Origin of the sequence: Metasolibacillus sp., assembly GCF_025291715.1 — a bacterium.
Classification (GTDB): domain Bacteria; phylum Bacillota; class Bacilli; order Bacillales_A; family Planococcaceae; genus Metasolibacillus; species Metasolibacillus louembei.
In genome coordinates, this window is sequence record NZ_JAMBIZ010000024.1 from 1 (window position 1) to 55,800 (window position 55,800).

A 55,800-nucleotide genomic window follows, 5' to 3' on the forward strand; every position below is an offset into this window, starting at 1 on the left:
AATTGAACCGCCGTATACGGATCCGTACGTACGGTGGTGTGAGAGGACGGGAGTTAATCGCTCCCTCCTACTCTATTTTATGCAGCAAATAAGCTGATATTAAAAAGCTAAACAATATATGGGATTACGGACTATCTTTTAAAATGATAAATTTGTTTCATTTTTAGAAATCTTATTGCTGATGACAAAGTAATTAGCTACATATATTTTTAGCGCCCTCCAAAGAACAAGGCACAGTCCTCCCTTTAAAAATACTGTTAACCACAGTTTTGAAGATGAGCTAATTATAATTAAAATAATGAAACCTTTTGCAATTGTTTTTCGTAAAGAAAGAAAACGGAGGGAGGAGAAACATATGGTAAAAGGCATGTTCTTACTAATTATTGTTTTAACTACCATTATCATTCAAAATGTCAGAAAACCTAAGAAAGAATAGCTATATTTCTTTATGGAATGAAGCTAATAATATTGTTTTGGTTATATCTAAACATTTTAGCTTCCTTCTAGCAAATTTCATATTGCTTATCACTTAAAGGCTAGTTCGTTTCAACATACATGCAACATCACAATTAGTCATAGCACTTTAAAATACCTATTTAGCGTGCTACATTAAGCAGGATAACAACGTTCAAATGTTTGGTAAATTGTCATAATTACAAAAAAAATACTGTAAAACAACTGGATTTATATCCTATATTTAGATAGAATAATATCATATTGACTTTAAGGGGGATTCTTTCATTATGAAAAAGAAATTATACACAGTGGCCGTTGCTTCATTAGCAGCAACAGCAGTAGCAGTTGCACCAGCGGCGGCAGCAGATACGTTTTCAGATGTGAAAAAAGACAATGCACATTATGAAGCGATTACAGCATTACATACAGCAGGTGTTATTAGCGGTTATCCAGATGGCACATTTAAGCCAGCAAAAGATGTAACACGCGGACAAGCAGCAAAAATGATTGCTGGTGCACTAGGTTTGGATACAAAAAATGTTGAGAATCCGAAGTTAGCAGATTTACCAAAAACGCATCAATACTACGGTCCAATTGCAGCATTAGCAGAGCTTGGTGCCATTGAATATTACGTAGATGATAACACTGTTGCACCAAATGAAGCTATTTCACGTGGTGAATTTATCTTTATGCTAGCAACAGGTCTTGGCATTGAGGAAGAAATCGTGGAGGATGCAGACGCTACAATTACACGTGGTGAAGTAGCATCATTCATTTATGAAACATTAAGTGAAGAAGCTGAAGAAGAAACAACGACAGAAGATTCAGCAACAGTTGAACAAACAACTGCGGATGCGGCGTTATTAGAAACAGTGTTCACAAAAGCAGCTGAAAAGCAATTAGCAACAGAAAGCTTGAAAGCAGCAATTACTATGGCACAATCAATGGTAATTCAAGATGGTGAAGAAGCAGTAACAGTTGATGCAAACATAAAAATGGATATGTCAATTGTCAATAAGCCAATGGCGTTCTTTGCTGAAGGTACAGTAGCGATGGTTGAACCAACAACTGGTGAAGCAATCGAGATGCCAATTAAAATGTATATGACTGAAAAAGATGGCATGTACGTGTATGAAGGCTTAACAAAAACTTGGGTTAAATATCCTACTGAAATGTTTGACGAAATTTTAGCACAAACAGGTGCACAAATAAATGCAGCAGAGCAATTAGAAATGCTAAAAAAATTCGCAACTGATTTCAAAATTAAAGAAGAAGGTAATCACTATATTTTATCTTTAACAGGGGCTGGCGATAAATTTACTGAGCTAGTTCAAGAGCAAATGGGTGCATTAAACTTAGGCTTAGATGAGGAAGCTCTTGCTGAAATTAAAAACATGAAATTTGATACATTCACATACGACATCAAAATTAATAAAGAAACATTTGATATCGAAGAAATGGTTATGAATTTCGGCTTTGGCATGAAGGCTGAAGGCATAACAATGGATGTTACAAATAAATCAACAATCAAATACACAGACTACAACAGCGTATCAACAATTACAATTCCAGAAGAAGTATTAAAAAATGCTAAGACATTTGAGGAATTAGATTTATCTGCTATTGAAGAAACAGAAGCAAAATAATAATGAAGCTAGTTGAAAAACATAACAAAACAATAGAGTAAGAAATATATGGGTCGGTTTATGCTAGGATTTTAGTATAAATCGACTTTTTCAATACTATCAATATGACAGGCATGTTTTTTTATTAAGAATATTATTAATTATCTAGAATTCTATAGCGCTTTCATGTAGAATTTAAGTGTACACTTTAGATTTGATATAAAGATGGAGGTAATTTCCCAAATGACGAAAAAACGAAACAAATTTTACGCAGCAACAGCTGCTGTTGCTGTTACAGCTACTGTAGTAGCTGTAACACCTGCATTAGCAGCAGGCACTTTTTCAGATGTAAAAGCTGGCGATGCACATTATGAAGGAATTACAGCATTACATGAAGCAGGCGTTATTAAAGGCTATCCAGATGGTACATTTAAACCAAATCAAAATGTAACACGTGGACAAGCAGCAAAAATTATTGCTGGTGTATTAGGTCTTGATACGCAAAAAGTAGAAAATCCAAAATTTGCGGATATTCCAACATCACACCAATACTATGGACCAATCGCAGCGTTAGCAGCACTTGATGCAATCGAAATCTATGAAGATAACACAATTGAGCCAAACGAAACAATTACGCGTGGCGAATTAGCATTCATGATTGCGCAAGCATTAGGTCTAGAAGCAGAGGGCGATAGCCCGTTCAAAGATGTACCTGCAGATAATGACTATGCATACTTTGTGACAGCATTATATGAAGCAGGTATTGCACAAGGCCTTTCTGAAACACAATTTGGCGTTGAGCAAAATGTAAAACGTGGGCAATTAGCAACATTTATTTTAAATGCTGTGAACACATTAACTGAAGAGCCTGAAACACCAGAAGTAACAACAGGCGATACATTTACATTATCTGTATTACACGTTAATGACACGCATGCACGTGCAGATAAAATGCCTAAATTAGCTACAGCTGTGAAAGAGCAGCGTGAAGCGAAGGAAAACGCTTTAACATTACATGCTGGGGATGCTTTCAGCGGTACATTATACTTCAATGAATTCCATGGTAAAGCGGATTTAGAGCTATTAAATGAAATCGGCTTTGATGCAATGGTGTTCGGTAACCATGAGTTTGATTTAGGTTCATCACCTGAAGGACATCAAGCATTAGCAGATTTCGTAGCAGGTGCTAAATTCTCATTCGTTTCAGCAAACGTGGATTTCTCAGCTGATGATAAGTTCAAAGGCTTATTTACAGACTTAGTTTCAAGTGAGCCTGAAAACGGTAAAATTTATTCAGGTATCGTGAAAGAAATTAACGGTGAAAAAGTAGGTATCTTTGGCTTAACAACGGAAGAAACAAAAGATATCGCATCACCTGATAAAGTAGTATTCTCAAACTATATTGAAGAAGCAGAAAAAGCAGTAGCTGCATTTGAAGGTATGGGTGTTAATAAAATTATTGCGTTAACACATATCGGCTATAACGATAATCCAAACGTTGACAATGATATTTTACTAGCGAAAAGTGTACCTGGCATCGATTTAATTGTTGGTGGACATGACCATACAAAATTAGAAGAGCCATTTGTTGTTGATACAAATACAGTTGGTGAAGACAAAGAGGCAACATTAATCGTTCAAGCAAATGAATATGTAAACTATTTAGGAACAATTGATGTGACATTTGATGAAAATGGCGTTGTCACAGAATATGATGGTAAGCTAATCGACTTAGGTGAAGTAGCAGAGGATGAAGCACTAGTAAAATTATTAGCTCCATACAAAGCACATGTGGATGGCGTAAATAATAAAGAAATCGGTGTGACATTAACTGAAGATTTAGCAAGCCCACGCGCAACTGAAAATAGCTTAGAAAGTGTACGCAGCAATGAAACAGTACTAGGCAATATTATTACAGATGGTATGTTAGCAAAAGCACAAAAATATACTGATAAACCAGTTGTAATGGCATTCCAAAACGGTGGTGGTATTCGTGCAGCGATTCCAGCTGGCAATATTACAGTTGGTCAAGTAATTACTGTACTACCATTCGGTAATACACTAGCACTTATGGATGCAACAGGTGCAGAGCTAAAAGCAGCATTTGAAGTATCAGTGAAAAATGCACCAAAAGAAAATGGTGGTTTCCTACACGTTGCAGGTGCAAAATTAAAATATGATTCTTCAAAAGAAGTAGGTTCTCGTGTTGTATCAATCGAATACTTCGATAAAGCATCTGGCAGCTATGTAGCACTTGATGATGATAAAACATATACAGTTGCAACTAATGCGTTTACAGCTAAAGGTGGAGACGGATTTGATATGTTTGCAAAAGCATATGCAGAAGGCCGTGTAACAGATTTAGGTTTATCTGATTGGGAAAACTTCCAAGAGCAATTACTTTCATTAAAAGAAGTACCAACAAAGACAGAAGGTCGCATTGTTGATGTTGCACTAGAAGAAGCAAAATAATAATATAATGCTATATTATGTAAAAAAATAGCATTGCAAGCAAAGCCTGAACAAGGAAGTAAACGCAAACATCGAGCGTTTTACAAAATTGTTCAGGCTTTTTTAATTTGCATAAGAAAGCTTATAGCATCATATTTCAGCATTTTTTTGCGAAATCAACAAAATTTCACTTTTATATGATGATAAAGGATAGAAGATTAGTTGATTTTTGAAAATAAAAGAAGTTGATGTTGCTAGAAAATTTATAACATTCGATTAGCAACGTTGACATAGTATAAAAGAAATGCATATAATGAGATTGTGTGTGAAAAAGGGGGTATTTTTGGTTGAGTATTGGGAAAAAATTATACATATCTTTAGGTACATTAGTTGTGATTATCTTCGGTATTTCAGTTTTTAGCTATTTGCAAATCTCGAAGGTCAATAATAGGTATAATGAACTGATAGATAGTCGTTTAGAGCAAGTTTATTTGGCAGCAGATGTGCAGTCACGTATAGGGGGACAAGGGGCTTTTTTACGACAATATGTATTAGCAAAGGGTTCTGACGCACTGTCGAGCTTAGAAAATGAGCAAAAGGCGATTGCAGCTTCATTACAGCGCTTAGAGGAGATTGCATCTGCTGGTACAATGGAGGAATTACTTGCCCAATTAATTGAAGCAAATAATAACTATAGTGAAGCAGCGGCACGTGTAATTGGCTTAGTGGATGATGGGAAAGTTGATAGTGCGATTCCAATATTAAATATTGAAGTGCGTAAAGTCAATAATAAACTAAGTGAAGCAGCGAATGAAATGCTTATCTATAATAAAGAACGATTTACTGAAACGCAAAAGGAAACAGGCAAGCAAGTAGAGCAAGTAACGATTATTTTAGCCATTATTTCACTTGTAAGTATTATTATCGGTATTATAAGTGTTTTAGCAATTATGCGTGTAGTTGTAATGCCATTAAAGGCATTAGCAGGAGCAGTAGACCAAATTGCAACAGGGGATTTAACAGTTGAGGACGTTGCCATAAAGTCAAAAGATGAAGTAGCAACAATTGCGACATCCTTCAATTTAATGAAGGCATCACTGCGTGAATTAATTACTGTGGCGAGCGAAAATGCGGAGCAGCTTTCCAACATCTCGAAAGAGCTGACAACAAATACAGCGCAAGTATCCTCAACGTCTACAACGGTTGCAAGCAGCATTGAACAAATTTCATCAAGCACACACGGATCATCACAAATCGCAACAGATACTTCAGTTGCAATGGATGAAACAGCCTTTGGTATTCAAAATATTGCGGAGTCTACGCAAACGGTACACAATGAGGCACAAAATACGCAAGTCATTGCAAGTAAAGGGCTTGTTACGATTGAAGATGCGAAAGAGCAAATGCAAGATATTTATAGCTCAACGAAATTAACAACAGAGTTAATTTCAAAGCTAATCACACATTCACAACAAATTCAAAGCATTACAAATGTTATTACAGATATTACAGATCAAACGAATTTATTAGCATTAAATGCGGCAATTGAAGCAGCACGCGCTGGCGAGCATGGTAAAGGCTTTGCTGTCGTGGCAGATGAGGTGCGCAAATTAGCAGAGCAATCGAAATCATCCGCTAATTTAATTGTGAACTTAACGACAGAAATTTTACATGAGACGAAAAATGTAGAAGGCGCTGTTGCAGATAGTTTACAGCGTGTTGAGACAGGTGTACAAGTTATTGAAGTAGCAGGAGATTCCTTCAATCAAATTACTGGAGCAATCGAAAATATGACGATGCGCATTGCGGATGCATCTGCTGTTACAGAGCAAATTTCAGCAGCAACAGAGGAAGTTTCAGCATCTGTTTCAGAGCTAGCTTCCAACGTCAATGGTGTAGCGAACAGTACGGAAGAAATCGTGCTGCAAATCAGTGAGCAAGTGGCATCGATTCAGGAAATTAACGCTGTATCTGCAGAGCTTGAAATAAAAGCAGGAGAGCTTACACAAGCAATTGCGAAATTTAAAATTTAACTTGAATCAACAGAAGTCCCGATGCCATTACGTCAAGGCGTAATTGATTAATCAAACGCAAGAAAGCCATTGTGGCTTCTTGCGTTTTTTATGTACAATAAGAATAAAACTAACAGCATGAATGGAGGAAGCGATGCGATTTAGTAAACAGCAGAAGCAATTTGAGCACTTTTTAGCCGATAAGCTGAAAGGGCAAGTACAGCTTTATGCGACAGTACATCGAAAGGCGCATGACCAGCCTGCAAAAGTATGGCTAGTATATAAAGGTGAGGAAATTTTGCGCACGGATGATTTAGCATTCCAAGTACGTGTGAATCAGCAATATACAAAGCAAGCAATGGAGCTACCGCGAATACCATACAACGAAAATTGGGAAGTGATGATGCAATCAACAGAACGCCAGGCACTTGTGAATTTAAGCGATCAAATCGAACAGCAAGTAATGAATGAGGGACTTTACCCTGCTTGGTTGTTCTATCAAGCATTAGATGCATTTTATGGACTTACAATAGAGGGGGCACTGCATCATGAAAATGAGCTAGTGCAAGTGCTTGCAATGCTTGACCGTAGACTAGGAAAACGCAGACTTGCAGCAATGGAGCCACAAACTCCACTTGCACAAAAATTCCATGCTTTACGCTGTGAAGTAGAAGGTATAATTAAAATAGGCAGGAGTGGAGGAAGATGAGTCATTTAGCGAATACATATGAGCTACCCTATTATGCGGTAATTTTTGCTTCAGAGCGAACAGAGGGTGACCAAGGCTATCATGTGATGGCCGCAAAAATGGCGCAATTAGCGAGTAAGCAAAAGGGCTATTTAGGTGTCGAAAGTGCAAGAGATACACATTTAGGTATTACCGTTTCCTACTGGCAAACGCTTGAAGATATTGCAGCCTGGAAGGCAAATGCCGCTCATCAGGTGGCACAAGAGCGTGGAAAAAAGGAATGGTATAGTCGATTCGCATTACGTGTATGCAAAGTGGAGCGCGATTACTTATTTGAAATGTAAATAAAAAAACCTCTCGCTAAGGAGAGGCTTTTTATTTACCATGAAACATTGGCAATCATGCCAGCTTCATCATCAATATCAAGCGAGATTCGCGCACTGATTGAATCGCGTTGTAGCTCTTCATCGATATAAAGACGTAACGCGGTAATAAAATTAACAGTATTGTATAGTTCAACTTGGCCATTCACATAGGCTTCTGCTGTATAGCCTGCTAAATCATCATACATTAGCTCAACTTCTACATTTTCAGGCTGAACATTTTTAAAGCGTGCATGGAAAATGCAAATCGCATTAATTAAATCCTGCTCGAATAATGTTAGTTGTTCCATGTTTTTGACGTCTCATCTTTCTTTTTACGTGTCATTACTTGGTAAATTTTAATGCATAGGAAGACGATTACCGCAATCGCTGCTGCATTGACCATAAAGCCTAAAATTGAGCCTAAAATACCTAAATCGCCGAATAAGCTACCAAATAATAAGCCCGCTAAACCACCGATAAAGAGACCTTTCATTAAGCCGCCAGAAGTGAAGCCACCTTTTTTCGTTTGAGTTGTATCGCTTTTTGATTTATTCGTGTTATTTTGATTTGTTGTCGCGTTGTTATTGTCCTTATTCTCTTTTTGAATATTAGACTGATTGTTATTGTTGGATTTAAAGCCCTTTTTCCCTGATTTATAAGACTTTGCCTCCACTTGGTGGTCACCACCGAAAAAGATTGTCGTTCCTACACTTGAGAAGACAAGTGTAAATGCTAGAAATACTGCTGCAAGTTTTTTCATTTCTTTCCTCCATAAAATGTTCTACAACTATAGTATAACAAAAGAGTGAATTGAAGAAAAACAAATACACTACAATTTTTGCCCAATGCTATGCTGATTTTAAAAAATATGGTATCTTTGTACAAGGTGAAAGGGGAATCAAGATGTCGGCACAGCAACAATACAATGGTCTTATTTTATTAGCATCATACATACAGCGCATTTACATAGCAGAAACAATCAACGAACGTACAGGACAACAAGTGAGCTCAGCACGTCTATCTCAAGCGAAAAAATATTTAGATGAGCTCAATATGCTCATGCCATTGTTTGAGCAAACACGCACATTAACAGATACGCAATTACAGCGTGTGAAAGAAATAACAGCGAGCACAAAACATTTTATGGAAGGCTATTTTCCGCAGTCTCCTGTGACATTCTTACAAAAGCTTGCAATTGTTGGCTCCTCTTTATATGGCGAGCAGGCAATGAATGCAGGCGTGCTGCGCTTAGGACAGCTATTCCAAAAGGAAGTAGGCAAAGACTTTGCAATGCGCGTCAAATTTTATGAGGAGCGCACACAATTTATTGATGCGGTCGTTCATACGCTGTATCAGCACGAGGAGCTAGAGGAAAATTTACAGCAAATTATCGCTAATTGGTTTGAAGGCATTATCGCCAATCGCCAATACGTACTACAAGATATGGATAAAATCGATCAATTTTTCGCTTGACGCACGTATTGTTCATTGTTAAAATAATTGAAATTCGATGAAAAAGACAGTAGCTATTTGAGTGAGTGAAGCGAGTTAGGGATGGTGTGAGCCTAATATCATGAAATTAGTGAAGCGCACTTTGGAGAAATTACCTGAACAATGAAGTAGGGTCAATCGGGGAAGTCACCTCGTTAACAACAGTAAAGTGGTCATTTCGATGACAACTAGAGTGGTACCACGGGAATTTACAGCTCTCGTCTCTATTTTTTAGAGGCGGGGGCTTTTTCTATGCAAAAAAGGAGAGGAAAATATGAAAAACCAATTAGCAACAATCATTAGCATAGCATTGCAAAATGAGTTATCAGTAACAGAGGTGACAGCATTATTGGAAAAGCCGAAGCATGAGCATTTAGGCGATCTTGCCTTCCCTTGCTTTACATTAGCGAAAAAATACAAAAAATCACCAACAATTATTGCGGCTGAAGTAGCATCACATATTCAAGCCGATTTCATTAAAGAGCTGAAGGTGGAAGGTGGCTATATTAATTTTTATTTACAGCAGCTACCAATTGCGCAGCAAGTTATCGCCCAAATTATGGCTGAACAAGGACAGTATGGCACACGTTCTACCAATAAAGAAACAATTGTGCTCGACTTTTCTTCACCGAACATTGCCAAGCCCTTTTCGATGGGGCACTTACGCTCCACAGTCATTGGGAATGCATTAGCGAATATTGCTGAGAAAATGGGCTATCAGGCAGTGCGTATTAATCATTTAGGGGATTGGGGCACACAGTTTGGCAAGCTGATTGTGGCATACAAATTATGGGGCAATAAAGAAGCAATTGAAGCGGCACCAATTGCTGAGCTGTTAAAAATTTATGTGCGCTTTCATGAGGAGGCAGAGCACAATGATGGGCTAAATGAGCAGGCACGTCAAGCATTTAAGGCATTGGAGGATGGTAATGAAGAAGCACACGCATTATGGCAATGGTTTAGAGCAGCTTCTTTACAGGAATTCCAAGCAATTTATCAATTGCTCGGCATCACATTTGATAGCTACAACGGGGAAGCCTTTTACAATGATAAAATGGCACGCATTGTGACAGAGCTTGAAGAAAAGCAATTATTAGTCGAATCAGACGGAGCCATGGTTGTGCCACTTGTTGATATGCCGCCATGCTTAATTAAGAAAAATGATGGTGCCACATTGTATGCAACACGTGATTTAGCGGCTGCTGTTTACCGTCAAGAAACATATGCACCAGCGAAAGTTTTTTATGTTGTAGGCAATGAGCAATCGTTGCATTTCAAGCAATTGTTTGCCGTCCTGCAAAAAATGGGGCATGATTGGGCAAAAAATTATCAGCATATTCCATTCGGCATGATGCTCGTTGGGGGCAAAAAAATGTCGACGAGAAAAGGCAAGGTTGTACTGCTTGCAGATGTGTTAAAGGAAGCGATTGATGCAGCCTTCCATAATATTGAGGAGAAAAATCCCACGCTTGTAAATAAGGAAGAAGTAGCAAAAGCGGTTGGCATTGGTGCAGTGATTTTCAACGATTTAAAAAATGACCGCATGCATGATATCGATTTTGATATTGAGCAAATGGTAACCTTTGAAGGAGAAACAGGTCCATATGTGCAATATGCATATGCAAGGATTCAAACGCTGTTGAAGAAGGGTGCTTATGTAGCTAATGAGGAGCCAATCATACATGTGGATGAAGCGGCTTGGCCATTAATTAAGCAATTACAGGACTTCCCAGACAGCCTAGCAAAAGCATTCAAAGATGCGGATCCATCGCAAATTGCAAAATATAGCTTACAGCTAGCACGCAGCTTTAATAAATATTATGCCCAAACGAAGCTACTAAGCGGCGACGAATACCAGCAAGCCCGTTTAGCTATCGCACATTGCGTGGCACTAGTGTTAGGCGAAAGCTTACGTTTATTAGGAATTGCAAGCCCAAAGGAGATGTAGATAATGCAGTTTGCACTTTTGACAGATATTCATGGCAATGCTGTTGCTTTACAGGCAGTTTTACAAGATATAAAGGAGCGAGGTGTGGATGAGGTCTATTGCACAGGTGATTTAATTGGTATTGGACACCAATCAAATGAAGTATTGCAGTTGCTCAGCGCCTTGCCACATTGTGAAATTGTTTGTGGTAATCACGATGAGGCAGTGTTAGCAATTATTGAAGGTCAGCCTTACCCAAAAAGTCATGCGGGCATTCGTGCGCATCATGAATGGCTTGCGGCAAGGCTCGATCCAGCATTGATTCCTTTGTTACAGCAGCTGCCACGTGAAATAGAGAAAACAATTGATACAAAGCGCTTTTTATTTACACACTATGCGTTAAAAGGAAAGAATATGCCTTTCCATGAAGACCCGTTTGCCTCAATTCATCAGCCATCACTTGAAAATATGGAGAAGCTATTTCAAGCTTATCCAACATATGATTGCATTTGCTTTGGACATCATCATCCAACACATGTCTTTGAAAATGACAAGACCATGTATATCAATCCAGGTGCCTTAGGCTGCAATAGTCCAAACAAGGCGAAATATGCGATTTGCACTGTTGATATAGCTATACATTGGACATTTATTGAAGTAGCCTATGACGGCGCAGCGTTTATTGAGCAATTTAAGCAGACCGATATTCCTGACAAGGATTTTATTTTGACATCATTTCATGCGGAGGCTAATAAAAATTAGCAAAATACCACTAAATAAACAAAGCATTTTTGCGAAGGAAATCTTATCCTGCATCCCAGCTAAGCCGATGCCTGTTGTGACAATAAAAATAATGGGACCAACGAGCGCAAGAGAGGTATTGACAACGAAAGCCTTTTCTAAAGCGCCAAGCTTGTACATCAGAAATGCAGCTGCAATATCAATGCTACCAGATAAAATACGGAGCCAAATCATATAAAGAAGTGCTAGTTCCACTCATGTCCCACCTTTCCTTGCTACTATATGAAGGAGGCGGGAGAAATATTAAAAAAGCCTACACGTAAAAATAACAGTGTAGGCTTTCGCTTATTATTCAAAGAACACTTTATCGATGTTGTACTTCGCACGTAATGTGTTGATTGCGTATGTTTCATAAATTTCGCGTTCCATAGGATCTTCGATTTCGTATACTTCGATTTTAAAGATTTCATCGCGGTATTTTTTCATCGGTGACACATTGTCCTCGAAATGCTTTTTAATGCGCTGGCGGATTTTGCGCGCTTTCCCAACGAATAAAAGCTCATTTTTTTCGTTGTAAAAGAAGAAAATTCCACCTTTTTCACGTGTGATTTTATGGAAGTCGATAAAGCCATGGAATGGTGTAATTTCTACATCACCTGGTTTTAACACTTGTTCACGTTGACGAATAACAAGATCTGGTTTTGGTAATTCAATTTTAATCAAAAAATTCACGTCCCTTACTGTATTGAAGCTTAATTCTATCATGAATTCATGAGCTTGGCTATTATCAATCATCTTTCCAACGAAATATAGCAATCATCCATATGGCATAGTTATATCAATAACAACTCAAGCAACCTAATAAAGCGTTAAATATACTTAATATGTAAAAAGTGTTGCTATTCAATTTTAAAAATTGTAAAGTAAGCTGTATGAAAATTTAGCGTCTCCAATAGATAAATAATTTCATTATACCTACATATTATACGACACTTCATTTTAGAAATTTATTTTTATATCACACGCCCCATACTACTAACAAAACAATATTCAATTCTCGCACAATTTATAACGATAAATGAAAGTGAATATAATTGCAAATTATCTTTATTTATGAGTATACTAAAAGTATCACGTGATAGTTTGGAGGGATTGATTTGGGATCGAGATGCTGAAAATTGGTGAACTAGCTGAAATGACAGGGATTACGAAGCGCACAATTGATTATTATACGAATCTAGGTTTGTTGAAAGCAAAGCGATCTAGTTCTAACTATCGCTATTACAATCAAGAGGCTATTGAGCAGCTACATTTTATTGAGCGCAAGAAAAAGGAAGGGCTTTCATTAGAGCAAATTAAACATTTGATTGAACCGAAGATGGAGGAAATTGATATTCAAGATATTCGTGTGCAGATGCAGCAGCTAGAAAAAGAGGTAGCATTGCTCGTGACAAAGTTATCAAAAGAAGACCAGCTTGCAAAACAAAATATTGTAACAAAAATGAAGCAAGATAGTAACACATTAATACGATCATTACTACTATTAATCACTTAGGAGGTGAAGTCTTACGTTTCAAGCGTAAGACAACTGATTGACGACCAGTATCAACTTAACCATTTTTATTATTTTATTAGCACTAACAGCATTTTTCGTGGCAACAGAGTTTGCCATTGTAAAAGTGCGCCAATCACGTATTGATCAGCTACTTGCAGAAGGTGTAAAAAGCGCCCCATCTGCAAAGCAAGTAACGACACATTTGGATGAATATTTATCGGCCTGCCAATTAGGAATTACCGTAACAGCACTTGGTATCGGGATGGTAGGGGAGAAAACGTTTGAGTTTATTCTTCACCCATTTTTTGAAATGCTAGGTATTGGCACAGATTATATTAAGTTTTTCACAATTGGTGGCGCTTTTGTTATTGCCACGTTTTTACACGTTGTTGTTGGTGAATTAGCACCAAAAACAGTAGCAATTCAAAAAGCTGAAAAAGTAACATTGCTGTTTTCAAAGCCAATTATGCTTTTCTATAAAATTTTATATCCATTCATTTGGTTTTTGAATGGCTCAGCGCGTTTATTAGTGGGCTTATTTGGCATGAAGCCTGCGAGCGAGCATGAGCTGTCACATACGGAGGAAGAGCTACGCTTACTGCTTGCAGAAAGCTTTAAGAGCGGTGAAATTAATAAAAATGAATTGAAATACGTAAATAATGTATTCGAATTCGATGATAAAATTGCACGCGAAATCATGGTGCCACGTACAGAAATTGTTGGCTTCGATATTAGTGCTAATTTCCGCGAAATCATTACAGTTATTTCCGAAGAGCGTTATACACGATACCCAGTCTATGATGGAGATCGCGATAACATTATCGGCTTCCTAAATATTAAGGAAATTTTAACATTGGGAATTAATAATCGAATTACAGAGGAAACATTTAAATTTGAAGATTTTATTAACCCTATTTTAAAAACAATCGAAACAATTCCAATTCACGATTTACTGACGAAAATGCAAAAAGAACGCGTCCATATGGCTGTTTTACTGGATGAATATGGCGGTACTTCAGGCTTAGTGACAGTTGAAGATATTTTAGAGGAGCTAGTTGGTGAAATTCGTGATGAATTTGATGGAGATGAGGTTCCAGATATTCGAAAAGTAGGCGAGGGGCATTATATTTTATATGCAAAAATGCTGTTAGATGACGTGTCAAAGCTATTACATATCGAATTGGAAAATCCTGATATTGATACAATTGGTGGCTGGTACTTCTCACAAAATACGGATTTAGTTGATGACGTTGTGATCGAATATGAAAATTATGCATTTTCAATTTACGAAAAAGAGGATATTTATTTGCGTTACATTGAAGTGCGGAAGCTAGAAGAGAAAGAGCTAGTAGTAGAGGAGTAAAAAGACGTCGGGAAATGACAGTTTCCCGACGTTTTTTCAATTTACATTATTTCAGAGTGGAAGTCTCCTTAAACAGCCGTTTAAAGGGGGTTTTTTTCGGCTACACTCCACGATAAGGAGGTAGATTTTTTTGTTATTATTAGAAACAGCTCTTGTAGGGCGTGAGGCAAAATATGGCTTATTGCGTAGCCAAATTTGTAAATATGGATTTTCGATTGGTGGTAACTGGGATTATGACAAAGGAAGCTTTGATGTTGCGTTATGGCGCGAAGGAGGAACGACGATTTATTTGAGAGCTCCTTTCGTTGTAGTAGAAGGAGAAATGGATTGCTATGACTGCATTATTCGCTTTCAAAAACCATTTATTATTAAGCATATCGTCAATATGGGGTTGGATTACGATGAAAGCTCTTGGCTTGATGCAACGGGAGCAAGTCAATTCCAATCCCCAGTTGAAAAGGACGCAGAAATATGTCAAAAAAGCAAATGGATGAACGTAGGGCAGGATGTCATTGAAAATCAATTAATCCCGTATATTCACTAAAAATAACAGGATTCGCGTCTCCTCCTCACGAATATATAGTCGTAAGGAGGGGAACGTATGAGAAGCTGGCAAAGTTTTTTATTTGAGCAATTTTTAATTTGGCGTAAGACGAAGCAAAAGTTTTTAGATGTGCAAGAAATGGCACTTTTTATCGAGGAAAGAAGACAAGCACCAGCCTATGAGCTTGATGAAAAATTTCAAGCAAAGCATCATATTACTAAATATCAATACGATGGTATGCTGTACTATGTTTTGAATGAGCATATTGACGCTCAGAAAAATCTTCTTTATTTTCATGGTGGCGCTTATATTAATGACCCGCTGATGTTTCATTGGCGCTATCTTGTAAAGCTAGCTGAACGCACACAGTTTCGTATTATTGTGCCGATTTATCCAAAGCTACCGCATTTTACACATGAGGCATTGTATGAAAAACTGCACTCATTTTACGCTATGCTTTGTGAAAAACATAGCGAGCCCTTTATTTTTATGGGAGATTCAGCTGGTGGAGGGATTGCACTCGCTTTCGCACAGGATGTTATGCTGCAAAATAGGCGACGGGCGGAACAAATCATTTTATTTTCCGCATGGCTTGATGTCTCAGGGGAGGACCCTCGTTATGCAGATGTTGAAAAAATCGATCCGATGCTTGGCTTAGCTGGTGCGCAAATGCTTGGAAAGCTGTGGGCAAACTCTCAAGATATTTCACACCATTTAGTTAGTCCACTGCACGGCCCTTTGCAGGATATTGGACGCATTACATTGTTTGTTGGTACAGGAGAAATGCTGATCGTTGATGCTCATATGCTACTTGAAAAAGCAAAGAAGGAAGGCGTTGATCTACTCTATTTTGAATATCCAAAAATGAATCATGTATTTCCTGTTTTTCCAATTCCAGAGGCTAAAAAAGTATGGAAGCAGCTACTGCCAATTTTGCTTAGATAATTATTGTTTAGTTTTTGTATAGGCTTATTATGTTATTCTACAAAAGAACGCGCATAAAGTTTCATAAAAAACGAGTCTTCATTCATGGAGGCTCGTTTTTTATGTTAGATAACATATAACAACATGCTTGATGAACATAAAATACAAAGAAAGTAGGTGATAATAGATGAGTGTAGAAGCGACTATTCGAGATATAGCGGAGCTTTTACCGACAGCACAAACAGCTTGTAAATTACTATTTCAAGAATGTTATAAGGCAGGAATTCGCAATGTTTTTATTACCGAGACGTACCGCAGTCAAGAGCGCCAAAATTACTTGTATGCACAAGGGCGTACAAGACCAGGGGCAATTGTCACATGGACGCTTAGTAGCAAGCACAAATCACGTTTAGCGTGGGACATCGCTGTTGGACCACCAAACACCTTGTATGATGCTTCCATATTAAATAAAGTCGGGGCAATTGCTCGCAAATTAAATATTATATGGGGCAGCGATTGGGCAGGTAGCATTGATAGAGTACATTTTGAAATCAATTCAACTTGGAAGATGCCGTCTGGCTATAAACTAGAAGGGAATATCGTTGTTCCAACAAGCAGTACTGTACCTGTTCAATTTGATCCAAAGGAGGAAGTGCCAATGTCACAAATATGGAATCCAGGAAGTCCTGCTATGCAAACAGCAGCAGAAGCCTTTATAGCGCAAGCCGTACAAGAGGGCATCATTCAAGCATCACATTTGACAGATTTGCAAAATAAGCAAATGACTACTGATCGTTTGTTAGGCTTGTACATTACGATTGATCAACGACGAAATGTTACGAAATAAAGTGACTCTGAAGCCTGCCATAAAAGCGGGCTTTAAAGCATATATCCCCTTATTTCTACATAATTAGTAGTAGTATGTCTCCAAATTATGTATAGTAATAGATAAGGAGGAGAATTTATGAAAAAACTACTACCATTTTTATTCGCATTATCTCTTATTTTAGTAGCCTGTAATCAAAATGTTGAAATCAAGCTACCTGCATCTTTCCTAGAAGGTCAAGATGTAGCTGAGGTAATTGCACAAGCAAAAGAAGAGGGCATTGGCGAAATCAAGCAAAACGATGATGGTTCTTTGACATATACAATGTCGAAGGAAAAGCATAAAGAAATGATGAAGGAATTGGAAGACGGAATACTGGAATCAGTTGAAGAAATTAAAAGCACTGATAATTTCCCGTCTATCAAAGATGTCGCTTATAATAAAGATTATACTGAGTTTACATTAACAGTTGAAAAAGAGAGCTTTGAAGGTAGCTTTGATTCAATTGCTTCATTTGGGCTAGCTATCGCTGGCATGTATTATCAAGTGTTTAATGGCGTTGATGCAGACGCATACAAAGTAACGATTCATTATAAAGATGAGGCGAACGGCGAAGTTTTCGATACAACCGTTTACCCAGATGATTTGAATAATTAACAAGCAGGTAGCTGTAGGAAAATTACATTTTTATAGCTACCTGCTTTTTTATGAGCATAAATGCTAAAGCAACGCACAAAATAGAAAACCTACTTTCTTTTTCTTTTCATAGAAGCAGAAATTGCTGCAAAAAGTGCATCATCTCCTAATTTGTCTAATAGTAGTTACGTTTAGAATAGTAAGAAGTTCCGAAATGATATTGTCCAGTTGAAAAGGTTTTATAATATGCCTTTACAGGAATATTCTTGTTGAGGTATATTTATGATAATCAGCATTTTATGAGGTGAGGAACATGTTAGGGAATAATTCGGACATAAACATATCGACGTTGAGCGCTTTAGCCGAATCAAATCGTATGCATATTGTCGAGCTCCTACGCCAAGGCCCTCAAACTGTTGGGGAAATTGCTGACCAATTAGGATTAAAGCAGCCCCAAACTTCAAAGCATTTAAAAGTACTGAGTGACAGCGGAATTGTAGAAGTGCAAGCACAAGCGAATCGACGAATCTACAAGCTTCGACCAGAACCGTTCCAAGCACTGGACTCTTGGATACAATCCTTCCAGTGTGTCATGCAAGAAAGATTTGATAATTTAGATGCGTATTTGAAGGAATTGCAGGAAAAAGAACAATCATAAAACTAAGTAGGATTTACAATGTCAATGGTATCAAGAGTAGAAAACGATCGTGTACTTATACTGGAGCGCATTTTTGATGCACCACGTGATTTATTATTCAACATGTTTAAAGAGCCATAGCATTTAAAAAATTGGTGGGGACCTAAAGGGTGGGACGTGCCTGTATGTCATATCGACTTCCGTCCAGAAGGCATTTGGCACTACTGTATGAAATGTGTTGACCAAAGCCAAGGGGAATTCTTTGGCATGGAATCTTGGGTGAAGGTGGTTTATAAAGAAATTATCGAGCCAGAAAAAATTTGCTATACGGATTATTTTTCAGATGCAGAAGGCAATCTAAATGACGAACTGCCTTCAACTGAGGTCACATTAGAATTTGTTGATTTAGGTAGAAAGACGAAGTTAATTAACCGTGCTGAATACGTATCCGCAGAAAGTCTTCAGACCGTGTTAGATATGGGCATGTTAGAAGGCATAGAAGAAACTTGGGATCGCCTAGCGGAGCTTGTGTAAACGAAGAAATAGATTGAATTGTGAGCTTTTCGAATAAATAGATAAATTTTGGACACAATACTAATGATGGTTGGTTAGCCATCATGTTAAAAGGCGCTAAAGATTCTAAGGAATCTGGCGCCTTTTGGTTATTTATGATATAAGCTTCTTCACAAGCTTCATATCCATTTCCAGCTCAGCAATTTTAGCGACAGCGTTATCTAACGAAGGCTGAAGCCTAGCATTGTGAGCTGTTTGTGCAACTACAGTATCCAATGTTACCTGTAACACAGCAATATCCTCACTATTTCGAGTAACCTGCTGTGTGACTACATCTAGCTTTGTATCCATCGTGTCCATCTTTTTTAAGATGACCTCAAGTAATTCACGATCCGTCATAAATGTCTCCTCCTTTCCTTAAATGATTTGTTCCTTTTTATTCAAGTAGCTCGCCATTCTAATAATCTCATAACGAAATTTGGAACACTCCGCTCAAATTTTAGTATATTTTATGATGCTACCGACCGAAATAGATAATTTTATTTTATCATCTGGGCTTGGTGGAGAACAATAGATTGATTTTATTTATGGTATATTTGAGTTAATTTCTAAAATAACACCTCAAACCTGACAAACTCCCACCCAAAGCGGTATGATAGACCATGAGGTGACCAAAATGCATATATCAGAAAAACAAATTGAAATTCGTTACGCAGAAACAGACCAGATGGGCGTGGTGTACCACGCAAATTATATCATTTGGAGAGGTGAAGCTTAGAAACGCAGTTATATCAACGTTTCTAAGCTCTTTTTATTGCGTGTACCCCAATTTGTACCCCAAATGATTACTGATTGCTGACGATTCTGTCGAGCAGGTCACTTGCCTCAGTTTCCTTTTTGACGAGGGAATGAGCGTACACATTATTTACTGTTGTAGGGTGGTCACCAAGCATTTCTGCTACAGTGATGAGAGGGATATTACGAGATAATAAAATTGATGCAAAAGTATGACGTAAGCCATGCGTTTTGATGAAGCGCAGATTATGCTTTTGACAAATATAAGCCATCGCATCACGTGTGTATGAATCTTTAACAGGTCGTAGTCCCTTAACTGTAATGAAAACATAGTCATCGCTTTTAGGCTCAATCTTTTTACTCCATTTAGCTTTCTTGCTCCAATCATAGTAAGATTTTAGCTCAGCTACTAGAGTACTATTCATATGCACTTTACGAATACCACGGCGTGATTTAGGGGTACGCTCACCATACCGATCTCTTGTTTTGGTGATAGAAATTGTTTTAGACATGAAATCGATGTCTGACCACCGTAAAGCCATTGCTTCACCTCGACGCATGCCGGTTAAGGCAAGGGTGTGAATAATGGCAATTCGAGAAGGGGAGCCATCTAAACGAGTACAACGTAGTAAGTCATTCAGTTCCTCTTCAGAGTAATATTGGTCAGGTCCATTAGGCGCTGCATCTTCATAATCTAGCTCTGTAATTGGGTTTTTCTTTAAAACTTCCCGTTGAACAGCATAGTTGAGCATTGCGATGAAAGGGCGTAAAATATTTTCGATTGTGGATATCCTATTGCCTTTTTCGATAAGTGGGTCAACAAGCTCCTCTTGAATAATTAAATTCGTTAGCTTATGCAGCCTGTAATGACCTAGCTTTGGAATAAGGTGATTTTCAGCCGTTTCAGTATAATGTTGCAGCGTGCTTGGCTCCCATTTTTTACGGCGGATTTGCAAATAGAATTTAATCCAATCACTCACAAGTGTTTCGGAGTTCTGTACAAATACAATTCGTTCATCTAAGACGTCCGCTTTAACCGCAATTAAGGCACGCTCAGCTGCTTTTTCAGTGAGGAAATCACTACCTGATTTTTCTCGACGCACGCGGCTATGGTCATAAAATTTATACCTGTAGGCATAGCGCTTTTCACCGTCTGAATTAAAATAATAATAGATACAATCCTTTTTTGTTTTTGTATATGCTTCTCTCGCCATTTAACGAATACCTCCATCTAATGAGCTGGCAGGCGCGTTAGATTGAATATATTCGTATACATGAACTTGCATCCCTCCTTTCAAATGTAATCACAAGCGGGTAGACTTACCATTCCAATATGGACTATGTAGCTTTTTATGGGTGTACTGGATTAATCGTTTTTCAGCAAATTCATATTCTACGTTAAATTGCTGTTGCATCTTTAAAATATCGTTTTTAGCTGTACCATATACCTCCTATACGCTGTAGTATAAAAGTCGGCACACATGCATGGTACATAAAGTTATTGGCTTTAAACTCCTGATATTGTTGAAAAGGGAAGGTAATCGAAACTAATCGTCACTATGCAACAGCACATTACATAGCTCATGACAAAAATCTTGCCATTCCTTTGCTGGTGTTTGATACTCTTTTAAAAATATATATGGCTGGGCATTCAAAAACAGTGCTTGGCTATTATCTGGTCAATAGAAAATTTTAATTCATAATTGTAGTGCAATTTCTGTTATATCAAGTAGGGAAAGGGCTGTGATACCTAAATAGCTGTAAAGCTGTTTATATAATCTGTAAAGTGAGTGTAGTAATGCATTGAATCAACTCCTAAGAAAAGAATGTATGTTCTTTTTTATTTTACAATAAAACCCTCACTTTTGAGAAGGAGGGTTATTCACTCACACTAATAAAGGGATTATTGGCTTCTAGTTCATGAGAGGTAATATCATTGAGTGCGGTGTCATTATCTAGTGCTTCAATTTTTCTTTCAATAATGCTTGCAAAGCTATATCCTTGCTCTAATAATTTAAAGTCAGGCAATGAAAAAGATAATATTTTACAAGTATTATCACTTAGAAGGTTTATTTTTCTAACTAACCCAGAAGAACCGCTCCAACTTTTTCCTGATAAACCATGGTAAGAAAATATAATTCCTATTTTTTTCTTAGATGTCTTCAAAAGACTATAAAACTTGCCAGTCCAAGTTACACCAATTGTTTTATTATAATTTTTGCACTCACACAATAAATAATTATCTAATGATATATAGCCTGCTTTCATAAAATCAATGCCAGGTTTATTCAATTTTACAAGCAAATCAATTTCGTTAGTACTGGTACGCACATTCTTATTAATAGTAAAAATATTTGATTTTTCAAATATAAATTCAACTAAATTTTCTAAAGCTTTTCCTTTTGTTGCAGTTGATGTATTTGTAGAACTGTTAGTTTTAATGAATACATCTAACAAATTTGAATACATTTTAGAGTCTTCTGAAGAGAATTTTAAAGAATCAAGAACGTCTTCACCCTCTTCTTCACATATTTTTAAGTATTCTTTAAAAGCTAAGGCACTTTTTGAATTCATTCACAAACCACCCTATAAACGATTAAGACATCACTGAAAATATTTAAATTATCAGCATAACCACAATGGCTACATTCAAACTCACCATGAATATTACCAATAGACTCATAAAAGTGTTCTTCACCACATGAGGGACAGTTTATGAGGAAGACATGTTCAATATATTTTAATTTCTCGATATCCTTTAGTATTCGATATGCATCATGAAGAGTTAATGATCCACGTTTAGCAATGAGTCCAGGGTATATCGTTTCATTCTTTTTGAAATATTGTAGCGTCTTTAATAACTTCTCTTGAGATTGGTGTGGCAAATTCTTGATTTTCGTATTTTCTTTTATACTCAACAAGGTATTTTGTAACATAGTTCATCCTCTCCATCTCAGTACTACTTGAATTATAATACTGAAGTAAGTCAATATTTTTTTCTTTATAATTAAAAGAAAATTTAACTTTTAAGGCTTTATTGCTAAGTTCATCGTTCCAGCGTAATGAAATCCAAGGGCTGTCGGAGCTTTCTTCGATTTCATCAATAAAGTCACTTAATAATTTTTGGATTTTTCCTGTATTAATACATGATTTGAATAAATCATCATTTTCAGAGATAATTTGCTTTAAATCGCCTAACAAAGGCAAAACAGTGGAGTCATTTCTACCTGTGTCTAAAACCACTTTAGAACCTGAACGGTATTTTAGCTCTTTAGCGAAGACATTAACATGTTCCTCATCAGCATTTGAGATGATATCTATAGTGGATCCAATGTCCAAAGGAAGAGGGGTAATGTCTAAATAAATTTGAAACCAAGAGATAACTTTACTTATTTGTTTTGAATAAAAGTATTCGTCACCTCTACGCAAATAACCTTTTATATTGTCTAGTCTTATTTCTAAGATGTCTAAATCACTGTAGTATACCACTATAATTGGATATTTAATAGTGACTCTACTGGAGTTTTCAGCTGTTTTATGACCAGAAATAGCATTACTAAACTTTAAAAAATAAGTAGTATCATCGTATTTTTTAAAAGATGGTATCAAATTAGTTTGATAAGTCCAATCCGTAACATAATCCTCTGAAAATTTAAGAGATGTAGCATCTAATATTTTTCCTTCTTTTAATAATTTATCTAACTTGCCTAAAATAGGACTGTTAATAGTGTAGAGAGTAGCATATTTAAATGCCAATTCGTACTCTAATTCTTGAATAATTTGAATAGTTTTCTCTTCATAACTATTCATTGCTAAATTAAAGATTTCTCCAAATGTTTGTGTTTTTTGGACATGAACCAAATCATAAGTAAAAATACTCTCCTCATACGTTATAACTTGATTTTTCAATTTCTCAAGTAATTTTCTTTGAGTTGCTTGTACATATGTTTCTTTAATAGCTGTTTTGATTAAATCTGAATATTTTATATTTGTTATCATTAAATTCTCCCTCCTCTGTGGCATTTTGTCATTAGACAAAACATCACTACTTTGTACCAGTTTTATGGATATTTTTATAAAGTAAGTATTTATGAAATCTAATGGTGTGTTGAAAGAATATCATTATCAACTTTACGAAATACAACAGCATGTGGCTCAGTGTAGTTCATATTTTTACACAGAAACAACTGTGATAATAGTAATTCACTTTGTTGTGTAAATATACCTACATAAACGATAAAAAAATAATGTGAAACATAAATGCTTAATATTTAAAATGGTGATGCTTTTAAAAGACATGCTACACACATGCCCTATTTTATGATTTATAGAAGAAGTACAGCTGGTACACCTTTATTCGCTTGACATTACAACTTCTATTCTTTATCGATATTAATGTATAGTAGGTTATCCGCTACACCATGTAGGAAGATTTTAATTTCATATCCGTTATCAGTGTACTCTTCAGCTTCTCCTGTTAACATTTTTTCGAATTCTTTATTGAATTTTTTTAAGTCTAACTTCAATGTATCAATGACAGTTAATGTAGCATTATAGGCAAGTCCTTCCTTTGTAATGAAGTTTTCTAAATCCTTTATTACAATACGATAACCTGAAACTTTTTTTCCATCTCGATATTTCGCATTTATGTCATATTTTTGGGATTCAAAAAGAGTTTGCCAACTCATATTTTCGTCAACTTCGATTTCACTGAATTCCTTTTCGACTAATTCTGGTACATTATATTTTCTTGCATTTTCGTTATAGTCCTTAGTGAAATCACTTAAATTACTACTACATCCAGCTAAAAATAAAGTCATTACAAATGAAAGAAATAATATAGTTTTCCTCAAATTAATTCTCTTCCTTTCTATGTTCCATATTGGTTATACCATTCAAAAAACTCTAAAACGCCTAATGGTTCAAAACAAATTGTAAAATTATCGATCGATACAGATAAACCGTACTTACTTTCATACCATTCAAGCGCAGCTTCCAAAAATTCTTCTGTCACATTTAAATAATCTGCCAGTTCATAACGATTTCTTATATGTAACTTATGGGCTTGTATAATTTTCGATAATGGTACAAGCTTTTTATATGCCCATCTGCGAGCATTAAGTTCTTGTTTGCGGCTGACTACATTCTTTAAGTCGAGTATATCCCCTGAACTAGTATGGTAATGCCCGATCTCTTCAGCAAGGACACAAGCCTTTTCGATTTGTGAAGGTATATGTTTATTAATCCATATAACATTGTCTGCATAAAGACCTTTTGTAGTATAAGGCATCCACTTTTCAAAAATACGAATGTCTAACTGTTCGGCTTCATACATTAAATTTTCATAAAGCAACATTCGTATCACCCCTTGTTTTTCCGCTGAGACCGTACAAATGCCTTGAAATCTTCAATTGTTTTTAGTTCCTCTTCTGTCCATTCGTCACCTTCTTTGTGTGCTGCGATGGTTTGTATTTCGTAATCATCTACGGTGTTTTGATTGTCAGTACGTCCAAGCAAATAATCAACAGAAACTCCGAAAAAGTCAGCTATTATTGACAAGGTTTCTGGCGGAGGGGTTTTAGTTCCATTTTCATAAGCGGTGTACGTTGTTCTTGCTACTCCTATTTTTTCAGCTACATAAGATTGAGTATATTGTGAATTCGTTTTTTTGATAGATTCTCTACATTTTTTCAATCTGTTAGCGAAAACATCCATTTCTATCCCCCCTATTAACAACTATTGTAATTGTTCCTGATAGGAACTGAAAGAGATAAAACATTAAAGTTCCTTAAAGTATAACTTTTTGTTGACATGTTCCTTAAAGTGCCTTATGATAAAGTTATCAAATGTTCCTTTAAGGAACTGAAAGGAGGTTGTTATGAGAATTTGGCTAAAAAACATTCGAATGCAAAAATGCAAAACTCAATCCGAAGTAGCGGAATTAGCAAATATCTCTCGAAGCTACTACACCAAAATTGAGTTGGGTTTAAAAACTCCGACAGTTGAAGTAGCTCAAAAAATTGCTGATGTACTTAATTTTAAATGGGTAATTTTTTTTGAAAATAAATGTTCTTTAAAGGAACAAAAAAGATTAGATTAATAATTTTAATCCGTCCTATGAAAGAGGTGGGAACGTGAACAATAAAAACGTAAAATCTTCGCAAATTCCTGAAGAAAAACTACAGGACATCCAAGTGAAGAAAAATGGTCAAGAAATTTGCTCAAAAGGTTTAGTTGTTATAAATGGACTAGAGTTCGGCTGGGCTGCAAACGGCGAAAATCATGGTAAGGGTATTTTAGGCTTCGACATCATCGTTAGAGGTGATGAGAAACCTAAAGTGATTGTACACTACCATTCGCATTTGATTTCAAAAGAAATTGTTGAAATTTTAGGTTTAACACACAATCAACTCCATTCAGAAAGGGGTGAGAACATGAACAAAAGCAAAGGGAATGAAAAACAACAGTCCATTGAAGAACTACTCCGCCAACAGTTGCAGCTATTGGCAGAGCGTTCTGAAAAAGCTAATTCGTGCGATTTGCCACATATAACTTTGGCGATGGTCGAAATCTTTAAAATTCTAAAAGACTAATAAGGTTTAGCAGCTAGTTCTTTATCAATTTCTTTGTAAACTTCATGATATTTTTCAACTAGTTGCGAAGGGCTTAAATCAGATAAATCTTGTTTTTCTAAGTAAAGCATTGTTAAAGCAGTTGCTTCGTTAAAAGGAAAATTAGCTTGTCTTGCATTCACATAAGTCATATGTATCACCTCCAACCTATCAATAGTTTAGCAGATTGGAAATTATCTGTACTAATATCCCATTCAGAAAGAGGTGAGAACATGAACAAAAGCAATGAAGTAATTAATGCTTTGGAAGAATTGACAATCTATCTAGCAACTTTTTACAAGGAACACCAAGCAAGCGAAGAAGAGATTGCAGCTCTTGCTGAACTTGCAAAAGTGACGTTACATGGTAGAGCTACTCTAACTGCTATAGAGAATAGACGTTCGAGAAGTGCTACAAAATAGACGATTTATTCGCTTTCTTCCAATTAGATTTCGTCATCCGATTCAACTCTAATCATTTCGTTGTAAATAGTTCTTAAATCGTGAGCGACTTGTTCAGCAGTTAAAGGTTCAGGACCGCCTGTTGTATCTCCGATTTTTTGAAAATCCTTTGAATTATGACTGTACATCGCTTTCAATACTTCAACAGCTAATGATGCGTAGTTAGTGTCCATTTGTATCACCTCTTTTCTTGATATAAAGAACTAATGTTCCTTATATCAATTTAACACAAAATATTGTGGCAATCAAAAGAAGGAGGCACAAAATATTGAAATTCCGTGTAAAAGAATTAAGAGAATCCTGTAAATTATCAAGGTACCGACTTGCCAAACTATCGGGAGTAAATGAATCGACACTCCAAATGATAGAAAATAGCGAAAATCCAAACCCCACATTTCGTGTTATGTGTAAAATCGCTGATGCTTTGGGTGTAAGTTTGGATGACCTTAGAAAGGGGTGAAACAACTCCCGTGAGTAAGCCCATTAATGACCCAACCAAAAAGCTGTATTGGGATATTGATGACATTATTGCAGTAATGCCGTACCAGCGCTCATTTTTAATCAACCATGTGCTAAGTGATCCACGAATCCAGCGTCTTGAAAAACGTTTTGGACCACGTAGCAAAAAGATATGGCCGCGTGAGCAAGTAACAGAAGCTATACACAACATCATTGCAACTAAATGGGAATAAAAATACAGCTGGCAGGCGCGTTAGGCAGGGGAATGAACACCCTGAATGATATTGCATTGATGTTACAAGACAGCTTGGTTTAGAGATTAATATAACGTGAATTTTAATGGATTAGTAACACATTTTCGACTAAGTTCGTTTTCGACTTTTTTATAGAGGGGGTGAAGGCAATGAGAGCTTTGTCCCTAGACTTTTCTAAAATCTTAAAGAAATTTCGTGAGGATGCGAAGTTGTCGCAGGAAGAGCTGGCGTATCGATTAAACATGACACAATCGCATATCAGCAAATACGAGTGTAATCGCAAAGTAATTGATCTTGAAACATTTCTGCGCTGGGTACATATTACAAATGCGGATGCTCAAGCGGCAATTGTCATGTTTGGCACAGATGTAATAACGCATGCAAGCCAACTGATATCCATTATGCCAGCGTTTATCTTTATCAAATTACAAATTTTTCTGTGAGGTGAAGAAGTATGACATTGGATGAATACCGCGCAGAGCTCGCTAACTTAGAGTACATGCGTGATAACACAACATGTGAGGATTGTCGCAATCGATTATTAAAAAGAATTTACGTAACGAGGGCAGCGATTATCAATCTAGCAAAACGCGAAGTATTATTAACAGATTTAGAAAGCCGAGGAATAGCGGTGGAAATTGTTAAACGCTTCAAAGTGAAAAAATCTATTAAGCCAAATAACAAGGCGGTGAAAGCGATTGTTAAAGTGGATGCTTGATTACTTTTTCATGATAGAGGACTGGCAAGAGTTGAGTGATACAGATTTAGCGTATTTAGGCTTGTTAGCAATTGCAATCATATTTTCAGCAATAATAATTTTAGTTTTTTGGTAGGAGGTAGCAACATGTTAAAAGTGAACGGAGCGGCCGTTGTAAAAGGCCAATACACTGTATGTTTGCCATTGACAGAGGCAGTATATGAAGCAATGTCAACTGAAGAGGCAAGAACATTAATCAGCGAGGCAATAAAGGCACAAACGCACAGAAGTGTTCAAGTGAGTCAGGTCCATATCTATGACTACGAAGAAGTTGAAGAAATTAATGCATTACAAGCGATAAATCACTATTTAGTGCAGGGTGAGCGTGTGGATGGTGTATTACATCACATTGTTACAAGTGAGATTAATAGGCTGCAAGAAATGCTAGAAGGAAATGACGGTATGAGTGTACGAGAAATCAGAGCGCAGTTTGTAGATCTGCACCGTCAATTGTTAGCTGCTCAGCGGAAAATTGAAAGTTTGGAGCGTGAGCAAAATGATTAATTTTTTTAGAAAGCTCTTTGGAAAACGGACAAGTCTTACAACAAAACAGCAGCTTGTATGTATGTCTAATTGCATTAAAAAAGGTTGACTAACCGCTAGAACGATTAATCAACCAATACAAATCAATAGCAAAGTTATTATATCACATATCACAACGACGATGCGAGTTAAACTCGCTCCCGTCCAGCAGCTTAAAAGTAGCACAGGTTAGCGTGCATCCCCCTCGCTTTTAAGTTGCTTGATGGGATAAATCCATCAGAAAGTAAAAAACCTAACGCCGGCACGCTAGGTTTTCAGGTCATACGTAAAAAATCTCTAACAGTATTGTAGCGTATGGCCACCTTTAAATCAAGAGAGGAGGCAACATTATGATTTTTTCAGACAATAACACGAATATTTCTGCAGCACTAGCAAAGTCTTGGGCGGCTATTCAAACGCCCAAGCACAATAAAACGGTGCAAGTGAGGACAAAAAGCGGCAGTTTTTACACATTTGAATATACGGATTTTGCAGGCATTTTAGAAGCTGTTAGAGCGATTTTCGTAGAAAACAAGTTAACTATCATGCAAAACAGCTATACACAGATGGAGCAGGACAAAGTATTTGCGTGTGTCGAGACTATCATCTTGCATGAATCAGGTGAATTTGCAAAATCTTATCCGCTCAAATTTCTAGCTGCTAATAGTATGCAAGATTTTGGGGGGCAAATCACCTACATGAAGCGTTATAGCCTAGCTGCAATGCTTGGTATTGCTACAGAGAAAGACGATGATAGCAACGGGATGAGCGGCAATGAGTATCAATACATCCAAGAACCGCCACGTCAGCAGGCACCACAGCAACAACGGCAAGCTCCATCGCAACCAACAGGGCTTATCACACAAAATCAAATGCAACGTTTGGATAAGGTGTTATTACCGTTGGCGGAATCGCAAGGCATCGAGGCGAACACGCTTTACAATAACAGCTTGCAAAAGTGCAAAATTGCTCCAAAGCCATCTAATCAACTCACGGCACAAGAGGCGAGTACGTTAATCGGCTATTTAGATCAAGTAGCCGCAAAAGTAGCTGAAATGGCAAAAAATGGCGCACAGGCACCACAGGAGCCTGCTGAGCCTACCAATTCACCAAAGTCTGACAAAATTACGTCAGGGCAAATGAAAGACCTAAAAGCGGTGCTTAACGCTGCAAGCACACGTACAAAAATGGACAAGGATGCTGTAGCGTACTATGCCAAAACGACACTAGGGATAGCTGACAATATTTTGATAGACAATTTGACGCAAGAGCAAGCAAATAAAATGATCGATTTTATCTCACAAATACCTGAAGCGAAGAAAGCGTGATAGGAGGAACAAGCATGCAAACAATACGGGATTTTAATCGCAAAACAGTTACTGCAGTTGTTAAAAGTGACTTGTTAGGCAAAATTGAGGAAAGCCAAACACGTGGATGGCGAGTCATAGGAGAATTACAACAGCTATCGAACGGACATTGGTCCTGTTTGATGGCTAAGGATGAAAGGTAAGGAGGCACTTCCTCATGGAGCACAGCAAAAACATTGTAAGAGTAGAGAAAAACAAGGACTACACTATCATTAACAACACGTCGCTGTATGATGATCGTCTCAGTTGGAAGGCAAAAGCTATTCATGTCTTTATGTTATCAAAGCCAGATGACTGGACATTCCACAATATTGAAATGATGAAGTGGGCGAATGAAGGTGAGCACGCTTTTGCTTCTGGATTAAAAGAATTGAAGCGATATGGCTATGTGAAAAAGGAGCGTCGTCGCAACAAAGGTGGCAAATTTGATTGGGTAACGGTGGTTTATGAAGTACCTCAGGAAGTAAAGGAGAGTGAACAGCCTGTCGAGTCTGTTCATCCATCACCCGATTTACCATGTACGGAAAATCAGGGTATGGCTCAACCATACCCCGAAAAACCATCCGTGGAAAAACCACGAGTGGATAATCCATCTACGGAAAAACCATCCGTGGAAAATCACGAACTACTAAGTACTGATATACCAAGTACTGAATTACTAAGTACTAATAAACTAAGTACTGAATTTAAAAATATTAATAATAATGATGATGAAGCAAAGGCTTCGCCAGCACCAGCAAGACCGCAAGAAAATGCCTTCGCCTTTTATCAAGCGAATGGCTTTGGTGTCTTGTCGGGGTACGTTACCGAAAAAGTTGGAGCGTGGGTGGATGATGTTGGGGACGATCTCGTTGTACATGCTATGAAACTAGCAATTGAAAATAATGCAATTAAGTGGAGCTATGTGGAAACAATCTTGCGTGGTTGGTCACAAAAACAAATTACAACAATTGAGCAAGTGGAAGCAGAAAAGTTACGCTTTGCTGCTGAAAAAAATAAACAACAGACTCAACGACGGCGACCAGGTAACTATGGGCGAAAGGTTGAGGTTGTGCCAAAGTGGATGCATAAGGAGCAAAATCCTTCTGCAGCTCTTGAAGTACCAACTCCTTTAAACAATGAAAATACAGATATCGATGCAGAGTATCAAGAATTACTTAAGCAATTTCGTGGATTGTCATAGAAAGGAGCATGGAAGTGATGAAAAGACCTTACCAAAACGTATTCCCATCCTTAAAGGCGCTTTATGAGCAGTATGCTGTGCCCTATGAGCAAATCGTGTATGAGGACAAGCCATATAAGTTTATCCGAACAAAATACAAAGCGAATATGCACATCGATATTTATCGCCATAAAGAGGAGCAACACACGGTAGAAATCTATCTCGTTGGCAAGAGACCGTACTACATTAACACGTACTATCAGGTGAGTGTACTCCATGCAATCGTGTAAGCGATGTGGTCGCACATTACGCAATGGCAAATCGATGGAGCGCGGGTATGGTCTCACTTGTTGGCAACATCATTTAGACGAGCTAGAACAGCAATTTTTAAAAATCCAACTCACGATAGATGACATATTGAAAATGGACCAGAAGGAGCGAGTAGATGTATAAACCAAAGTCAGTATCACATGCCAATCGTGGCAGGCACTTAGAACGCCTAATTGACATGTCTAATACAAAATACCGTAATGCAGGGCTGGCAGACATACGCAAGATTCCAACGCCTGTGCAAATCACAAAATCACTCGGAAATCGAGTAGAGGGGCGCAAAGAAAAAGCAGAATGGGTGGATTACGCAGGTATCTGTAACGGACAAGCCATTGTATTTGACGCAAAAGAAACCAAAGGTAAGAGCTTCCCTCTCGCCAACTTACATGACCATCAATACGAGTTATTGCAATCGTGGTATGACAAGGGCGCCCTTGTATTCTTGTTAATTTATTTTACAGACATTAACAAGTTTTATAGATTGCCATTTCCACCTTTACGAGACGCTTGGCAAATAGCTAAAGCGGGTGGCCGCAAGTCAATTCCGTTATTGACTTTTGAGCAAGTAGCTTTTGAAGTAAAGTCAGCTGATGGCTACGCATTGCATTACTTATTGCCATTTATCAAGTGAGAGGTGAGGGCTAATGTTGACAGCACCGCAATTTTACATTGAGCAAGGTATTCCTAAAGCCCGTTGGATGTTTCCAGGTAGGTATTATAAAGCAAGGCTACTCACTTTACCACGTACAAGTGATGAAGCATTGATGTATATACATGTGCAAAATACACAGCAGGTTACAGCTTATCAAGACGAGGCTAGGCAGCATGAGCTAGGCACATATCCATTGCAAGATTTTGAAAAAATCAGAGAGCTGCCAAGAACGAACACCCCCATATCAGGGCAACGCAACAAGTTTTTAGCAAAAGTGGTACAAGCACTGCACCATTTCGCTGTAGGTGACGAGTATGTTATCTCTGATCCGCGCGCGGATAGTTACTACAGTGTGTATCTAAAAAGTCGCCCTGACCATGCGCCAGTGGGCTCATATATTACTAACTTTTTTGAGATAGTAGCACCATTTGAAATGGAACCACAAATGGTTGATAGTGTGCACGATTTAACCAAAAATGAGCGGAAAGTAACGCAATCCGTGCACGATATACCAAAAACAGCGCTTAAAATAACAAAATTGGTGAACGAAGAACCTGAAAAGAAAAACGTTTCACAATCAGAAAAATTTGAACAACTAACTTTATTTTAAGGAGAATGCAAAATGAAAGCTATCACAATTACACAGCCTTGGGCTTCGCTAATTGCCCTTGGTGAAAAGCAATTTGAAACGCGCGGTTGGTCAACAACCCACCGTGGAGAAATCGCCATCCATGCGGGGAAGAAAGTGAATGAGGAAGCGTTTGAGGATTTCAAAACCATCTTTAGAAAGCATGGTATTACATCCGCTAAAGAACTACTAACAGGGGCAGTTATTGCTACAGCTAATTTAGTAGATTGTCATAAAGTCACAACTGAAGATTATGAGCAAGGAATGGCCGCTACAACTGGTCCAAGAATTAGTGGACAGGAATATCGATTAGGTGACTATACACCACGTCGCTATGCATGGGAGTTGGATAGTGTACAGCACTTGTCAAAGCCGATACTAGCCAAAGGCAAGCTCAGTTTATGGGAGTGGAAACAAAGTATTTGAACCATTATGCGTAGGAAGGAGCTAACAGGATGGCTATAGTTAGTACAAAATCATTAAGACGATTATCTGATAAATTGCCAAGTTCAGCAGGCGTTGCAGCAGGGGCTTTATTAGAAAGCGCTGATTATATTGACGAGTTAGAGGCGTTAATATCAACAATGACAAATAAAATTGAGAGCATACAAGATGAACTGAATTTGTCGAGAGTTAAACAGATGGATTTGATTGTGGATAAAGCTGATTATATCAAAGGAATTCATTTGATAAACGAACATAACAAACAATTACGTGAAGCACTTGAGTTTTACCAAGAAGTACAAGATTACAAGAGCCTTGCTGACATACACATAACACGTGCACATTTAACAAAGCTTGGTCAAGATATGGGAGCGACAGCTCGAGAAGCATTATTAAGTACCTGGTCGGAGGTCAATTAAACAATCTGTGAATTGAATGAAGAATGGAAGGGTGAGAACAAATGGAATGTTTATTATGCGACAAACAACTAGAAGAATCAGAGGTGGTTTACGATGAAACAGGCAATGAATACTGTGAAGCATGCTTAAAGGAAGGTGATAGTTAATGTTTAGCAAACAAACTGGCAGAGATTTTATGATTTTGGGATATGTGTTAGTTGCACTAGCCTTTATAGGTCTAGGAGCAGTAGGCTACTTGATTTTCAAATGGATATTTTAGTAAACACAATGACCAAAATGTGAAGTAAAGAGGGTGAAGAAATTGGAATGTCCAAGTGAATTTGGCATTTACGACGCAATGGTCGTTTTAGAGTTCCCTGATCACGTGTATGCAATAAATGGTGGCTATTACACAACGAAAGATAGCTGTGCTGTCGACGTGTGTATGGTGGATGAAATTCAATATTTGTGGCAACAAGGCATTGTTACTACAGGTTGCTGTTGTGGTCATGGCATTACTGACGCAATGATAAATGTTGCTGATTGTAGCATACAAAAAATGATTGAGCTGGGATATCGGCGATCAGAAGCAAATGATTACACATTTTTAGCTACAAGTAAGCATGAGGAGCTGGCACTATGAAAAAAATTATGGAATCAACTACAAGCGAAACAGTTAATCTATTACACACTATTTCTGTCGAATGTTCTTATTTTGATTTAAAAGATGCATGTGAACACAACGCCATCACGTTTGTTGCCAAAACAGACGGTGAAGCCGATGGAGAAAAAGTAAATAATTTAGATTATGCAGTTCAATGTTCAATCACAGACGCTAGAGATTTTGCAAAATATATATTGTCTTTATGTGATGAAATTGAATCAGCAAAACATGAAAAGAGGGGCGATTGAATGCTAGAAATCACAAACAAGCAGCTTGTCACAACACGTAAGCCACATGAGTGCTTTGCATGTACAACAACTATTGACAAAGGTATACAAGCCATACACGCAACAGCAAAGCAGGACGAACAACACATGCGGTTTCACCTGCATACTGAGTGCAATATAAAGTTGACCAAAAATAAACATGCATTGCCTGACGGCATTTATTATGGATGCTTAAACGATATCGAGCCAACACCACAATGGCTACTGGAGGGATAAATCATGAATAATAAATGTGAAAAATGTGGGAATGACCACTTGTTTTACAACGAAGTTGCCCTATTAGCTAAACAACTTATTTGTAATGATGAAAGTTATATGGATGGGGAGATTGTAGATAAAACTGATGAAGTAGCCAATGCATACGAAATTGTGTACTGCTATCAATGTAGGGAAGTTGTTGATAGTGGAGAGCTATATTAAAAAATCATCGTAGCGAGCTCCAACTTGCTACGATGAAACATAGGTTCCCTTATGTGTGTGCAAAATTATTATAGCACAAGGGGCGAGTGTATGGGGCAAACAACTGAAATTAACAAATTTGAAAACGGCGTTTACATTGTACAAGACGGACATATTACACCGTTAATGCCAAAAGATTTCGGACAAGACACAATCATTTGGAAAAATGGACGTGTACTAGATGTGGAGCGTGCAGAACGTATTCGCATCCAACAAATTAAATAACAGTCCTTACGGAAAAACCGACGGACACTGATAGGCTTTGGCAATTACGCCAGGCTTATTAGTGTCTTTTTTATTTTTACATAACAAGAAAGGGTGATGAATATGTATTTTCCTGATCTAATCGATGAATATAAACAATCGCTGAAAGAGCTACGTGCATCTGGCGGATGCTCAAGTATGGAGCGCGACATGAAAGAAGCCATTCAATGGATGGAAACAGGTTATGATCCAGCCGAGTACCGCGCGGCCACTCGTACAGATTCGTTTGTCATGGACCATCACCTTATGCAAGATTTGATTTCATATACAGATGCTGAGAGCTATGTACCCGACTGGATGAAAGAAAATGAAAGTGGTGATGATTCATGGGCGAATGAAATTTTACGCATGGCAAAGATGAAAAATAAAATAAAGCATACGTTGAAAGGTTTAACAGAAAACGAACGCGCGATTTTCGTTATGATCCGCGCGGAATATATGTCATTTGGAAAAGTTGCGCAAGTGTTGAATGTTACTAAAAGTACAGTTCAAACGCACTTACGGCGAGCTGAATCAAAAATAAACAGCAATATTTCCAAAGAAATTGCGAGTATGTCATACGATTACCTATATAGTAGAGAGGCATAAAAGTGTATATGGAGCAGCTCATGATGTTATAAAGAAAAGAAGTTGAATAAGAAATGCGGTTTGAATTTGGGCATATAGACACATTTTTGACAAATTTATAAACTTGTCTAATACAACGATTCTCACAAAAAGTATCAATGAGGGACAAATCGCAGCTAATTAGAGTATAGTTAAACAATTAGATAAAGTTGTAAATTTCTCCCCTAATCTAGGTATTTTAATCTAGTCATAAATGATAAATGTGTTATTATGATATTATCAAGAATAATATGGTAATTGTTATAATAAATTGATTATTAGGAGAAGAGAATTGGAGAGACTACAGCAGTTTTATAAACATAGTTGTACCCCACATACAAACGAAAATCTTGTGCTCTTACAAACTGATTTCGAGAAAATAGAAATTGATGTAAAGGATAGCGCTTGCCATCATTTAAGGTGTTTGCAATTGAATAACTTAGTTCGATTTTTGAATCCAAAAGTAAACATAAAAAAACATGCTAAACCACATATTTCGACAGATATTTTGGAAAACGACATGGATGCAGCTTTTAACACACTAAGCCAAATGGAGATCCCCTCTGAAAAAATTGTAAGAGACAATGTAGAAGAAATGAAGCATCTTTACTTTCTTCCTTGGTATATAGAAGGAAAAATCAAGGATATAACATGTGGGAATAAACGTAAAAAAATAGATTATAGAATCAAAGGAATCTTGCCTTCATACTTTATAAGTGAATTGGATTTACAATTTGATGCAGAAAAAGAAGAAGAGGTTGTAGAATATGGTGATAGAGGAGCTCGCGCCATATCATTTTTTAAGTTTTTTAAAGATAGCGAGTTCGAAGAATGTATTGATTCCCAAGAAATAGACAGAAAAGTGAATGAGGTTAAATATAGAATAAAACCAAAGTATGTTGAGAGTATGGATTATTATTTTATTGGCAACATTAATGCAGAGGTAGGACTTTTAGAGAGGGATAATCAACCACATAATGAGAATCCTTTATACTATCATTTTAACTTATGGAAATTAAAAAGTATGGAATTAGCAACGATATATAAAGAATTCGAATTATTCCCTTTCAAAAAGGAGGTATTGTAGAGTGAATATAGAAAAGAAATTAAGTAAAATGTATGAAAATACAAATGATTGGGGAGTTTCGAACAGCTACAATGGGCATGTTTTACTTGATATAAGTGAGCCTTTGATGTTTGTTTTAAATGAATTAAATAATTATTATTTAGCGTACACACTGCAAAATAGAACTTTGCTTTTAAATAATGACACTAAAGCAGATATAGTTGAGGTATTAATTGTTAATACTTCTTTTCATATGATAAAGATGTTGTTACAAGGAGAATTGGATATAAAGGAGGCGCTTTCTAGTGACTGTATGTATAGGGTAGGTAAAGTAGGTGATAAAGTGTTTCCGGAAAAAAGTGTAAGACATATTAATGAAGTGGAAGATAGAGTACCTGAGTATGGGGTTCGATTGGATAGTACAGTACCTAACAAAGTAGATTTAATGAAGGTCTTACACATGATTGAGTCAAGTGCAGAGGTTTATGAACCATTTTCTATCAAGGAAAAGAAAGTATATAGAGATAATACTCGAATTGAAACATCGAAAAAAGAAAAGAAATATAATTACCTGAATGCAAGCGATTTGAAAGAGTATTATCTTAAAAAAATATATGGCGACAGAATTGAGGAGAAAGATGAAGTTCATTATTAATAAAACAGTTTATAATGTTTTTAAACCATATCCAAAAAATGAGAAAATTTCTATGGAAATGATGGTGAAATTCGGATCTGGGAAAAAAGATGTCTCACAAAGAGCTTTTTTTGTTGAGCTTAATATAGAATGCAAAGATGGGGAAACTGAAATTGAAACACGTGATTTATTCATAGATGCTAGATTAAACTATACGTTAGATAAGACCAAATTTAAAGATTTGGATGATAAAGAGATGGAAGAAGATAACAAATATTTTATCGAGTTGTTAAATCGTTTAAATAAAGCAATAAAAGGTATAACCTCTCTAGATGATGTACTTAGACCTTTAGATATTGAAAGGGCTATTAAAAAGTATAAAAAAGAAAAAGGGGATTAATTACCATATTAATTCCTGTTGCTGCTTTAATTTGATTATTAAAGTTTATTTAATTCAAATGGTTAGGGAATGTCATTAAAAGGTATCCATTGTGATGCCTTTTTTTATTTCACAAAACGACAGGTAGAAATAAATGTTAGAGGTGGTGGTGATTATGAAGCATGGCTAGAGCAAGAGACCCAAGACGTGACCAAGCCTATGAAATTTATAAAGTCTACAACGGTGATATAAAACTGAAAGATATAGCGGAACAACTCGATATATCTGAGGGAACTGTGCGCGGTTGGAAGAACAAAGATAAATGGGACGAGCGTCTAGAAGCAGAATCGAATGGAACGTTCCATTCGAAAGCAGAAAAAAATACGGAACGTTCCGTAAAAAAGAAAGCAAAAAAAACACAACGTAACAAATCAAATAGTGAAGCGAATTCACAAGCAACTGTACAGTTTGAAATCGTCCCAAGTGACGGTCTCAACAGCCAGCAGTTGCTTTTTTGCATGTACTACACAAAGTATTGGAATGCCACCAAAGCATACAAAAAAGTGTATGGTTGTGACTACGCTTCAGCGATGAGCAATGGTAGCCGCCTGCTAAGAAATGATAAGGTGCGCGCTGAAATTCATCGATTGAAAGAGGAACTGGCGAACGGCATTATGCTTGATGCACGTCAGGTGCTACAAAAGTATATTGATATTGCATTTGCAGATATTACAGACTTTATCGAATTTTCACAAGTCGAATCTGAAGTAACCGAAATGACGGTTACTACTGATGAGGATGGTAACCAGATACACACATTTCGCACCGAGCCATTTACGTATACGAAGTTTGCTATGCGTCATAGCGATGAAATTGATGGCACGCTTCTTACTGCGCTATCTAAAGGTAAAGATGGCATGTTCAAAGTACAACTTGCTGATAAAATGACCGCGCTCAACATGTTGGCGAAGTATACGGACTTGTTGGATGACAATACGCGCAAGCAACTTGAACATGAGAAATTACGTGCCGAAACCGACTTTGCAGAAATGCGTGCGGCTAAGCTTCGTGGTGATAAGAAAGATACATCGATGTTAGATGCGTTAGTCAAAGGGCGCGAAGAATATATGCAGATGATGAAAGGGCGTGAGCAAGATGGCCAAGACTAATATAAAGTTCAGTCCTAAACAACTTGAAGCCATTTACCGCCCTTACGATGTTACTTTTGATGTACTGGAAGGCACACCACGTTCAGGAAAAACGACAGCCGCGCACTTTCGCATGGCTGATTATTACACATGGAGCCGAGACACTAACCATCTAATAACTGCCTATAATCAGGAACAAGCTCACCGCCTGTTTTTTGATGGCGATGGCACAGGACTGATTCATATTTTTGGTGATTTGATTGAGCCTAAGCACGATGATGATGGAGCCCACTATCAATTGCACACACCTAATGGTATCAAGAAAATTTACTATAAAGGTGGCGGTAAAAGCAATTCAGTTGGTGCTATCACAGGTATGTCGCTAGGTAGTGTAGTATTTTGCGAGATTAATTTACTCAATATGAAGATGATACAGGAATGTTTCAGACGGACATTTGCTGCAACGGATCGTTATCATTTAGCTGATCTAAATCCACCCGCACCTCACCATCCTGTTATAAAAGATGTGTTTGAGGTACAAAATACACGCTGGATGCATTGGACAATACAGGACAATCCAATTATCACAGAGGCACGTAAGCAAGAGATTTACGACATTTTAGTCAAAAATCCATATTTATTAGATAGAGATTGGTTTGGTAAAAGAGTGCTTCCGCAAGGTGTAATTTACAGCATGTTCAATATGCAAGCTAATGTATTGCCAAAAGTGCGCGGTCAAATATACGAAATGTTTTTCGTTGCTGATGGAGGACAATCGGACGCGACTTCGTGTAGTTGTAATATCGTGGTGCGTTATGAGGATAAATTCAGGCTTTTGCGTGTAGCTAATTACTATCATAGTGGCGCTGAGACGGGGCAAGTTAAGGCTATGTCTACCTACGCCAAGGAGTTAGTCAAGTTTAAGGAGTGGTGTGTTAAAACGTTTGAAATGCGTTATACAGAGTTCTTTGTTGATCCAGCATGTAAATCTCTCCGAGAAGAATTACATCTGTTAGGCGTACACACAAAGGCAGCAGACAACAATAGTAAAGATGTAAAAGGGAGCTCGAAAGGAATTGAAGTAGGTATTGAACGCCTACAAAACTCAATCACTAACGAGCAATTTTTAATTGTGGAAACGGATAGCGAATATGACCATTATGACTTTTTAAAAGAAATTGGAATGTATGCGCGTGATGATGACGGCAAGCCAATTGATGACTATAACCACGCATTAGATGAAGGCAGATATGCTAATAATTACTTCTTCAAGCGTTATTTAAGAGGGTAGGTGAAGCAATGCTCAATGGAATTAAAAGCTTCTTTCGAAAGGTGGGTGAAAAATTGGGGTTAATAAAAAAGATAGAAAGTGTCACGCAGCATAAAAAGATAGCGCTTGGAGATGATTTTTATAACAAAATTATCGAATGGCGCGCGCTGCATCGAGGGCATTTCGAGGGCATTCACGACATGCCGTATTTTAATATCCAAGAGGGCGTAGGTAAGCGTACAATTGCTACACTCAATATGCCAAAGGTAGCAAGCGAAGAGTTGGCAACACTCATTTTTAATGAAAAAGTTGAATTGTCGTTGTCGGATACTAATTTTAATGAGTTCGTACACGAAGTGTTGAAGGAAAACAAATTTACATCCAACATGCAAAATTACTTGGAGTTTATGTTTGCGATGGGCGGCATGGTGATTAAGCCGTACGTCAAAGATGGTAAAATTCAGTTGTCTTATGTAACTGCGGATTGTTTCCTACCCGTGTCATGGACGAACGCGCGGATTACTGAGGGTGTGTTTATCAGTGAGACACGTAAGCAGGGTAAAGTTTACACGCACTTGGAATGGCATACTTTCGAGGATGGTGTATATACAATTATCAACGAGCTGTATGAGAGCGAAAACGGCAATGATTTAGGCAGTAAAGTACAATTGTCAGTGCTTTATCCTGATATGGACGAGATTATCTCCATTCATGACGTTGAGAAACCGCTGTTTGCTTACCTCAAGCCGAACATAGCGAATAATATTGATTCAACTGTACCTTTGGGTATCTCAATTTACGCCAACAGCTACGATACGCTAAAGTCACTAGATATTGCATTTGACAGCTTGCAGCGTGAGTTTAGGCTAGGGCGTAAGCGTATCATTGTACCAGCGCATATGATTAAGATGGTAGTTGACCCCGACACAGGGGAACGACATCGCTACTTTGACCCAACAGATGAAACATATGAGGCGTTTGATAGTGGAAATATGGATGAACACCGGATTGATGAAATCAACGTGACATTACGTGTAACAGAGCATATCGACGCTATCAATGCGCTATTGAATATACTTGCTATGCAGTTGGGTTTTAGTGCTGGGACATTTTCATTCAATGGTCAATCAGTCAAGACAGCTACAGAAGTAGTTTCAGAAAATAGTAAAACTTTCAGAACGAAGCAGAGCCACGAGAACGTTATTGAGCAAGGAATCAAGGATTTAATAGACTGTATAGCTGTGATAGCTGGCTTGTATGGGCTTTATAAGCCGCCAACAAAGTATGAAACAACAATTAAGTTTGACGATAGCATAGCTCAGGACGCTGACGCAGAGATAGACAAGCAAATTAAGCTTGTGGCAGCAGAGTTACAAAGCCGCAAGCGTGCTATTAAAACAATATTCGGTGTGACCGATGAAGTAGCGGAAGAAATAATACAAGAAATTTACAAAGAGACGTTGCGAAATGCTCCTGATTTAGACGAGCTAAAAAAGCAAGCGTCTTTTTTCGGTCGTGAGGAGTGATTAGATGGCACGTCCAACTGTCACACCGCATCAATTTAACTTATATACATCGCAAATCAGCGACATTTATGTTGCGCTAGAGGATGAGTTATTTCAACAAATAGCCAAACGCTTGAAAGCTCCTACAACGGCTGGCAAAGATTATGTTTTGCAATGGCAGATTGATAAAATGCAACAACTACGTATGCTGAATCAAGAAACCATAGCCGCGCTTGCTCAAACGACTGGGATAGCAAAAGGTGAAATTGAGCAAATGTTTGAGAATGTTGGATATGACACTATAAAGTCAGTCTATGAAGATATAAAGCGAATTAAATATCAACGGCAACCTAAGTCATCGGATATTGACGCACGGCTTGAAGCATACGTAAAACAAACGTTTCTTGATATTGATAACTATGTCAATCAAACATTGATCACCACCAACTACGGTGAGGGTACGGTTACTAAGATGTATCGTAAGATTGTCGAAGAAACCACCGCACAAGTGTTAGTTGGCAATAAAACAATCAATCAAGCGATGGCTGAGACAATTGTTAGGTGGGCGGAGCGCGGCATTGACACTGGATTCATCGACAAGGGCGGTAATACATGGCACTTGGAAGAGTATATAAATACAGTTTTACGCTCAACGGTTAACCGCACATACAACGAGTTACGTCTATCACGTATGCAAGACTATGATATTGATTTAGTGCTAGTTAACAGCTATTCAAACGCTCGCCCAGCTTGCGCAAAGATACAAGGGCGCGTCTGTAGCATGAGAAATCCGTCGAGCCATCCTGATTATCCGAGCATATATGATTTTGGATATGGTAGACCCGACGGAATTAGAGGTATCAACTGCCGCCATATTCTTTATCCGTACATTCTAGGTATCAATATCAACAATCAAATACAATATGATGCAGCGGACGTATCGAAAGAATATGAGCTCACACAAAAGCAGCGATATCATGAGCGTCAAGTACGCAAGGCGAAGCGCTCTTTAAACCTAGCGAAAGAAATCGGTGACGAAAAGACGATTGCTAAATATGATAAGCTGGTGCGTAATCGTCAAGCGAAAGTGCGGGAGTTTATTGCTGAGCATGGCTTGCCGCGTAGGTACGACAAAGAGCGTGTCATTGACTTGAGCAATGCAAGGAGCCTCAATAACAATGAGCAGCGAGCAATTAATCAATATATCAGTTCAGACTCCTACAAAATTAATGATAAGTTGCGTAGGGGGCTGTCTCTCGATAAGAGCGACAGCGAGCTAATAGAAAACCTTGATAAAGCTTTAGACAAGTTACCTAGATACACAGGTGATGTAAATAGATCGTTGTTCTTCTATGATGACGAATCTTTTATTAATTTTACTAATCAATATCAAGTTGGTAAAATAATAAAGGAACCTAGTTATTTATCCACTGCTAAAAATGTATACGACGAGGACGACGATATCAGGTTAGTCATTAAGAATACGAAAAACGGCATAGACTTAAAAGGGTACAATGACAGTGAAAAGGAAGTATTATATAAGCGAGGATCGAAATTCGTTGTCACTGGACGGAAAATTGTGGATGGTAAAATAGTTATCACGCTGGAGGAATACGATGAGTAAAAAATATAAACCTTATGAGCACCCACGTTGGCGTGAGACACCATCTTTCAAGGTAGTCGGGGATGTGCCAATAACGGAGGAACAGCAAAAACAAGAAGAACAGTTTCAAGAAGATTTTACTGAACTAATGAAAAAGCGTAAGGAAAATAAGAAATAGTATAACACTTGCCTCTAATTTGGTGAGTGTTTTTGTTTTGGTCAAAATCCCAAACGTTTGGGAAAATCGTCTTTTTGACGCACAGCTTGTAGACGTTAAACAATAAAGCGTGTCTTACTCTATCGTGCCGTTGCACGTTAAACACGTAGGAGGACATATTATGACGAAAGAACAATTGATTGCATTGGGATTGACAGAGGAGCAAGCACAATCGATTTTAGATGGTTTTGGCACTATGGTACCTAAAACTCGATTGGATGACAAAATCAAGGAGCTAAAGGCTGCTAATGACACCATTGCGGAACGTGACCGGCAACTTGAAGATTTAAAGCCAAAAGCGGCAGGGCATGAGGCATTACAAGCAGAAATCACACGTTTGCAGCAAGAAAACAAAGATAATGCAGATAAGCATGCATCCGAGCTTGCTGAAACACGCCTAACAAGCGCAGTTAAGTTAGCAATAACTGGTAAGGTACAAGATTTAGATATTGTCTCAGGCTTGTTAGATAAAACGAAAATCGAGTTGGATGAACAGGGTAATGTAAAAGGTGGTCTTGATGAACAGTTAACGACTTTGAAAGAATCGAAGTCGTTTTTATTTGTGCCCGATGAAGAGGAACAACCAGCAGTGCCATCGTTTGGCGGGGGGAATCCAACGCCGCCAAAACAAGGCGGTAGTGACGATCCATTCACTGCAAAACTAGCAAAATATGAATAAAGGAGCATTTATATGACAACAAAAAATAATCAAAAAGCTGCACGTAGTTACCAACCGCAATTTAAAGCGTTGCTACAAGCGGTATTCAAAAAGCAAGCTTATTTCGCTGACTTTTTTGGCGGAGGAATTGAAGCATTAGACGGTGTACAGCACAACGAAACTGCTTTCTATGTAAAAACGTCCGATATTCCTGTTGTAGTAGGTACAGCCTATAACAAAAATCCAAATGTAGCATTTGGCACAGGGACAGGCAACACAACGCGCTTTGGACAACGTACCGAAATTATTTATACAGATACACCTGTACGCTATTCTTGGGAATGGGTGTTTCACGAAGGTATTGATAAGCACACAGTCAATAATGATTTTGAAGCGGCTGTAGCAGATCGTTTAGATTTACAAGCGCAGGCAAAAATTAAAACATTCGACGATGCACACCGTGATTTTATTGCATCTGTAGCAGGTCATACTGATGAACTAGCAGGTTATACAAATGATGCTGTATTACAATTATTCAATCGATTGTCGACGTATTTCACGAACATCGAGGCTATTGGCCGCCGTATCGCTAAAGTTACGCCAGAGCTTTACAATGCGATTGTGGACCATCCATTAACAACGTCAGCAAAAAAATCATCGGCCGACATTGATAATAATGGCATCATTAAGTTTAAAACGTTTGAAATCCACGAAATTCCTGAAACAAAATTGAAAGAAGGAGATGTGGCTTATGTGTACATTGCTGGTGTAGGTAAAGCATTCACAGGTATTAATACGGCGCGTACAATTGAATCTGAGGACTTTGACGGTGTCGCGTTACAAGGTGCAGGGAAAGCGGGAGAATTTATCCTAGATGACAATAAGCCTGCTGTTGTCAAAGTAACGTTAGCGGAAGATACAGACACGCCGGAAGGGTGATGACTCATGGCAAAATACAAGGTGTTGCAACCATTTAGAGATAAATATACGAAAGAAGTATATACACCTAACCAAGAAATCGAAATGACTGTCAAGCGCGGGAATGAAGCAATCGCCAATCTCGAAAAATGGGATGGCGATTTTTTAGAGCGTATTGATAAAACAAAAGAAGGTGATTAAATGCCTTATTTAATACATGAAGAGTACAAAGCATTGAGCCAAAATAACATTGCGCCTGATGCTTTTCCTTTTTTTGAACGAAAAGCCTGTGATGTATTAGACAGTGTTACAAATGATTTTTATCAGCATACAGACTTAGAGGGCGATTGGGATTGGCGCAAGTCCAAGTTTAAAAAAGCTGTCGCCGCGCAAATTGATTACTTTTACGAGATGGGCGCTACTAGCTCGCATGGATTACAAGAAGTGGCTACGGTACAGATTGGCCGCACAATGTTGAGTACAGGCACAAGTCGCAGTTCTGCAAAAGCTGAAAAGAATAGCCTATTATCTGAGGATGTTGTGGTGTATTTGCGTAACACAGGGTTGTTATATCAAGGAGTGAGTACGGCATGCTGGTGAGGGCTTTGCCGCGCTCGTGGCTCATACATGACATTGTCTATCGGCAGCGTCTTGATGGTAAGGATGACTACGGCAACCCTTTATATGCTGTACCTACCATCATTAAGCATGTGAGAGTTGACCAAACAACCGTATTTAGTCGTGACAAAACACAAACTAAGATTATGGCCAATGCAATTATTTTTATAGATGCACGTAATAGCGAACTGATTCCTGATAAATTTATCGAGGAATCTATTATCGCTTTTAATGGCCAAGAATACGTCCTTAAAAAGATTGTGCCATGTTATCACCCTAAGAGTGATACTGTGAGACATTGGGAGCTAGAGGTGATTTAATGCATATCAAAATAAGACGGCAACTTGATGGTGTACCCATACGCTTATCCAATATGACTAAGCAGGGACAATATGCGTTTGTTAATCAGGTCTACGCCGATACAAATATGTATGTGCCTATGTTATCCAGTGACTTGCGTAATCAGTCATCCATTGGGACCGATGGCAAGTCAATTACGTGGCACTCAATTTATGCGCGGCGTCAATATCATAACATTGGAGCTAAATTCACGACACCAGGTACAGGGCCGAAATGGGAAAGCAAGGCATTGGCAATCCATAAAGATGATTGGCTAAGAGTCATTAGAAATGCAATGAAGTAGTTTGTGAAATGGCTTATACTGAATTACAATTTATATAATTGATTGTAATGAGGTGGCGAAATGATAACATGGATTGAATTAATAAAAGATAGTTTACCCGTAATTGGCACCTTAGGGGGTGCTGCAATAGGAGCGTTTGTGACTTTAAAAAGTAACAAGTTTATTTATGAAAGAGAAATAAATAAACTGCAGTATGAGAGAAAACTAGAACAGCAACAAACTTTAATAAAAGCTTATCAACACATTGTGAAAATATCTATCGAAAAAAATATTATCACTTTAAAGAATAACGGTTTACACGATATCAAATGGGATGAATTCGACAAAGAAATTCGTTCAGTTTTATACGATAATTATACTTTGCTAGATGCTGAAGTGAAAAGTAGACTTAAAAGTATTGATAAGATAAGGAAAGAAATTGCATTATCACTTTTTCCTAATCCGGAGTTTGAAATAATGATTGATACTTATGCTTATGAATGTGATCAATTAATTGAAACAGTTGAAAATATGCTGAATTATAAAGAGTGGTGAAACAATGGAACTTGATTTATTGTTACAGCTCAACCGCTATATCAATAATCAAAAGCCGTTTGCTAGCAGTATTATTGGGGTGTTAAATGCCGTCGAAAGTATTTCGGTTATGGCGATGCCCGGCGGAGCAGAAACGGTCTATTTTGATGGTACACGCGATAAACAACAGCAAGTGCAAATTAATGCTAAAAGTAAGAAGCAAAATAATTGTATCGACTTTCTGAATACGATTTTTCAAAAGCTTGAAAATTTATCTGATCTACCGTCGGAAAACGGCAGTTATATGTTTAACGATATACGAATTGCTGGTATGCCCTCGCTCATCTTAATCGATGAGCAGGGCTATTTTATTTATCAATTATCAATCAGTGTACAAATTACAATTGAAAAAGGAGTGGCTTAAATGGCACGTAAAAAGAATGCTTTAACGGAATATTGGGTAGGTGCATATGAAGGCGAAAACAGCACAGCTAATTTGCGTCTAGCAAAGTGGATTTCTACTGTTACGGATGATGGTGAGGAAGAAACGGAAGAATACGCATTTTATGACGGTGATGGCACAAAAGAGACAGACGTTATTGCAGTCAAGAAAGCATATACATTTGAAGGTATGCACGACGTGGAAGATCCGGCTCAAAAATTAATAGCGGACCTCGAACTAGAAACAGGCGAAGCTCGTAAAATCATGTTCAAACAAGTTCGTACAGACGGAACGGAGTTTGAGGGGCGTGCTACTGTATCAGAAATTAAAGTTACAGGTGGCGAGGCATCTGACTATGCGCCATTCAACTGCCGTATCTCATGGGATGCTAAACCGACAATTACAGTAGCACCAGTAACGCCCTAATGAGCCCGAATCATCGGGCAACACAGAACCAGAACAACCCAATGAACCAATTGAGGGAACAGAAGAATTAATCGAAGGAGAAGGCGAATAAGCCTTCTTTTTCTTTATAAAAAGGAGCGGTATACATGGTAATTAAAATTAATACACGAAAAGCTACAATTCCAGTGGAGATTGACGGAGATTTAAAGTTTGAAATTGATATGTCGGACGAGAGTTTGCAACAAAATCGCACAGTTTTTGAAAAGTTCCATGCAGCTGCTCATGAGCTTGAAGATGAAGATTTTGATGGAGCGAAAGAGCTTATTATTAACGCACTTGACGAGTTGTTAGGAACCGGTGCAGGAAACGCTATCTACGAGCGTGTAGGTGGAGCTTTTGCTTGCGTTGATGTATTTAATCAACTTGCAGAAGGAATTGCAGCAGAAGCTAGTAAACGCGGTTTACAGATGGAACATGATAAAGTTACCCAGTATGTACAGTCAAAAAAACAACACTAACCAAAAAAGCGTAAAAAGAAAAAGTAGGAAGTGCCTATGTTTATATTAACGGAAACGCTACCTTGGCAAGTTGAAATAAACGGTGTTATGTATGACATTGATTTGTCATTTGATAATGTCTTATCAGTTATTGACTTGCTCAATGATAACGAGGTCAATGACGCGCAGCAGATAGTAGCAGGGGTGTATATGCTACTAGGACAAGATTTAGATTGTACTCTGCAAGAGCAAGCGGATATTTTTGTAATGCTTTTTGACACATTTATCAATAATGAACAGGACAATGACGTTGAATATGATCTTGAAGGCAATCCAATGCCACATATGCAAGAGGATGACCACGAGGCTCTATATGATATCAAGCACGACGCGCAATATATTTACGCGTCTTTTTTGCAATGTTATGGCATGGATTTATTTGAGCAGCAAGGCAAGCTGCATTGGTGGAAATTTAAGGCGCTCTTGTCTGGGCTGAGCGAAGATACCAAGTTTAAAAAGGTATTAGAGATTCGTCAGATGGAGTTGCCAACGGGCAAAGGTACAGGAAAGCAACGTGAAGCAATTAAAAAAATCAAACGGGCATATGCGCTAAAGGAGCGATGATATGCAAAATACTAGAGAGCCGTTGAGCACCAAAGGGGTGATATAGTAATGGCGGCAGATGGAAAAATAGTAATTGATGTCATATTAGATGATGGACGAGTCGTTAAAGGTGTTGCTGACATTAATAAGCAGATTGATGGTATCAATAAGTCAGCAAAAGGCGCTTCGACTGGCGTTAAAGATATGGTTACTGCGCTAGGTTTAGTTGGACTTGCTCAAAAAGGGATACAGCTTGTTACAAGTGCGCTAGATGGAGCAATAAAACGCTTTGACACAATAAACGGATTCCCGTCCGTTATGGAGCGTATGGGCTTTAGTAGTGAGGCGGCTCAAAAATCTATCAGCAAGTTGTCTGATGGTATTCAAGGCTTGCCGACAACGCTTGATGGTATTGTGTCAAGCACTCAAAATATAGCGGTTTTAACAGGTGATTTAGATACAGCAACTGACACAGCATTGTCTTTGAACAATGCTTTTTTAGCGTCAGGGACAAGTGCAGCTGATGCTGAACGTGGACTTGTGCAATATGTGCAAATGCTGAGCAAAGGCTCTGTCGATATGCAATCGTGGCGCACGTTGCAGGAGACGATGGGATACGCAGTTAATAAAACAGCCGAGGCATTTGGCTTCGCTGGTGAGTCAGCCCAAAACGATTTGTATGCAGCGTTAAAAGACGGTGATATCAAATTTAAAGACTTTAACGCTAAAATCATTGAGTTAAACGGTGGAGTGAACGGCTTTGCGGATATTGCTAAAAATAGTAGTGCAGGGATCAGTACATCATTTGGCAATCTGAAAAATGCGATTGTTGTTGGTGTTGCTAATATGATTTTCTCGTTTGACCGTTTGACAAAAGAAGTTACGGGTAAAACAATTGCTGAAAATCTTGATAGTTTAAAAATTGTTGTGCGAAATGTGTTTGCTGCCATTAATGGTGTGATTGAAAGTGCCGCGCCAATTGTTAAAGTGTTTGCATCAGCGATAAGCGCTACAATTCCTGTAGTACAGACATTGACGCCCGCTATAATCGGTTTGACAGCAGCATTTGCGGCATACACAGTCATTACAAAAGCAACGTCAGCGATTAACGCTGCAAAAGTAGCAATAGCAGCTGCGGAAGCCACTACACAAGCATTAACAATAGCAACTAAAGCACGTATTGCGTCACAAATTACCATGACGACAGTAGATAGAGCTGGCACGGCTGTAACGATTGCATCAACTAGTGCCATTACACTTAAAACTTTAGCAATTGGTGTAATGACAAAAACTATCAAACTATCAACAGTTGCGCAAATAGCTGCGACAGCAGCTACAAAAGCATTTGGGGCAGCTATATCATTTTTGAGTGGTCCTGTAGGTTGGGTGATTGCAGGTATTGGATTACTTGTTACAGGTGTTATTGCTCTTGTCAAATGGTTTAATAGGACCACAGAAGAGGGAGCTAAATTAGCCCAACAAAATGAAGCGTTAGCAGAATCAACAAAAGCATTGAGCACCTCAGTTGAAGAATCTGCAGCAGCATATCAAAAAAATCAAAGCAATATTGAAACTAATGCGCAGGCTTACACAGAACTTGTTGCTGAAATTGAGACACTTGCAGCAAAGGAAAAGAAAACGGCTGAAGAAAAGAAGCTATTAAACTCGTATATTGAGGAATTAAATCGAAATGTCGATGGTCTAAACCTTGTATATGGGGAGCAGACCAATGCATTAAGTGCCACTTCAGAGCAAATTTTAAATCGAATTAACCTTATGAAAGAGGAGCAAAAGCAACATGCATCGCAAGAGCGGCTTACTGAAATCATCAAGGAACAAATCGAAATCGGCAAACAACAAGAGGAAGTTAATGCGTTAATTGAGAAAAATAACAAATTATATGAAGATGGCAAGATAACTAAATCAGAATACAAAGAAGAATCAGAAAAGTTGCAAGTACAAGAAGCGGAACTATCAGCAGCTCATACAGCAGCAGGCGAAGAGCGTGTACGAGTGGAAAACGAAATCATCGAGGCGAATGCCGCAGTAGCAGCTGCGGCAGAAGAGAATATTGGCAGACAATTGAAAATGTATGATGAATTGTCCGAATCCGCCAGAAAAACAGTCGATGACATGAAGTCTACTTGGGAGGACTACGCTAGCTCTGCTACGGATATGTTCGATAAGTTGAGTGATAAGTCTAAAGTTTCTGTTGCCGAAATGCAGAAAAACTTAGAAGAAAACCAACGTGTCATCACAGATTGGGCAGATAATATTGCGAAGCTTGCCGAGCGTGGAGTTGATGAGGGTTTACTAAATAAGTTACGTGAAGCAGGACCTGAGTCGGCGGGCCATGTCAATGCACTTGTTAAGGCTTCTGATGCAGAATTGCAAAAGTTAAGTGAAACTTTTGCAAAGGGTGGAGAAGTTGCAACGGAAGCGCTTAGGACGTCATTAGGGCCAGAAAATGCCGCTATTTTCAATGAAGTGAGTCATTTAGTAATAGGTATTGAAAAAACTTTAGCAGCTAGCATTGAAAGTGCAGATTGGACAGCACTAGGCATGGATATTGCAAAAGGGTCTGCAGGAGGTATCGAAAAAGGTACACCCGAAGCCGAGAACGCTGCAAAAGAAATGGCAAAAGCGACAGAGGATGCAGCAAGAAAACAATTAGATACACATAGCCCATCGAAGGTGTTTGTTGATATCGGTAAAGATACAGCAGATGGTCTAGCACTCGGTATCAAAAAAGGCATTCAAGCAGTTCTTAAATCTATTACAACTTTAATGAAAAATATAACAAAGCCATTCGACAATATATCTGCCACTTTCGAAAAAGTTGGTAATGAAGCAATGGCCGGAATGGTACGCGGGTTAAAGGCTGGAGAAAAGCAAGTTATAGCAACAGCTCGTAGCATTGCTAATAGCGCAGCTCAAACAGTGCGCCAAGCCTTGGATATTCATTCACCCTCGCGAGTAATGAAAAAAATTGGTGAATTTACTGGCGAAGGTATGGCTATCGGTATTGCAAATACTAAAAGTCTGAATGAAAAAGCAGTAACTGATGTAACGAAAGTTATTACTAACGCAGCTAAAGCTAATGCGGCGGAAGTTGCGAAAATCGCGGATAAGGCTGAGGATGAACGTACTAAAATTCAACAGTCTTATGCTAAAAAGCGTGCTAATTTAAAGAAAGCTGATAGCAAAAAAATCGCAGAGCTTGAAAAAGAGATGCATGCGAAATTAGCGGAAATCAACAAAAAAGCCTGGTCTGAAATGGAGAAAAAAGAAGGCGAGGCTAACAAGAAAAAGCTCGAAGCTGTCAAAAAGTACATTGATGATTTAAAAAAATATAATCAGCTAAGTTTGATTGAGGAAGCGCAGTATTGGCGCGCATCTTACAAACAATTTGCAAACGGATCAGCAGAAAACGTTGAGCTTAGACGACAATATCAAGATAACGTCAAACGTATCAATGATGCTATCACTAGCACTAATAATGAGTATTTAGGCAAAGCACAAAAAATCAACGATGATCTAATAAAAAGCGAACAAGATTTAAATAAAAAGTATAATGATACATTGGAAAATCGATATCAAACAATCCTAAAAACATTTGGCTTGTTTGACGAGGTAAAAAAACGTGAAGCCGTCACTTCCGAAGTGCTCGCTAAAAATCTAAGCGACCAGGTACTCGCTCTGAATGACTGGCGTAATCAATTAACACAGCTAGAGCGCAGACGAGTGTCTAAAACATTGTTAGATGAGCTCCGACAAATGGGTCCAGCAGCCACCGAAGAGCTACGAGCTTTAAACTCTATGACGGATACGGAATTAAAAGCTTATCAAAGTATGTATCAAGAAAAGTCTAGAATAGCACGTGAACAGGCCGTCAAAGAGATGGAGCCGCTAAAAAAGGAAACTCAATTACAAATCAGTGAAATGCGCGAAGCGGCTAACAAGGAGCTGCAAACGCTTAATACGGAATGGCAGCAAGCGATCAAAGACGTGGTAGGCGGCACTGAAACGCAACTGAAAACACTCCACCAAGTGGGTAAAAACGCTGGGCAAGGTTTAATCGATGGAATGAAGTCGATGGATGGAGCTTTACGAAAACAGGCAGAAAATATGGCTAAATCTATCAAAAAAACGATTGAATCATCCTTGCAAATTAAATCACCATCGCGTTGGATGCGTGACTACGTCGTTGGAAATTTGGCAGCAGGCTTTGATGTCGGGGTAGATCGTCAAAAATCATTTTTGACGAACGCATCTGAAAAAATTGGTGATTTTATTAAGCCATCAATCATCAATCCATTACGAGGCGCAAAAGTTAACCTCGATTTGGACAAACCATCGCCAATGATAAATAATTATTCGACTGTCAATAACAATACTTTTGGTAGTGATGGAGAAAGTGACATGCACATTGAAACATCCGATGTTATCCTGCATGGCGAAAAAATTGGTGAGATTATGTACAAAATCGTTAGTGGTAAACAGTATCGAGGCGCTAATGTAGCAGCTATGGTGAAAGGAGTGCCATTGTGACATTAATTTTTGTACGAAAAGATGGATCAAAAATAAATTTACTTGATGCAGGTATACGAGTGATGGAGTTTGAGCCTGAATCTTTAGACAATCGTAATGAATCTCACAATATAAACGGTGGTGGGTATGGCATTACTAATCAAGGTTACAACACTCGCTATATTGATGCGACATTTAAAATGCAAAATTATGATTTGACAGACTACGTCTTGTCCAGACGTGTATTATTTAATTTATTTGGTAGCGGAGAAGATTTTCACATCATCGATACAAAAGAAATTGGTATATGGTGGTATGTCCGTAATGACAACAAATTTAGTTTAAGGCGTACCGTTAAAAATGGCATGTTTAGCGTCAAATTTGTATGTGTTACACCATATGCACAATCAAGAGGTAGTTGTATAGATTTACAAAATCATAAAGAATGGGACAAGGATTTGTGGAGCTGGGGCATGGGGATAGATTGGGATAAAACATATAGCTATGAACATAGCTCAAACCATTTCAGTATTGAAAACATTGGTAATGCCTTAATTGATCCACGCCAGCATGAGCTTGAAATCACTGTCAAAGCAACAGCATCTCAATATTTGCAAATAACGAATCAAACAACAGGCGATGTGTATAAATACGGTGGCACATTAACGGCAAATGATACGCTAGTATTAAAAGGGATACAGACATTGAAAAATGGTCTCTCTGTATTTAGAGATACAAACAAAAAGCTAATTACATTAGCACCCGGACAAAATATATTTACAGTAGAGGGCGGTACTATTCAAAGTATCGCTTTTAATTTTAGGTTTTTATACCATTAGAAAGGAGTTGTATGCATGACGTTATATAATACACAGTCACCAATAACGAAAGATGAGCGTGTCAATATCAATAAAACATGGGATGATATTTTACGTCGTTTTAATAACCTACAAAGGCAGATTAATATCCTAGCTGGCGATAACGATGTAGACGAATTAATCAAACGTATACAAGATGCATTAGATAGTGCAGATTCAACGCTTGCTGAATTGCAAGCGGCTTTAAATGATGCATCGGACTTAATTGATAACATGATTAACGCAACGATTGAGGCAACGGAGGCAGCTACAGCAGCCAACCAAGCCACAGCAGATGCAACACAAATAATTAACGATTTAACTGCATTACAAGTAGATTTAGAGCAGTTGCAGACATCACTAGAGCAAAGTATCGCAGATGCCACAGCAGCAACGACAAACGCAAATACAGCGACAACAAATGCTAATCAAGCAACACAAGACGCCCAGCAAGCCACGACAGATGCAACAAGTGCGGCACAAAGAGCAGAGAGTGCAGCGGATGCCGTCAAGGGTTGGGGGCAAGCGGAGCCATACAATAGCACTAAAACATACGAACGTAATAATGTTGTGACTTATGAGGGTAGCTCATACCAGGCTAAACATGATGGAGTAACATCTATACCAACTACAACAGCAGACTGGATTATAATTGCTCGCAGGGGGCTAGACGGTCAAGGGGCAGTGCAAACAGTTAATGAGCAATTGCCTGACGAGGATGGCAATGTCGATATAGGTATCGCTAATATTAATGGTCTACAAGTAGCGCTTGACAGTAAGGCAAATGATGCGGATTTGACATTGCTAGATAACAAAGTTACTACACACTTGGACAAAAATGCATCGCTAATAGAAAAAGGGCATGTGCAATTATCAAATACACCTGCAATGGATGAGACTAAAGCTATTACACCGAGAGGCGTAGCAGTTGTAGTTGGAGAATTTTATAATTCAGGCTTTAACAGTGCTTCGGCACGAATAGCAACAGACTTAAATGCTATAAATATATCATCAAGATACTACACTTATAATACTACTTTAAATAAACCACCAAATACATTACATGGCTTAGTGGAAACTATAATAAACGATACTCAAGCAGTGCAAATTTTCTATGAGACACATCTTAACGACAGAATCTATTTCAGAAGAAAATCTGAAGGAGTTTGGAAACCGTGGGTAAGTGTAGTGACAAGTTCAATGACATGGATTGAAGCCACTCCTCAAAATGGATGGCAACAACCACCCGAAGAATATATGAGATTAAGATATACAAAAGATAGTCTAGGATTTGTACATGTCGAAGGGCATTTATTTGGTGGTGCAATATCTATTAATACTATAATCACCACATTACCAATTAATTACAGACCGATAACGGTGTTACCTATAAATGCTGTATTGGCGGACGATGGAAATA

Annotated in this window: 73 protein-coding genes, 2 pseudogenes and 1 other annotated feature; of the genes and pseudogenes, 61 read left to right on the plus strand and 14 right to left on the minus strand. The window is 38.0% G+C overall.

The window, feature by feature from the left end:
- Positions 1–743: 743 nt before the first annotated feature.
- The 5 genes from M3Z76_RS13800 to M3Z76_RS13820 all read left to right on the plus strand — a co-directional run bounded on the left by M3Z76_RS13800 (position 744) and on the right by M3Z76_RS13820 (position 7,576).
- Positions 744–2,102: an S-layer homology domain-containing protein gene (locus tag M3Z76_RS13800; protein WP_293928212.1), complete on the plus strand. Its 1,359-nt coding sequence runs from the start codon at positions 744–746 to the stop codon at positions 2,100–2,102.
- 222 nt (positions 2,103–2,324) lie between these two features.
- Positions 2,325–4,553, plus strand: a complete 2,229-nt coding sequence (locus tag M3Z76_RS13805) for a 5'-nucleotidase C-terminal domain-containing protein (protein WP_293928209.1) — start codon at positions 2,325–2,327, stop codon at positions 4,551–4,553.
- A gap of 326 nt (positions 4,554–4,879) precedes the next feature.
- Complete coding sequence (locus M3Z76_RS13810) at positions 4,880–6,565, plus strand: methyl-accepting chemotaxis protein (protein WP_293928206.1); 1,686 nt, start codon at positions 4,880–4,882, stop codon at positions 6,563–6,565.
- A 133-nt stretch (positions 6,566–6,698) separates the two neighbouring features.
- Entirely contained in the window at positions 6,699–7,253 is a 555-nt protein-coding gene (locus M3Z76_RS13815) for an SF0329 family protein (RefSeq protein WP_293928205.1), read from the plus strand.
- Positions 7,250–7,576 carry an antibiotic biosynthesis monooxygenase family protein gene (locus M3Z76_RS13820; protein ID WP_293928203.1) on the plus strand — a complete coding sequence of 109 codons (327 nt, stop codon included), beginning with the start codon at positions 7,250–7,252 and terminating at the stop codon, positions 7,574–7,576. Before M3Z76_RS13815 ends, M3Z76_RS13820 begins: the two co-directional genes overlap by 4 nt.
- A gap of 35 nt (positions 7,577–7,611) precedes the next feature.
- Here the strand turns inward: M3Z76_RS13820 and M3Z76_RS13825 are convergent, their stop codons facing one another.
- The gene (locus M3Z76_RS13825) at positions 7,612–7,905 is read right to left on the minus strand and encodes a YxcD family protein (RefSeq protein ID WP_293928201.1); all 294 of its coding nucleotides are present in this window, start codon (positions 7,903–7,905) and stop codon (positions 7,612–7,614) included.
- The gene (locus tag M3Z76_RS13830; RefSeq protein WP_293928198.1) at positions 7,893–8,357 is read right to left on the minus strand and encodes a hypothetical protein; all 465 of its coding nucleotides are present in this window, start codon (positions 8,355–8,357) and stop codon (positions 7,893–7,895) included. The genes M3Z76_RS13825 and M3Z76_RS13830 overlap by 13 nt, the downstream gene beginning before the upstream one ends.
- 143 nt (positions 8,358–8,500) lie before the next feature.
- On the opposite strand from M3Z76_RS13830, the gene M3Z76_RS13835 reads away from it, so the two are divergent.
- From M3Z76_RS13835 to M3Z76_RS13845, 3 genes are all read left to right on the plus strand, one after another.
- Positions 8,501–9,070: a hypothetical protein gene (locus M3Z76_RS13835; protein ID WP_293928196.1), complete on the plus strand. Its 570-nt coding sequence runs from the start codon at positions 8,501–8,503 to the stop codon at positions 9,068–9,070.
- A gap of 28 nt (positions 9,071–9,098) precedes the next feature.
- Positions 9,099–9,317: a binding site (T-box leader), on the plus strand.
- 45 nt (positions 9,318–9,362) lie between these two features.
- On the plus strand, positions 9,363–11,036 hold the full coding sequence (gene argS / locus M3Z76_RS13840; protein WP_293928194.1) for an arginine--tRNA ligase: 1,674 nt from the start codon (positions 9,363–9,365) through the stop codon (positions 11,034–11,036).
- A 3-nt stretch (positions 11,037–11,039) separates the two neighbouring features.
- Positions 11,040–11,777, plus strand: a complete 738-nt coding sequence (locus tag M3Z76_RS13845) for a metallophosphoesterase family protein (RefSeq protein ID WP_293928192.1) — start codon at positions 11,040–11,042, stop codon at positions 11,775–11,777.
- Here the strand turns inward: M3Z76_RS13845 and M3Z76_RS13850 are convergent.
- Both M3Z76_RS13850 and M3Z76_RS13855 read right to left on the minus strand, forming a co-directional pair.
- The gene (locus M3Z76_RS13850) at positions 11,748–12,011 is read right to left on the minus strand and encodes a YqhV family protein (RefSeq protein WP_293928190.1); all 264 of its coding nucleotides are present in this window, start codon (positions 12,009–12,011) and stop codon (positions 11,748–11,750) included. The genes M3Z76_RS13845 and M3Z76_RS13850 overlap by 30 nt on opposite strands.
- A 93-nt stretch (positions 12,012–12,104) precedes the next feature.
- Positions 12,105–12,479 (minus strand): nucleotide excision repair endonuclease, encoded by a 375-nt coding sequence (locus tag M3Z76_RS13855; protein ID WP_042472975.1) that lies wholly within the window; start codon positions 12,477–12,479, stop codon positions 12,105–12,107.
- Between the two features lie 445 nt (positions 12,480–12,924).
- Between M3Z76_RS13855 and M3Z76_RS13860 the strand changes: the two genes are divergently transcribed.
- The 8 genes and pseudogenes from M3Z76_RS13860 (at position 12,925) to M3Z76_RS13895 (ending at position 18,775) form a co-directional block, all read left to right on the plus strand.
- Entirely contained in the window at positions 12,925–13,311 is a 387-nt protein-coding gene (locus tag M3Z76_RS13860; protein WP_293928183.1) for a MerR family transcriptional regulator, read from the plus strand.
- 37 nt (positions 13,312–13,348) lie between these two features.
- Complete coding sequence (locus tag M3Z76_RS13865) at positions 13,349–14,674, plus strand: hemolysin family protein (protein WP_293928180.1); 1,326 nt, start codon at positions 13,349–13,351, stop codon at positions 14,672–14,674.
- Positions 14,675–14,804: 130 nt separating this feature from the next.
- Positions 14,805–15,218: a YugN family protein gene (locus M3Z76_RS13870; RefSeq protein ID WP_293928177.1), complete on the plus strand. Its 414-nt coding sequence runs from the start codon at positions 14,805–14,807 to the stop codon at positions 15,216–15,218.
- 57 nt (positions 15,219–15,275) lie between these two features.
- Positions 15,276–16,163: an alpha/beta hydrolase fold domain-containing protein gene (locus M3Z76_RS13875; RefSeq protein WP_293928174.1), complete on the plus strand. Its 888-nt coding sequence runs from the start codon at positions 15,276–15,278 to the stop codon at positions 16,161–16,163.
- 166 nt (positions 16,164–16,329) lie between these two features.
- The gene (locus tag M3Z76_RS13880) at positions 16,330–16,989 is read left to right on the plus strand and encodes a M15 family metallopeptidase (RefSeq protein ID WP_293928172.1); all 660 of its coding nucleotides are present in this window, start codon (positions 16,330–16,332) and stop codon (positions 16,987–16,989) included.
- 117 nt (positions 16,990–17,106) lie between these two features.
- Positions 17,107–17,625 (plus strand): hypothetical protein, encoded by a 519-nt coding sequence (locus M3Z76_RS13885; RefSeq protein ID WP_293928170.1) that lies wholly within the window; start codon positions 17,107–17,109, stop codon positions 17,623–17,625.
- 292 nt (positions 17,626–17,917) lie between these two features.
- The gene (locus M3Z76_RS13890) at positions 17,918–18,262 is read left to right on the plus strand and encodes an ArsR/SmtB family transcription factor (RefSeq protein WP_293928167.1); all 345 of its coding nucleotides are present in this window, start codon (positions 17,918–17,920) and stop codon (positions 18,260–18,262) included.
- Positions 18,263–18,280: 18 nt separating this feature from the next.
- Positions 18,281–18,775 (plus strand): annotated as a pseudogene (locus tag M3Z76_RS13895) (SRPBCC domain-containing protein).
- A 132-nt stretch (positions 18,776–18,907) separates the two neighbouring features.
- Here the strand turns inward: M3Z76_RS13895 and M3Z76_RS13900 are convergent.
- The 8 genes from M3Z76_RS13900 to M3Z76_RS13930 all read right to left on the minus strand — a co-directional run bounded on the left by M3Z76_RS13900 (position 18,908) and on the right by M3Z76_RS13930 (position 25,264).
- Positions 18,908–19,153 (minus strand): hypothetical protein, encoded by a 246-nt coding sequence (locus tag M3Z76_RS13900; protein WP_293928165.1) that lies wholly within the window; start codon positions 19,151–19,153, stop codon positions 18,908–18,910.
- A gap of 446 nt (positions 19,154–19,599) precedes the next feature.
- A complete protein-coding gene (locus tag M3Z76_RS13905; RefSeq protein ID WP_293928163.1) occupies positions 19,600–20,763 on the minus strand; it encodes a tyrosine-type recombinase/integrase in 1,164 nt (387 codons plus the stop codon).
- 333 nt (positions 20,764–21,096) lie between these two features.
- Positions 21,097–21,204 carry an ImmA/IrrE family metallo-endopeptidase gene (locus M3Z76_RS19785; RefSeq protein ID WP_363319892.1) on the minus strand — a complete coding sequence of 36 codons (108 nt, stop codon included), beginning with the start codon at positions 21,202–21,204 and terminating at the stop codon, positions 21,097–21,099.
- A 223-nt stretch (positions 21,205–21,427) separates the two neighbouring features.
- Positions 21,428–22,123 carry a restriction endonuclease gene (locus tag M3Z76_RS13910; protein WP_293928161.1) on the minus strand — a complete coding sequence of 232 codons (696 nt, stop codon included), beginning with the start codon at positions 22,121–22,123 and terminating at the stop codon, positions 21,428–21,430.
- Positions 22,124–22,375: 252 nt separating this feature from the next.
- Positions 22,376–23,548: a hypothetical protein gene (locus M3Z76_RS13915; RefSeq protein WP_293928158.1), complete on the minus strand. Its 1,173-nt coding sequence runs from the start codon at positions 23,546–23,548 to the stop codon at positions 22,376–22,378.
- A 377-nt stretch (positions 23,549–23,925) separates the two neighbouring features.
- On the minus strand, positions 23,926–24,402 hold the full coding sequence (locus M3Z76_RS13920) for a hypothetical protein (protein WP_293928155.1): 477 nt from the start codon (positions 24,400–24,402) through the stop codon (positions 23,926–23,928).
- 17 nt (positions 24,403–24,419) lie between these two features.
- The gene (locus M3Z76_RS13925) at positions 24,420–24,905 is read right to left on the minus strand and encodes an ImmA/IrrE family metallo-endopeptidase (RefSeq protein WP_363319891.1); all 486 of its coding nucleotides are present in this window, start codon (positions 24,903–24,905) and stop codon (positions 24,420–24,422) included.
- Between the two features lie 5 nt (positions 24,906–24,910).
- On the minus strand, positions 24,911–25,264 hold the full coding sequence (locus M3Z76_RS13930) for a helix-turn-helix domain-containing protein (RefSeq protein WP_293928152.1): 354 nt from the start codon (positions 25,262–25,264) through the stop codon (positions 24,911–24,913).
- A gap of 163 nt (positions 25,265–25,427) precedes the next feature.
- Here M3Z76_RS13930 and M3Z76_RS13935 point away from each other — a divergent pair, with 163 nt between their 5' ends.
- Positions 25,428–25,649 (plus strand): helix-turn-helix domain-containing protein, encoded by a 222-nt coding sequence (locus M3Z76_RS13935; RefSeq protein WP_293928149.1) that lies wholly within the window; start codon positions 25,428–25,430, stop codon positions 25,647–25,649.
- A 34-nt stretch (positions 25,650–25,683) separates the two neighbouring features.
- A complete protein-coding gene (locus tag M3Z76_RS13940) occupies positions 25,684–26,142 on the plus strand; it encodes a hypothetical protein (RefSeq protein WP_293928147.1) in 459 nt (152 codons plus the stop codon).
- Here the strand turns inward: M3Z76_RS13940 and M3Z76_RS13945 are convergent.
- A complete protein-coding gene (locus M3Z76_RS13945) occupies positions 26,139–26,312 on the minus strand; it encodes a hypothetical protein (protein WP_293928144.1) in 174 nt (57 codons plus the stop codon). The two genes, M3Z76_RS13940 and M3Z76_RS13945, sit on opposite strands and share 4 nt — an antisense overlap.
- Positions 26,313–26,393: 81 nt before the next feature.
- On the opposite strand from M3Z76_RS13945, the gene M3Z76_RS13950 reads away from it, so the two are divergent.
- Positions 26,394–26,582 (plus strand): hypothetical protein, encoded by a 189-nt coding sequence (locus tag M3Z76_RS13950; protein WP_293928141.1) that lies wholly within the window; start codon positions 26,394–26,396, stop codon positions 26,580–26,582.
- A 23-nt stretch (positions 26,583–26,605) separates the two neighbouring features.
- Here M3Z76_RS13950 and M3Z76_RS13955 read toward each other — a convergent pair whose 3' ends face one another.
- A complete protein-coding gene (locus M3Z76_RS13955; RefSeq protein WP_293928138.1) occupies positions 26,606–26,794 on the minus strand; it encodes a hypothetical protein in 189 nt (62 codons plus the stop codon).
- A 95-nt stretch (positions 26,795–26,889) separates the two neighbouring features.
- Between M3Z76_RS13955 and M3Z76_RS13960 the strand changes: the two genes are divergently transcribed.
- The 42 genes and pseudogenes from M3Z76_RS13960 to M3Z76_RS14165 form a co-directional block, all read left to right on the plus strand.
- Entirely contained in the window at positions 26,890–27,081 is a 192-nt protein-coding gene (locus M3Z76_RS13960; RefSeq protein ID WP_293928135.1) for a helix-turn-helix transcriptional regulator, read from the plus strand.
- On the plus strand, positions 27,062–27,313 hold the full coding sequence (locus M3Z76_RS13965) for a hypothetical protein (RefSeq protein ID WP_293928132.1): 252 nt from the start codon (positions 27,062–27,064) through the stop codon (positions 27,311–27,313). The genes M3Z76_RS13960 and M3Z76_RS13965 overlap by 20 nt, the downstream gene beginning before the upstream one ends.
- A gap of 170 nt (positions 27,314–27,483) precedes the next feature.
- Positions 27,484–27,777, plus strand: coding sequence for a helix-turn-helix domain-containing protein (locus M3Z76_RS13970; RefSeq protein ID WP_293928129.1), 294 nt, complete (start codon positions 27,484–27,486; stop codon positions 27,775–27,777).
- An 11-nt stretch (positions 27,778–27,788) separates the two neighbouring features.
- On the plus strand, positions 27,789–28,052 hold the full coding sequence (locus M3Z76_RS13975; protein ID WP_293928126.1) for a hypothetical protein: 264 nt from the start codon (positions 27,789–27,791) through the stop codon (positions 28,050–28,052).
- Positions 28,053–28,178: 126 nt separating this feature from the next.
- A complete protein-coding gene (locus M3Z76_RS13980) occupies positions 28,179–28,595 on the plus strand; it encodes a hypothetical protein (RefSeq protein WP_293928123.1) in 417 nt (138 codons plus the stop codon).
- A gap of 368 nt (positions 28,596–28,963) precedes the next feature.
- Positions 28,964–29,941, plus strand: a complete 978-nt coding sequence (locus M3Z76_RS13985; RefSeq protein ID WP_293928121.1) for an ERF family protein — start codon at positions 28,964–28,966, stop codon at positions 29,939–29,941.
- Between the two features lie 14 nt (positions 29,942–29,955).
- Positions 29,956–30,123: a hypothetical protein gene (locus M3Z76_RS13990; protein WP_293928118.1), complete on the plus strand. Its 168-nt coding sequence runs from the start codon at positions 29,956–29,958 to the stop codon at positions 30,121–30,123.
- A gap of 14 nt (positions 30,124–30,137) precedes the next feature.
- Positions 30,138–31,163, plus strand: coding sequence for a DnaD domain-containing protein (locus tag M3Z76_RS13995; protein ID WP_295656699.1), 1,026 nt, complete (start codon positions 30,138–30,140; stop codon positions 31,161–31,163).
- A 17-nt stretch (positions 31,164–31,180) separates the two neighbouring features.
- Positions 31,181–31,432, plus strand: coding sequence for a hypothetical protein (locus M3Z76_RS14000; protein ID WP_293928114.1), 252 nt, complete (start codon positions 31,181–31,183; stop codon positions 31,430–31,432).
- Positions 31,419–31,595, plus strand: coding sequence for a DUF6011 domain-containing protein (locus tag M3Z76_RS14005; RefSeq protein WP_293928112.1), 177 nt, complete (start codon positions 31,419–31,421; stop codon positions 31,593–31,595). Before M3Z76_RS14000 ends, M3Z76_RS14005 begins: the two co-directional genes overlap by 14 nt.
- Positions 31,588–32,103 carry a Holliday junction resolvase RecU gene (locus tag M3Z76_RS14010; RefSeq protein ID WP_293928108.1) on the plus strand — a complete coding sequence of 172 codons (516 nt, stop codon included), beginning with the start codon at positions 31,588–31,590 and terminating at the stop codon, positions 32,101–32,103. Before M3Z76_RS14005 ends, M3Z76_RS14010 begins: the two co-directional genes overlap by 8 nt.
- A gap of 13 nt (positions 32,104–32,116) precedes the next feature.
- Complete coding sequence (locus tag M3Z76_RS14015) at positions 32,117–32,734, plus strand: hypothetical protein (RefSeq protein ID WP_293928106.1); 618 nt, start codon at positions 32,117–32,119, stop codon at positions 32,732–32,734.
- 12 nt (positions 32,735–32,746) lie between these two features.
- Complete coding sequence (locus M3Z76_RS14020; protein ID WP_293928104.1) at positions 32,747–33,178, plus strand: ASCH domain-containing protein; 432 nt, start codon at positions 32,747–32,749, stop codon at positions 33,176–33,178.
- 29 nt (positions 33,179–33,207) lie between these two features.
- Complete coding sequence (locus M3Z76_RS14025; protein WP_293928102.1) at positions 33,208–33,615, plus strand: hypothetical protein; 408 nt, start codon at positions 33,208–33,210, stop codon at positions 33,613–33,615.
- A gap of 301 nt (positions 33,616–33,916) precedes the next feature.
- Positions 33,917–34,237 (plus strand): hypothetical protein, encoded by a 321-nt coding sequence (locus M3Z76_RS14030; protein ID WP_293928099.1) that lies wholly within the window; start codon positions 33,917–33,919, stop codon positions 34,235–34,237.
- Positions 34,234–34,506, plus strand: a complete 273-nt coding sequence (locus M3Z76_RS14035; protein ID WP_293928096.1) for a hypothetical protein — start codon at positions 34,234–34,236, stop codon at positions 34,504–34,506. Before M3Z76_RS14030 ends, M3Z76_RS14035 begins: the two co-directional genes overlap by 4 nt.
- Positions 34,507–34,761, plus strand: coding sequence for a hypothetical protein (locus tag M3Z76_RS14040; RefSeq protein WP_293928093.1), 255 nt, complete (start codon positions 34,507–34,509; stop codon positions 34,759–34,761).
- A gap of 3 nt (positions 34,762–34,764) precedes the next feature.
- Positions 34,765–34,965, plus strand: coding sequence for a hypothetical protein (locus M3Z76_RS14045; RefSeq protein WP_293928090.1), 201 nt, complete (start codon positions 34,765–34,767; stop codon positions 34,963–34,965).
- A 90-nt stretch (positions 34,966–35,055) separates the two neighbouring features.
- Complete coding sequence (locus M3Z76_RS14050; RefSeq protein ID WP_293928088.1) at positions 35,056–35,229, plus strand: DUF3954 domain-containing protein; 174 nt, start codon at positions 35,056–35,058, stop codon at positions 35,227–35,229.
- Positions 35,230–35,331: 102 nt separating this feature from the next.
- The gene (locus tag M3Z76_RS14055; RefSeq protein WP_293928085.1) at positions 35,332–35,856 is read left to right on the plus strand and encodes a sigma factor-like helix-turn-helix DNA-binding protein; all 525 of its coding nucleotides are present in this window, start codon (positions 35,332–35,334) and stop codon (positions 35,854–35,856) included.
- A 310-nt stretch (positions 35,857–36,166) separates the two neighbouring features.
- On the plus strand, positions 36,167–36,961 hold the full coding sequence (locus M3Z76_RS14060) for a hypothetical protein (protein WP_293928082.1): 795 nt from the start codon (positions 36,167–36,169) through the stop codon (positions 36,959–36,961).
- A 1-nt stretch (position 36,962) separates the two neighbouring features.
- Positions 36,963–37,595 carry a hypothetical protein gene (locus M3Z76_RS14065; RefSeq protein ID WP_293928079.1) on the plus strand — a complete coding sequence of 211 codons (633 nt, stop codon included), beginning with the start codon at positions 36,963–36,965 and terminating at the stop codon, positions 37,593–37,595.
- Positions 37,579–37,974, plus strand: a complete 396-nt coding sequence (locus M3Z76_RS14070; protein ID WP_293928078.1) for a hypothetical protein — start codon at positions 37,579–37,581, stop codon at positions 37,972–37,974. Before M3Z76_RS14065 ends, M3Z76_RS14070 begins: the two co-directional genes overlap by 17 nt.
- A 161-nt stretch (positions 37,975–38,135) precedes the next feature.
- Positions 38,136–39,122 carry a terminase small subunit gene (locus tag M3Z76_RS14075; RefSeq protein WP_293928077.1) on the plus strand — a complete coding sequence of 329 codons (987 nt, stop codon included), beginning with the start codon at positions 38,136–38,138 and terminating at the stop codon, positions 39,120–39,122.
- A complete protein-coding gene (locus tag M3Z76_RS14080) occupies positions 39,109–40,392 on the plus strand; it encodes a PBSX family phage terminase large subunit (RefSeq protein ID WP_293928075.1) in 1,284 nt (427 codons plus the stop codon). The genes M3Z76_RS14075 and M3Z76_RS14080 overlap by 14 nt, the downstream gene beginning before the upstream one ends.
- A gap of 8 nt (positions 40,393–40,400) precedes the next feature.
- On the plus strand, positions 40,401–41,897 hold the full coding sequence (locus M3Z76_RS14085; RefSeq protein ID WP_293928072.1) for a phage portal protein: 1,497 nt from the start codon (positions 40,401–40,403) through the stop codon (positions 41,895–41,897).
- A 4-nt stretch (positions 41,898–41,901) separates the two neighbouring features.
- Positions 41,902–43,500, plus strand: a complete 1,599-nt coding sequence (locus M3Z76_RS14090; RefSeq protein ID WP_293928069.1) for a phage minor capsid protein — start codon at positions 41,902–41,904, stop codon at positions 43,498–43,500.
- Positions 43,493–43,657: a hypothetical protein gene (locus M3Z76_RS14095; protein WP_293928066.1), complete on the plus strand. Its 165-nt coding sequence runs from the start codon at positions 43,493–43,495 to the stop codon at positions 43,655–43,657. Before M3Z76_RS14090 ends, M3Z76_RS14095 begins: the two co-directional genes overlap by 8 nt.
- Before the next feature lie 160 nt (positions 43,658–43,817).
- Complete coding sequence (locus M3Z76_RS14100; protein WP_293928063.1) at positions 43,818–44,375, plus strand: phage scaffolding protein; 558 nt, start codon at positions 43,818–43,820, stop codon at positions 44,373–44,375.
- Between the two features lie 12 nt (positions 44,376–44,387).
- Positions 44,388–45,293, plus strand: a complete 906-nt coding sequence (locus M3Z76_RS14105; protein WP_293928060.1) for a phage capsid protein — start codon at positions 44,388–44,390, stop codon at positions 45,291–45,293.
- A 6-nt stretch (positions 45,294–45,299) separates the two neighbouring features.
- Positions 45,300–45,473, plus strand: a complete 174-nt coding sequence (locus M3Z76_RS14110) for a hypothetical protein (RefSeq protein ID WP_293928057.1) — start codon at positions 45,300–45,302, stop codon at positions 45,471–45,473.
- Complete coding sequence (locus M3Z76_RS14115) at positions 45,474–45,872, plus strand: head-tail connector protein (RefSeq protein WP_293928054.1); 399 nt, start codon at positions 45,474–45,476, stop codon at positions 45,870–45,872.
- A 5-nt stretch (positions 45,873–45,877) separates the two neighbouring features.
- On the plus strand, positions 45,878–46,210 hold the full coding sequence (locus tag M3Z76_RS14120; protein WP_293928051.1) for a putative minor capsid protein: 333 nt from the start codon (positions 45,878–45,880) through the stop codon (positions 46,208–46,210).
- On the plus strand, positions 46,210–46,533 hold the full coding sequence (locus M3Z76_RS14125; RefSeq protein WP_363319889.1) for a minor capsid protein: 324 nt from the start codon (positions 46,210–46,212) through the stop codon (positions 46,531–46,533). Before M3Z76_RS14120 ends, M3Z76_RS14125 begins: the two co-directional genes overlap by 1 nt.
- Positions 46,534–46,593: 60 nt before the next feature.
- Positions 46,594–47,067, plus strand: coding sequence for a hypothetical protein (locus tag M3Z76_RS14130; protein WP_293928048.1), 474 nt, complete (start codon positions 46,594–46,596; stop codon positions 47,065–47,067).
- Between the two features lie 4 nt (positions 47,068–47,071).
- Positions 47,072–47,470, plus strand: a complete 399-nt coding sequence (locus M3Z76_RS14135) for a phage tail terminator protein (protein WP_293928046.1) — start codon at positions 47,072–47,074, stop codon at positions 47,468–47,470.
- Positions 47,471–47,914, plus strand: a complete 444-nt coding sequence (locus M3Z76_RS14140; protein WP_293928042.1) for a phage tail tube protein — start codon at positions 47,471–47,473, stop codon at positions 47,912–47,914.
- A gap of 125 nt (positions 47,915–48,039) precedes the next feature.
- Positions 48,040–48,411, plus strand: coding sequence for a hypothetical protein (locus M3Z76_RS14145; RefSeq protein ID WP_293928040.1), 372 nt, complete (start codon positions 48,040–48,042; stop codon positions 48,409–48,411).
- A 36-nt stretch (positions 48,412–48,447) separates the two neighbouring features.
- A complete protein-coding gene (locus M3Z76_RS14150; RefSeq protein WP_293928037.1) occupies positions 48,448–49,014 on the plus strand; it encodes a bacteriophage Gp15 family protein in 567 nt (188 codons plus the stop codon).
- Between the two features lie 48 nt (positions 49,015–49,062).
- Positions 49,063–53,544, plus strand: a complete 4,482-nt coding sequence (locus M3Z76_RS14155) for a tape measure protein (RefSeq protein WP_293928034.1) — start codon at positions 49,063–49,065, stop codon at positions 53,542–53,544.
- Positions 53,541–54,362 (plus strand): phage tail domain-containing protein, encoded by an 822-nt coding sequence (locus tag M3Z76_RS14160; protein ID WP_293928031.1) that lies wholly within the window; start codon positions 53,541–53,543, stop codon positions 54,360–54,362. Before M3Z76_RS14155 ends, M3Z76_RS14160 begins: the two co-directional genes overlap by 4 nt.
- 15 nt (positions 54,363–54,377) lie before the next feature.
- Positions 54,378–55,800, plus strand: a pseudogene (locus M3Z76_RS14165) (hypothetical protein); the annotation flags it as partial.

What these genes read in the sequence shown, in the direction of transcription:
- M3Z76_RS13845 (WP_293928192.1), top strand. Translation starts at nt 11,040, where the DNA reads ATGCAGTTTGCACTTTTGACAGATATTCATGGCAATGCTGTTGCTTTA.
- M3Z76_RS13975 (WP_293928126.1), top strand. Translation starts at nt 27,789, where the DNA reads ATGACATTGGATGAATACCGCGCAGAGCTCGCTAACTTAGAGTACATG.
- M3Z76_RS13930 (WP_293928152.1), bottom strand. Translation starts at nt 25,264, where the DNA reads ATGGATGTTTTCGCTAACAGATTGAAAAAATGTAGAGAATCTATCAAA.
- M3Z76_RS14015 (WP_293928106.1), top strand. Translation starts at nt 32,117, where the DNA reads ATGTTGACAGCACCGCAATTTTACATTGAGCAAGGTATTCCTAAAGCC.
- M3Z76_RS13935 (WP_293928149.1), top strand. Translation starts at nt 25,428, where the DNA reads ATGAGAATTTGGCTAAAAAACATTCGAATGCAAAAATGCAAAACTCAA.
- M3Z76_RS14010 (WP_293928108.1), top strand. Translation starts at nt 31,588, where the DNA reads ATGTATAAACCAAAGTCAGTATCACATGCCAATCGTGGCAGGCACTTA.
- M3Z76_RS14150 (WP_293928037.1), top strand. Translation starts at nt 48,448, where the DNA reads ATGTTTATATTAACGGAAACGCTACCTTGGCAAGTTGAAATAAACGGT.
- M3Z76_RS14115 (WP_293928054.1), top strand. Translation starts at nt 45,474, where the DNA reads ATGCCTTATTTAATACATGAAGAGTACAAAGCATTGAGCCAAAATAAC.
- M3Z76_RS13995 (WP_295656699.1), top strand. Translation starts at nt 30,138, where the DNA reads ATGGAGCACAGCAAAAACATTGTAAGAGTAGAGAAAAACAAGGACTAC.
- M3Z76_RS13990 (WP_293928118.1), top strand. Translation starts at nt 29,956, where the DNA reads ATGCAAACAATACGGGATTTTAATCGCAAAACAGTTACTGCAGTTGTT.
- M3Z76_RS14040 (WP_293928093.1), top strand. Translation starts at nt 34,507, where the DNA reads ATGCTAGAAATCACAAACAAGCAGCTTGTCACAACACGTAAGCCACAT.
- argS (WP_293928194.1), top strand. Translation starts at nt 9,363, where the DNA reads ATGAAAAACCAATTAGCAACAATCATTAGCATAGCATTGCAAAATGAG.
- M3Z76_RS14025 (WP_293928102.1), top strand. Translation starts at nt 33,208, where the DNA reads ATGGCTATAGTTAGTACAAAATCATTAAGACGATTATCTGATAAATTG.
- M3Z76_RS14135 (WP_293928046.1), top strand. Translation starts at nt 47,072, where the DNA reads ATGGAACTTGATTTATTGTTACAGCTCAACCGCTATATCAATAATCAA.
- M3Z76_RS13925 (WP_363319891.1), bottom strand. Translation starts at nt 24,905, where the DNA reads ATGTTGCTTTATGAAAATTTAATGTATGAAGCCGAACAGTTAGACATT.
- M3Z76_RS14000 (WP_293928114.1), top strand. Translation starts at nt 31,181, where the DNA reads ATGAAAAGACCTTACCAAAACGTATTCCCATCCTTAAAGGCGCTTTAT.
- M3Z76_RS14090 (WP_293928069.1), top strand. Translation starts at nt 41,902, where the DNA reads ATGGCACGTCCAACTGTCACACCGCATCAATTTAACTTATATACATCG.
- M3Z76_RS13980 (WP_293928123.1), top strand. Translation starts at nt 28,179, where the DNA reads ATGTTAAAAGTGAACGGAGCGGCCGTTGTAAAAGGCCAATACACTGTA.
- M3Z76_RS13820 (WP_293928203.1), top strand. Translation starts at nt 7,250, where the DNA reads ATGAGTCATTTAGCGAATACATATGAGCTACCCTATTATGCGGTAATT.
- M3Z76_RS14105 (WP_293928060.1), top strand. Translation starts at nt 44,388, where the DNA reads ATGACAACAAAAAATAATCAAAAAGCTGCACGTAGTTACCAACCGCAA.
- M3Z76_RS14085 (WP_293928072.1), top strand. Translation starts at nt 40,401, where the DNA reads ATGCTCAATGGAATTAAAAGCTTCTTTCGAAAGGTGGGTGAAAAATTG.
- M3Z76_RS13835 (WP_293928196.1), top strand. Translation starts at nt 8,501, where the DNA reads ATGTCGGCACAGCAACAATACAATGGTCTTATTTTATTAGCATCATAC.
- M3Z76_RS14075 (WP_293928077.1), top strand. Translation starts at nt 38,136, where the DNA reads ATGGCTAGAGCAAGAGACCCAAGACGTGACCAAGCCTATGAAATTTAT.
- M3Z76_RS13965 (WP_293928132.1), top strand. Translation starts at nt 27,062, where the DNA reads ATGACCTTAGAAAGGGGTGAAACAACTCCCGTGAGTAAGCCCATTAAT.
- M3Z76_RS14020 (WP_293928104.1), top strand. Translation starts at nt 32,747, where the DNA reads ATGAAAGCTATCACAATTACACAGCCTTGGGCTTCGCTAATTGCCCTT.
- M3Z76_RS14145 (WP_293928040.1), top strand. Translation starts at nt 48,040, where the DNA reads ATGGTAATTAAAATTAATACACGAAAAGCTACAATTCCAGTGGAGATT.
- M3Z76_RS14080 (WP_293928075.1), top strand. Translation starts at nt 39,109, where the DNA reads ATGGCCAAGACTAATATAAAGTTCAGTCCTAAACAACTTGAAGCCATT.
- M3Z76_RS13860 (WP_293928183.1), top strand. Translation starts at nt 12,925, where the DNA reads ATGCTGAAAATTGGTGAACTAGCTGAAATGACAGGGATTACGAAGCGC.
- M3Z76_RS13875 (WP_293928174.1), top strand. Translation starts at nt 15,276, where the DNA reads ATGAGAAGCTGGCAAAGTTTTTTATTTGAGCAATTTTTAATTTGGCGT.
- M3Z76_RS13910 (WP_293928161.1), bottom strand. Translation starts at nt 22,123, where the DNA reads ATGAATTCAAAAAGTGCCTTAGCTTTTAAAGAATACTTAAAAATATGT.
- M3Z76_RS13950 (WP_293928141.1), top strand. Translation starts at nt 26,394, where the DNA reads ATGAACAAAAGCAATGAAGTAATTAATGCTTTGGAAGAATTGACAATC.
- M3Z76_RS13945 (WP_293928144.1), bottom strand. Translation starts at nt 26,312, where the DNA reads ATGACTTATGTGAATGCAAGACAAGCTAATTTTCCTTTTAACGAAGCA.
- M3Z76_RS13815 (WP_293928205.1), top strand. Translation starts at nt 6,699, where the DNA reads ATGCGATTTAGTAAACAGCAGAAGCAATTTGAGCACTTTTTAGCCGAT.
- M3Z76_RS13825 (WP_293928201.1), bottom strand. Translation starts at nt 7,905, where the DNA reads ATGGAACAACTAACATTATTCGAGCAGGATTTAATTAATGCGATTTGC.
- M3Z76_RS14035 (WP_293928096.1), top strand. Translation starts at nt 34,234, where the DNA reads ATGAAAAAAATTATGGAATCAACTACAAGCGAAACAGTTAATCTATTA.
- M3Z76_RS14050 (WP_293928088.1), top strand. Translation starts at nt 35,056, where the DNA reads ATGGGGCAAACAACTGAAATTAACAAATTTGAAAACGGCGTTTACATT.
- M3Z76_RS13890 (WP_293928167.1), top strand. Translation starts at nt 17,918, where the DNA reads ATGTTAGGGAATAATTCGGACATAAACATATCGACGTTGAGCGCTTTA.
- M3Z76_RS14155 (WP_293928034.1), top strand. Translation starts at nt 49,063, where the DNA reads ATGGCGGCAGATGGAAAAATAGTAATTGATGTCATATTAGATGATGGA.
- M3Z76_RS14055 (WP_293928085.1), top strand. Translation starts at nt 35,332, where the DNA reads ATGTATTTTCCTGATCTAATCGATGAATATAAACAATCGCTGAAAGAG.
- M3Z76_RS14125 (WP_363319889.1), top strand. Translation starts at nt 46,210, where the DNA reads ATGCATATCAAAATAAGACGGCAACTTGATGGTGTACCCATACGCTTA.
- M3Z76_RS13900 (WP_293928165.1), bottom strand. Translation starts at nt 19,153, where the DNA reads ATGACGGATCGTGAATTACTTGAGGTCATCTTAAAAAAGATGGACACG.
- M3Z76_RS13830 (WP_293928198.1), bottom strand. Translation starts at nt 8,357, where the DNA reads ATGAAAAAACTTGCAGCAGTATTTCTAGCATTTACACTTGTCTTCTCA.
- M3Z76_RS14045 (WP_293928090.1), top strand. Translation starts at nt 34,765, where the DNA reads ATGAATAATAAATGTGAAAAATGTGGGAATGACCACTTGTTTTACAAC.
- M3Z76_RS13805 (WP_293928209.1), top strand. Translation starts at nt 2,325, where the DNA reads ATGACGAAAAAACGAAACAAATTTTACGCAGCAACAGCTGCTGTTGCT.
- M3Z76_RS14095 (WP_293928066.1), top strand. Translation starts at nt 43,493, where the DNA reads ATGAGTAAAAAATATAAACCTTATGAGCACCCACGTTGGCGTGAGACA.
- M3Z76_RS13885 (WP_293928170.1), top strand. Translation starts at nt 17,107, where the DNA reads ATGAAAAAACTACTACCATTTTTATTCGCATTATCTCTTATTTTAGTA.
- M3Z76_RS14100 (WP_293928063.1), top strand. Translation starts at nt 43,818, where the DNA reads ATGACGAAAGAACAATTGATTGCATTGGGATTGACAGAGGAGCAAGCA.
- M3Z76_RS13955 (WP_293928138.1), bottom strand. Translation starts at nt 26,794, where the DNA reads ATGGACACTAACTACGCATCATTAGCTGTTGAAGTATTGAAAGCGATG.
- M3Z76_RS13970 (WP_293928129.1), top strand. Translation starts at nt 27,484, where the DNA reads ATGAGAGCTTTGTCCCTAGACTTTTCTAAAATCTTAAAGAAATTTCGT.
- M3Z76_RS13800 (WP_293928212.1), top strand. Translation starts at nt 744, where the DNA reads ATGAAAAAGAAATTATACACAGTGGCCGTTGCTTCATTAGCAGCAACA.
- M3Z76_RS13985 (WP_293928121.1), top strand. Translation starts at nt 28,964, where the DNA reads ATGATTTTTTCAGACAATAACACGAATATTTCTGCAGCACTAGCAAAG.
- M3Z76_RS14140 (WP_293928042.1), top strand. Translation starts at nt 47,471, where the DNA reads ATGGCACGTAAAAAGAATGCTTTAACGGAATATTGGGTAGGTGCATAT.
- M3Z76_RS13905 (WP_293928163.1), bottom strand. Translation starts at nt 20,763, where the DNA reads ATGGCGAGAGAAGCATATACAAAAACAAAAAAGGATTGTATCTATTAT.
- M3Z76_RS13915 (WP_293928158.1), bottom strand. Translation starts at nt 23,548, where the DNA reads ATGATAACAAATATAAAATATTCAGATTTAATCAAAACAGCTATTAAA.
- M3Z76_RS14070 (WP_293928078.1), top strand. Translation starts at nt 37,579, where the DNA reads ATGAAGTTCATTATTAATAAAACAGTTTATAATGTTTTTAAACCATAT.
- M3Z76_RS14005 (WP_293928112.1), top strand. Translation starts at nt 31,419, where the DNA reads ATGCAATCGTGTAAGCGATGTGGTCGCACATTACGCAATGGCAAATCG.
- M3Z76_RS14130 (WP_293928048.1), top strand. Translation starts at nt 46,594, where the DNA reads ATGATAACATGGATTGAATTAATAAAAGATAGTTTACCCGTAATTGGC.
- M3Z76_RS13880 (WP_293928172.1), top strand. Translation starts at nt 16,330, where the DNA reads ATGAGTGTAGAAGCGACTATTCGAGATATAGCGGAGCTTTTACCGACA.
- M3Z76_RS14110 (WP_293928057.1), top strand. Translation starts at nt 45,300, where the DNA reads ATGGCAAAATACAAGGTGTTGCAACCATTTAGAGATAAATATACGAAA.